Here is a 57671-nt window from a genome sequence, read left to right on the forward strand (position 1 = left end):
TTTATTTGAGAAAAGGAGTGATGAACATGCGGGAACAATTAGAAGCACTTCGTGACGAAGCGCTGCAACTCGTAAATCAGGCAAGTACACAAAAAGAATTGAACGATGTACGGATCAAATACCTTGGGAAAAAAGGTCCGATTACGGAAGTCCTTCGTGGGATGGGTAAATTATCGGCTGAAGAACGTCCGGTCGTGGGTGAGATTGCCAATGCCGTGCGCGGAGTGATCCAAACGGAGCTCGAGCAACGTCTTGTAGACGTCAAACAACAAGAGATGGATGCAAAATTAGCACTTGAGGCGATTGACGTGACGCTTCCGGGCCGACCGAAACAAGTCGGACAAGCGCATTTGTTGCAACAAGTGACGGATGAAATCGAAGATATCTTCGTGGGTCTCGGTTACACGATTGCGGAAGGACCCGAGGTCGAACAGGATTTATTTAACTTCGAAATGTTGAATCTGCCGAAGGATCATCCGGCACGTGATATGCAGGATTCATTTTACATCACGGACGAAATCTTGATGCGGACGCATACGTCGCCGGTTCAAGCACGGACGATGCTCGCTTCAAAAGGAGAACCGATTCGAATTCTCTGCCCGGGTAAAGTCTACCGCCGGGATGAAGATGATGCGACGCATTCACACCAGTTCATGCAAGTCGAAGGACTTGTCGTCGGTGAAGACATCTCGATGGCTGATTTAAAAGGAACGCTCGAAGCGTTCGTTAAACAAATGTTTGGTGAAGCACGTGAGATTCGGTTACGTCCAAGCTTCTTCCCGTTCACAGAACCGTCGGTCGAAGTCGATGTCTCCTGCTTCAAATGTGGTGGTAAAGGATGTAATATCTGCAAACAGACAGGTTGGATTGAAATTTTAGGAGCCGGAATGGTTCATCCACATGTGTTGGAAATGGCAGAATACGATAGTACGAAAATGTCTGGATTTGCCTTCGGGATGGGGATTGAACGAATCGCCATGTTGAAATACGGCGTCGACGATATTCGCCACTTCTATACGAATGACGTTCGCTTCAGCGAACAGTTTTAAGGGGGAAAACAGATGTTAGTCTCAAAACAATGGTTACAGGAATTTGTCGATGTTCGTCAAACATCAGGTCAGGAACTCGCTGATTTGATTACGAAAAGTGGAATTGAAGTCGAAGGGGTCGAAGTACGTGACGCCGAACTGAACAATATCGTCGTCGGTCGCGTTCTGACGAAAGAAAAACATCCGGAAGCGGATAAACTCAATGTCACGACCGTCGATATCGGCCAAGCAGAACCGGTTCAAATCGTCTGTGGGGCACCGAATGTCGATGTCGGACAGGATGTCATCGTAGCGCGTGTCGGCGCACGTCTTCCGGGAATCAAAATCAAGCGGGCGAAACTGCGTGGAGTTGTTTCGGAAGGCATGATTTGTTCCCTCGAAGAACTTGGCTTTGAAAAAAAATACATCCGCGAAGACGAGCAGGACGGAATCCATACATTCCGTGAAAACGTCGAACCGGGTCAAGATGTATTAGAAGTGCTCGGGATGCATGATGAAATTCTGGAACTCGGGCTGACACCAAACCGTTCGGACTGTCTCAGCATGTACGGCGTCGCCCACGAAGTCGCGGGAATCTTGAATACGAAACCGGTCTTCCCGACGGTCGACGTGACGGAAGCATCGGAAACTACGGCTGTCGAAGTCCGACTGGATTCGGAAGCCTGCTCGTTTTACGCAGCACGTGAAATTCGGGACATCGTCATTGCCGAATCGCCACTCTGGTTAAAAAATCGTCTGATCGCCAACGGCATTCGTCCAATCAACAATGTCGTCGACATCACGAACTTTGTTTTACTGGAGACAGGGCAACCACTCCATGCTTTTGATGCCCAAAAACTCGGCAACCAGATTGTTGTTCGTCAAGCAACTGCCGGCGAAACGTTCCAGACACTGGATGAAGTGGAACGGACACTCGACCCATCGATGCTCGTCATCACAGACGGTGAGCGTCCGGTCGCACTGGCAGGCGTCATGGGCGGGGCGAATACAGAAGTTGATGCAACGACGACATCGATCGTCCTTGAATCGGCATATTTCGCTCCTATCTCCGTTCGGAAAACAAGCCGTGTCTTAGGTCTGCGTTCGGATTCAAGTTCACGCTTTGAAAAAGGCGTCGACCCACGCCGCGTCCTTCTGGCGCTTGATCGGGCCGCAACATTGATTGCGGAAGTAGCGGGCGGGACGATCCTTGCCGGCACAGCGCAAGCCGGTGCTCTGCAACTGGAGGATCATTTGATCGAAGCAAGTGTCTCATACATCAACCATCGTCTGGGAATGGAAATCGAAGGTACGGTCATGCAGGACTTGCTCGAACGCCTTGGTCTTGGTGTTGAACTATCGGCAGATGCGTTGACGGTCAGTGTACCGACACGCCGCCAAGATTTGATGATTCCGGCGGACTTAGCGGAAGAAGTTGCACGCCTGTACGGATACGATGCCTTAACATCGAGCCTGCCAAGCGAAGCAAGCCGTGGATTCTTACCGAAACGGAATCAACACCGTCGACACATTCGTCGTCTCCTTCAAGGTGCCGGATTGTCACAAGCCATTACGTATTCGTTGACGAGTGAACAACGGGCGATGCAATTTAACGAGCAACACGATTTGCATCCCGTCAAACTGGCAATGCCGATCAGCGAAGCCCGTTCGACATTACGGACATCTCTGATTCCAGGATTGTTGGAAGTCGCGCAACACAATGTCGCGCGTCAGCACGCCGATCTTGCGTACTACGAACTCGGCAGTGTTTATCTCCAGCGCGATGCCTCACTGGAAACATTACCGCTTGAACAGGAAATGGTAGCCGGTCTCATGGTTGGTCTCGCCGAACAACATCGTGTCCACGGAACACATGTCAAAACGGATTTCTTCGTCATGAAAGGGATTGTGGAGACGTTGGCTGAGGCACTTGACGTGTCCTTGACGTATGAATCGGTCAAGATGCCGTCGATGCACCCGGGTCGGACGGCACGCGTCTTCCTGAACGGCGAGTCGATTGGGTTTGTCGGACAAGTCCACCCTGGGTTGTCTAAAGAGGAGTACGGGTTAAAAGAAGTGTATGTATTCGAAGTGGATGCGATGGCCCTCCATTCCAAAGAAGCACTCGTGTATCAAGAAATTTCCCGCTTCCCGTCGATGACGCGTGATGTCGCGGTTGTCCTTGACCGCTCGGTAACGGCGAGTGAAGTCGAAACCGTCATCACTCAAGCAGCAGGACCACTTCTGCAACGAGTGGAACTGTTTGATGTCTACACCGGCGAGAACGTTCGGGAAGATCAAAAATCATTTGCATTTTCATTACGGTATCAAAATAAAGAACGGACACTGGTGGATGAGGAAGTCACGACAGCCCATCAACAGGTGGTCGAAGCACTCCAATCGACGTTTGACGCCGAATTGCGTGCTTAATAGCCAGAACGAGCCTTCGGGATGACAGTCATGTCATCCCGTTTTTTTATTTTTTTGTCTTCTTCGTTTGAGATACAGCCGGACTACAGGTGGTCTACAGGTCCGCTCGATAAGATGAAGTCAGAAGATAAAAGGAGGCAGACAGATGAATTTTTTAAAACGGGCAGGAAAAAGCATCATGGCACGAAAGGGGAAAACGTTGATTCTGTTGATTATCTTATCGGTCATCGGATCACTGGTTCTATCCGGATTTGCCATTCAACATGCCGCGAAGTCAGCGGGAGAAGAAGCACGAAAGGAATTAGGGGCGACAGTTACGCTTCAAGTCGACCGGCAAAAACAGATGCAAGAACGTCAAGGGTCCGGTGAACGGGGGCGACCCGAGCAACAAGCGATCAGTTTAGAAGAAATTGAATCCATTGCGAAACTCAGTAAAGTGAAATCGGTCAATTACGTCTCGCAAACAACAGCGACTTCGAGCACTGTCGATCCCGTGACGAGTGAGGCGACAGATACGTCCGACTCACAAGGACCGGGGGCGGTGGAGCTGCCGGAAGGAATGACGACACCTGATTTTTCGCTGAACGGTGTGACGAGTATGGAACTTCTGGCTACGTATACTGCGGGCACTTTGAAAATGGTGGATGGAGAAGCGCTGACGGCAGAGTCTCCGGAGAACAGTGTTGTCATCGATGAAAATTTGGCGGCGGAAAATGAGTTGAACGTCGGGGATACGATTAAAATAACAGCAACGACAACGGCACAATCGCAGAAATTAACCATCATCGGGTTGTCGACATCGACGGAAGCAACGTCAGATGCCGGATTCCGGGCTGCCGGCTTCATGGATGCGATGAATCAAATGTACGTGGCCAACGATACATTAGCCCAGTTCGCAACGGAGGACGGTCAAGTCAGTCTATCGAGTGCCGTGTATTCGTTAAACGATCCGGCGAGCATCGCGGCGTTTAAAAAGGAAGCCGAACTTGCGGCAAGCGACCTGGATTGGGATACGTACGTATTGGATGCTAATGATGCAGCGTATCAAAAAATGGTCGGTCCGATTGAACAAGTCGCTTCCTTCTCAAAATCAGTCGTCTATCTCGTCAGTATCGCGGGCGGATTGATCCTTGCACTCTTGATTTTGTTATCGGTGCGGGAACGTCGAAAAGAGATGGGGATTTTACTGGCGATGGGTGAAAAACGTTCAAAATTGATAGGACAATTATTGGTCGAGACGTTTGCCATCGCAGCAGTAGCATTTTTGATCACGTATGCAACAGGCGGCATGACATCACAATTCATGACGGATCAATTATTGAATCGTGAAGTGACTGAAGCAGCGAGTTCGGTTGCGACACAAACCGGCTTTGGAGGTCCGGGTGGTCCGGGACAACAACTGTTGAACAGTATCCCGCAAATCACGGAGATGACAACGAAAATTGACTGGACCACGCTGATTCAAGTGGCTGAAATCGGAAGTCTCATCGTTCTCCTGTCTGTTCTGTTACCAGCAATTGCTTTGCTCCGCATGAATCCAAAAGAAATTTTACTACGGGAGGATTAATCCAATGACAATCTTACAAATGAATGAAGTGTCCTATGCCTATACATCCGGCAGTCAGATTCAGCATATCTTAAAGGAAGTCTCGATTGAATTCCAAGCCGGTCATTTTTATGCCATTCTCGGAGAATCCGGTTCGGGGAAAACAACAGCGCTCAGTTTGTTGAGTGGTCTCGATTCACCAACGGCAGGACGGATTGAGTATGAGGGACGAAATTTGCGGAAAATCGGATTGACGACGTACCGCTCTCGGCATGCAGCGACAGTATTCCAAGCCTTCAATTTGTTGACGTATATGAATGCGATCGATAATGTCATCGTTGCTCTGGAAATCAGCGGCAGACGCGTCAAGTCGAAGCGGAGTCACGCGTTGATGTTGCTGGCCGAGGTCGGATTAGACGAAGCGCATGCCGAGAAAAAAGTCCTCCAGCTGAGTGGAGGACAGCAGCAGCGGGTGGCAATCGCTCGGGCGTTAGCGACGGAAGCCCCGATTATTCTTGCCGATGAGCCGACAGGTGCGCTTGATGAGAAAACAGCGGCTGACATCATTCAGTTGTTTCAACGGTTGGCTCATGAGTCGAATCGCTGTGTCATTACCGTCACCCATTCAGCCGAAGTCGCACGTGCAGCAGATCATATCATCGAACTGAAGCAACAACGTTTTCAAATGAGAACGAATCTACACCCGCAAACGGTATCACAGTGATTCACCTATACCAAAAACACCGGATGGTCCGCGTTCCCTTAAGAACGAAGGATGTCATTCGGTGTTTTTTTGTATGTGAAGCCATTAAGAAGCGAGCGTTTGGTCGTGGGGAGGTTGATTTTGACGGTTAAATACAAAGTAGATGAAACCACTGGTAAGGACGATGATGCTGCAAAACAAGAACATCTTCGAGTAACCGATGCCTGCTGCCAGGCTTGAGAGCAGTAACGCCCCGAGACCAAATCCGATGTCATATGCCAAGAAAAAGGTGGAGATGGCTTTTCCCTTCTGATGCGGAGCGGCATACGTCAGCATGACCGTTTGAAGACCAGGGAAGACCGAGGCAGAACCGACACCGATGATCAGCGCGGCCAACAACAGTCCGAAAAGTGACGGGAATGTTCCTAAAATCAGAAAACCAACGGCATATAAACAAAAAGACGGAAACAAGACGAAGCCGGGACCTTTTTGATCAAACCATTTCCCGGCCAAAGGACGGATGGCGACCATTCCAAGCGCGACGACGGCATAAAAATAAGAGGCATACGTAATGTGTCCGATTGTGTCCGCATAAAGGGAAATGAAGGCAGATGTACTGGAAATCGCGACGCCGGCCAGAATCGTAGCAACGAGTAACAGGGGACGCGATAAAAATAAGGATTGGTGCAGACGAAACACCCGTGTGCTCGGCACATGCTGACTCGTCAACGGAAGACGAAGCATGAGCATAAACGAAACCAGTGCAAGTAAAGCGACCATGATGAAATACACGACGAACGCTTGTTGTTGAATCAATGCTAATCCGATGACCGGACCTAAAACGGAAGCCAGATTCATCGAAAGAACAAAATAGCCCATACCTTCTCCTTGGCGTGATTTCGGGATGAGTGTCGTCACAGCCAAGCTGATCGAGGAAGATAACATACCAAAACTAAATCCGTGCAACACTCGGACGGCAATCAGATAGAGGAACGAGTCGAGCGGCAGGACAAAGACATATAACAGACTCATGAACGTAAACAATCCTGCCGACAGAAGCAACATCCGCTTTAAGTCAAATCGATCGAGCCAATGACCGATCAAGGGGCGTGAACAGACGGTTGCTAAAATGAAGCTTGTAACGACCCAACCGAGTGCCGCTTGTGAGACGTCAAACCGTTTAGCGGCGAGTAACGGCAAGGAAGCATTTAATAAATAAAATGTGATGAACAGAAACAGGTTGATCACAAGCGTCAAGACATAGTGGCGATGGAATAAACGGTTTTTCAATGAAGTTCCTCCTGTTCATCGGGTCGGTGTGTCGCCAGCAGGTGTGTCAGGATGGAGCCCATCATCTGCCGTTCGTCGTTCGAAAGCGTTTCTAAAAAACGCTGATGGGCAGCCTGGACTGCTTGATCAATGGCTTCAAAAATATCATGTGCTTGTCGCGTCAAGGTGACGGTACGCTTTCGGCCAGATCCTGTCCGAGAAATAAAGCCGAGTGTCTCGAGTCGCGTGACGGTTTTCGTGACAGCTGGTTTTTCGATGACCAAATATTTGGATAAAGCGACTTGGGAGACGGGTTCAAGTATCGCAACAGCCTTTATTAAAGCCCATTGACCGGTGTGTAACGAAAACGGAGCAAGCGCAACATCGATGTCGCGTTTGACGAGGCGTGCTACTTTGGACAATTGACCCAGTAAGTCTTCTTGGTGGGCGGACATAAAAAACCTCCTTTAAGTTAACTAGTTAACTTAAAGGAGTATACCGAATCCAACAGGATGTTGGCAAGGCGAGTCAAGATGTTTTTGGAAAAACGATTTGAACCGTCACTTGATCCCTCGTACCGTGCAGATGCGCCGCGACACCTAAACGTTCCATGATTTGATGAACCAAATATAATCCCAGTCCGCTCCCTCCATGAATCCGATTTCGGGACTGTTCCGAACGGACGAGTGGATCAAACCAGTCCGCTGTTTCACTTGTATCGTGAAGAGTCGGTTGATTCGTAATCGTTAAGAGGGTCTCCGTATCGGTCAGATGTGTCGTAATCTGGATGGTTCCCGCGTTTGCCGTATAGGAGACCGCGTTCATCAGGAGATTGTGCAAAGCGCGACCGAGTAAAGAGGGATCACTTCGAACCGATACAGCATCACCGGTCACGGAAACGTGTAACCGGCGTTCCGTGATGAAGTTCTCCAGCGGATGCAATTGTTGCTGCAACATCTGATGTAAATCAATATCGTGTTCCTCAAGTGCTACTTGTTCGACACGGGCGACTTCAAGAAGTTCGGCGAGTAATGCTTCCATGTTCTCGATGACTTGACCCGCGCGTTCCAAGTAATAGTCCCGGTCTTTGTAAGCCCCGAGATTTAGTGACATCCCTTCAATCTGTCCCTTGATGATCGTCAACGGTGTCTTCAACTCATGGGAGATGGCGAGAAATAAGTGGCGTCGTTCCGTATCGCGCTGCCGGTCCTTTTCTGACTCCAAACGCAATTGTTCGTTTGATGCCTGCAGAGAGTGCATCGTTAATTCCAGTTTTGTTGCCAGACGGTTGATATTTCTCGACAAATCACCCAACTCATCAGATGAAGTATGGTGTGTCCGTACGGAAAAATTTAAATGAGCCAGTTCTCGTGTAGCTTGATTGATTGTCAGCAATGGACGCGAAATCGTTCGTGAATAGAGGAAAGCAGCTAAAACAGCTAACAACAACAACGGTAAAATGATGTAAGGCGCAAGATTCAGAATCACACTTTTCACTTCGTCGATGGGTTGAATCATTTGATTGGCATCTAAAATCAAGGTCTGATCCGTCAAGTCAAGGGTCAACGATTCTTGAATCATTCCCTCCGGTGCATTCGCATTAAAGGATCGCGCTTGACGAAGAGGGGCACGTTCGAAGCCCGGTGCGTAAAACAACTGATTGGATTCCGTCCAAAGTGAAAATCGGATTCCCTGATCCGAAAGTTGGTCGAGTGTCGCAATCAACTCCGAACTGGACGTCTGTTGACTGATGTTTTTAATGTCCAGCATCGTCGTATGAAATTGCTCTTCCCGGTAACTTTGATAATAAGACGGTAAAGTGGCGTATAAAAAGCCCACGGTTGACAGGACGGCAATTATCAGTAAACTAACGGTTAACAAAAATAATTTCCATGTGATCCGATGGCGTTTAATGATGCGCTTCAAGTTTATATCCGACTCCTTTTACGGTCTGAATGTACGGGACATTGATTTTTTTTCGGAGATTTTTAATGTGAGTATCCAGGAAACGGGTGTCTCCGAATGCTTCAAATCCCCATAGTTGTTGAATCAGTTGTTCCCGCTCCAAAACACGACCAGGATGTTCAAGCAGTAAATGAAGGATTTGAAATTCCTTTAACGTCAAAATGATAGCGTTACCAGAAATTAAAACGTTATAGCTTGCCGGAAATAGGGTAATTTCACGAAAAGAGAGTTCTTCTTCGACATTCGTTTGAATGCGTCGAATGATGGCTTCGATTCTGCGTAACAAGACACGTAACGAAAAAGGTTTGGCGATGTAGTCATCAATCCCAAGATCAAACCCCTTCACCTGATTCTCCTCATCTTGTAGAGCGGTCAAGAAAATGATAGGTGTTTGAGAGCTTTTTCGAATTTGTTGCGCGACTTCGAATCCATCCAAAAAAGGCATCATGATATCTAACATGATTAAATCAAAGGCAGCCGTCTGATGAAGCTTAAGAGCTTCCATGCCATTAGCTGCGCTCGTGACTTGATAACCGCTGGATTCCAACAGTTCGGTCAAAAGTTCACGGATGTCAAATTCATCTTCCGCGATTAAAATATGTGTCATTCATTTTCACCTCTTCCTCAGTTGTATCATGACTATCTGAAGTTTAGCTGAAGATGAAACGACTTGTGTTCTTTTTTTAGACAAAACCAGTCAGAATGTAGCTACCGTTCGTTTACACATAAAAGGAGAGAACATACACCATGAATCGTCCATACAAACACTTGTCAGAATTAATTGCCTTATTTCAGCTTACGTGTGAGGAAGACCCAATCGTTACGAGTATCGAAACAGACTCACGCCAAGTGACAACAGGAAGTTTGTTTATTTGTGTACGTGGTTACACGGTAGACGGGCACCAGTATGCACGAGAAGCAACAGAGAACGGTGCGGTCGCGATTTTAGCGGAAGAACCACTTGAAGGGATGACTGTCCCGGTCATCGTGTTACCGAATACAAAGCAGGCGGCCGGACGAATTGCCGACTTATTTTATGACCACCCAAGCCGACAGCTCCGGGTTTACGGCATAACAGGGACGAACGGCAAAACGACGACGACGAAATTAACGTATGATTTATTCCGCTCCGCCGGACATAAAGCAGGGATGATCAGTACCGTCGGAGCGATGATTGACGGCGAGATGATTGACACCCCGAATACGACACCGGAAGCCGTCATTCTGCATCGATTGTTACATCAAATGGTTGAACAAGGTGTGACGGATTGTGTGTTGGAAGTCTCCTCACACGCCCTCATGGAAGGGCGGGTCGAAGGGGTTCAGTTCCATGCGGCTGCCTTTACGAATCTGACACACGATCATCTGGATTATCATGCGTCGATGGAGGAATATGCTGAAGCAAAAGCGTTGCTGTTTGAACAAGTGGCGACAAGCGGAGGAAAAGCTGTTGTCCTGAACGAGGCAGATCCAACGAGTGCACTCATGGCTAAAGCTGCAAACGGAGTGCCGGTCCTGTGGTATGCGACAGAGGAAGCGTCAGATGCTCCGATTGCTGTCGAGTGGCAGGAGGAGACCGTCCGGGTCCGTTTGGACGGAACCGTCACGGAAGTCCCGGTCTTTCTTTTAGGTGACTTCAATGCCGCGAATCTGGCAGCAGCCATCGGCTTGATGCGTGCGGGTGAGGTCAACATGTACCAACTGATTCGGCACATACCGGAGCTTCGTTTACCAAAAGGGCGACTGGAGCGTGTTCCGTTTGACGGATGTGAAATCTACATTGACTATGCCCATACTCCAGACGGATTGGAAAAATGTTTAAAGGCATTGTCTGTTCCGAACGAACCGCTATACATGGTCTTAAGTGCCGCCGGAGAACGTGATCGTTCAAAACGACAGGAGATGGGACGAATTGCCAGTCAGTACTGTGAGGGAATCATCGTCACCGTTCATGATCCAAGGCGGGAAAACCCGCAACAAATCATCAAGGAACTGATTGCAGAGATTGCCCCCCGGAAAATCATCACCTGTCACGAAACACGAAAAGAAGCCTTGCAGATTGCAGCGAAAATCGCTTTGACGGGAAAACGAATCGTCATTGTCGGAAAAGGGCATGAACGGTTTGAACGGATCGGTATGAATGATGTGCCGTTTGATGAGATGAAGATTTTGACGGAAGAATTAAGCCGATTGTCCGGTCAAGAATCCGCCATTTGACACTCCCACGGCTACAGCCGCAAGCTCATCCTTCGGGATGAATGGGATTCTGAAGTGCTTGTGCGAGCGCAGTCCATTTCTGTTTTGCTCAAGCCTTCAGATGAGGGTGTGCCATCACCCCTCCTGAGACAGACCCTAAAGGTTCTCAGGCTGATTGACTGTTACCATCAACCACAGGTGCATATCTAATATTCATCGCACCGACTAAATCTCTGTGCTTTTTGAATCCACATGGACAAAAATAGGTTCGATCTTTCGCTTTGTTTCTTTTACCGCAAGAAGGACATGTCTGAGACGTGTACGCAGGATTGACGTACTCAACCTTGATTCCTTCCAAATTTGCTTTGTATTCGATGAATGTTGCTAGGCGATAGAACGACCATGTATGCAGATTCTGATTGTTTTTACGGCTTGTTCTTGCCGTCTGCCGGATGTTCGCCAGTCTTTCTAGGCGAATGACAGAAACGTGATTCTCTTTCGCAAATGAAACGATCGCACGACTTACCTTGTGATCTTTGTCTCTCATCCAACGTTGCTCTTGATTATTTAGTTTCTTGATTGCGTTCAGCTTCTTCTTTTGACCGAGCTCTTTCCGTCTCGCACGAAACTTGCGTTTCATGTATTTGTTCTCGCGTCCGTTCCCGAAGAACCTCGCCTTGTCGCCATCAGTCGTTGCGACTGCCGGGACTTTCAAACCCAGATCCACACCGAGAACCTTGGAGCCGGTCTTCTCGGTCGTGAGAAGCGTGACAGCGATCTGGGCAATCCATTTGTTCGACTTCTTCGTGATGCGTAGCGTTCCCAACTTATTGTTCAGGAGTGAGAAATTGCGATTGTGTGTATCGACCATTTCTGCTTTAATTGCCATCTTCTTTGCCTTCCCGTCCATCATGATCGGAAGAGAAATCGACTCGAAATCGAACGAATAGTTCTGGTTGTTCCATGTGCAGTAGGGTTTCTTGAGGATAGGGATGATTTTGAATTTGGATTTCTTGACTTTCTTGAAGAGGCTTTGGGCGTCTTTGATGACTTGGTTCTTGACGGCGCTAGGCAAATGAGACTGGACATTCTTGCTCGTCAGCTTAAGCATCGTTTCTGCCTCTACCATATCTGAGACCAGTTGGTTGGCCGTGTGGATATAAGTTCCCATCATACGCTTCAAAATAGATTGTTGTACTTTGGTAGGACGAAGTTTGATGTTCACCGTTAATGTCTGATTCAAGGTGTCACCCCCTTGTTTTTTGTTGCTCGACATAACGCTTGATTGTTTCGCTCGACACATTTCCGGCGGTCGAAACGAAGTAGGAACGCGTCCAAAGACTTGGCAAGTGTTGAAGATGAGGAAATTCCGCTCTTAATTTTTTAGATGTCACGCCTTTGATTTTTGCCATGATATCAGCAGGACTGAGTGTTGGAGGGGCATTGAGGAACAGATGTGTATGATCTCGATCACATAATAAGGCGATGGTATGGATTTCTAAGCTTTCACAGATCTCCTGCACCAATTCTTTGAAACGTCCTTCTATATCGAGGGCAAAAAACGAAATGATAATGGATCAGAGAAACGGTGGTCTGGGTTCTTCGATAGTTGTTTTTCATATTGACAATGTATCCTTTCAAACAACTTACTGCAACGCAAAAAAATATTTTCGGATACATGAAGTGCCAAAACCTTCGGCTTCTTTGTGGGCACTCCGTATCCGACCGAGCTTTCATCCCACCTCTAAAGGAGTGGGATGAAAGCTCAAAAATTCTGTAAAAACCGACCATGCTGAAATCATGGTCGGCTTCGTTTTTCGGCTAATGCTTGTGCTTTTTTCGTGTTGGCAAAATGAAACTTCGTCCAATCCTTCAGACGATCCGGTCCGTAACGCAACAAAAGGGAAGCGGCGACCTGATCGACCTTGGCACCTGCTCCTTTTGGAATCTCGGTTCCTGCCTGTTGGCTCAGCTGATCCATTTCCTTAAGGAAGATGGCACGTGCCAGGATCGAAGCGGCAGCGACAGCAACGTGAAGACCTTCTGCCTTTGTTGAAAAGTAGACATTGTCTTTGACTTGTTTTGCTTCCCCGGACAAATGTTTATAATACGTTGCTTTTTCAGCAAACTGATCAATTAAGATTGCCTGCGGCGGGTGGTCCAGTTTTTCGAGTAAACCGTTCAGCGCCGTATTGTGAAGCAGGGCAGTCATTTTCCCTTGTGTCATCGTCTGTTGCATCCGGTTGTACTCCGGAGTATGTAAAATACGGTAGTCATACGGAATGACAGCATGAAGGTCCCGTGCAATTTTGCGGATTTCCGGATCAGAGACGTTTTTTGAATCACGGACACCAAGCTCACGGACCAGTTCGATGTGTGAATGATCGACATAAGCGGCGACGACGACCAACGGACCAAAAAAATCACCTTTTCCGACTTCGTCACTTCCGACGACAGACCACTTGGCAAATCCCTCCGGAAGGGTCGCACTTGCCGTGGAAGCAGTCTTTTTGGCAATCGCCGATCCGTAACGGGCGGAAATGGTTTCAGCGTCTCGTCCTTGAAACATCACCTTTCCGGAATTATAGACCGTCACGATACATCCTGGTGTACGCGCGGCAAAACGTGCGTAAGCAGGAGGCGAAATACGCGCTCCTTCAAAATCAGAAATGACGGACTCTTGTTTTTCATTTGTTAACTTTAATACGACCGTTCCCATAACATGATCACCCTTTCGAAAATAAGCATACCATCCTTAAGACGGATGGTGGACTTCTTTTCCTATTTGAAAAATGATGGTACTATATGAAAGAAGCAAAGTATGAGGAGGACAGGAAAATGGCTGATTCAGAAGGGTTGAACCGGACGACGATTCATATCGCAGGGAATGACTATACGATTGTCGGAACGGAGTCACCTGAACATGTACGCGAAGTGGGTCTCCTCGTGGATACGAAAATTCGTGAAATTAGAGACCAAGCCCCACAACTAGATGTTCGTCAAATTGCTGTTTTAGCAGCTCTCAATATCGGTAGTGATTATGTAAAAATTAAAAAGAATTTGGGTGAGCTTTAAAAATGATTTCTTTTGTAATCTTATTGTTTCTGGCTTTAGGAACGATGACGGGTGTGCGTCGCGGAGTAGTCTTGCAGGCGGGACATTTGTTGAGTTTAATCATCTCGTTTATCGTCGCGTTATCGTTTTACGATGAGCTGGCCAAACAATTTAAATTATGGATTCCGTACCCATCGACACTGGACGATGCGGGAATTGACTTGACGATGTTTTCGATTCCAAGCTCAGTTGGACTAGATGAAGTTTTTTATAAGGCCTTTTGGTTCATCGTCTTATTTTTTGGAACGAAAATCATCTTATCGATCATCATTGCGATGTTTGATTCCTTAACGAACATTCCAATCTTGAAGCAGGTAAAAGGACTCTTGGGTGGTGTGTTCGGTTTCATTGAGATGTACATCTTCATTTTCTTGATTCTGTTCTTGGCGGCTTTTGCACCGGTGCAGTCGATTCAAGATGCCATCGCCAATTCAAGCTTAGCCTCCTTCATGATTCAACATACACCGTTGCTTGCAGAATGGTTGATGGAAAAAGTCGGTTTGATAAAATAACGTGCTCCCGTTGAAAGGGAGCTTTTTTTGAGGGGAGAATTGAACATGCGGACAACACAAGACGCCATTCGACATTTGGAACGAATTTCAGTTTATCTGGAAGTAAAGGGTGAAAATCCGTTTAAAATCAATGCGTTTCGTAAGGCAGCCAGCCTGCTTGAAGCAGCAGAACTCGACTTCATGGCGATTGAGGACTTTACGGCGATGAAAGGTATCGGAAAAGGAACGGCAACGGTCCTGGAAGAATTCCGCGATACCGGATCAAGTACGGCTTTGACGGAGCTGGAACAGCAAGTGCCGGAAGGATTGATTGCCCTGCTGAAAATACCGGGACTCGGTGGGAAAAAGTTGGCGAAATTGCATGAAGTCGGTGTCATTGATGCAGATTCCTTCGCGGAAAAATTGGCGGATGGTACAGTAGAAGCAATGCCAGGATTCGGGAAAAAGACGGTTGAAAAATACAGTAAGGCACTCGAGACCTTTGAAACACGACCAGAACGATTGCCATACGGCGTCATGCGTAAAAGTGTCAGCGAACTGGAGCGGACATTAGCGGGAATCGATCAGATCATCCGTTTTGAAGTCGGGGGCAGCTTCCGTCGGGCGGAAGAAACGTGTAAGGATCTTGATTTCATCATCTCGACCGAGCACCCAAAAGAGGTAAAAGCACAATTACTGGAAATCGAACAGATCGATGAAATCATTGCTGCCGGGGAGACGAAAGTATCGATCGTCCTGAAACGGGACGATGCCTATATTGCAGTCGATTTCCGGTTGGTCGATGATTTGGCGTTTGCTTCGACGTTACACCATTTCACGGGATCAAAGGATCATAATGTCCGGATGCGGCAACTTGCGAAAGAGCGAGGGGAAAGCATCTCGGAATACGGGATTGAGACAGCAGAGGGTCTCGTACAACCGAAAACGGAGGACGAATTGTTCGCCCGTTACGGTTTACCGTTCATTCCGCCTGAACTGCGGGCCGGACGGTTGGAATTCGAGGCAGATTTAAGCCGGTTAATCCGCGAAACGGATATTCAGGCGGATGTCCACATGCATACGACATGGTCGGACGGCACGTTGTCCGTCGAAGAACTCGTTGATGCCTGTGCCGCGCGGGGGTATTCGTGGATGGCGATTACTGATCACAGTAAATATATGAAGTTCGTCAATGGTTTGACGGAAGAACGCTTACGGAAACAGCGGGTGGAAATTGAAGCAGCCCGGCAAAAACATCCGGAGATGACGATTTTATGCGGTGTCGAGATGGATATTTTACCGGACGGTTCATTGGACTACGATGATACGTTTTTACAAGAAATGGACTATGTCATCGCCTCGATTCATTCCAAATTCGATCAGACGGAAGAGGAAATCATGCAACGGTTGGAAAATGCCTGCCGTAATCCGTATGTTTCTTTGATTGCCCATCCGACCGGACGAATCATCGGACGCCGGGAAGGATATGCGGTCAACATCGACCGGTTGGTTGAACTGGCGGCAGAGACGGGCACGGCACTGGAATTAAATGCGAATCCCGCTCGGTTTGACTTAACGGCGGCGTCGCTTGCGAAAGCGAAGGCAGCAGGCGTCAAAATCATGATCAATACCGACACGCATCGGCCGGAAATGTTAGAAGATATGAAACTTGGTGTCCTGCATGCACGTAAAGCATATTTGGAACCATCCGATGTCATCAATACGTGGACAGCAGAAGAAGCGCGGGCTTTTTTTGATCGAAAACGTTTAGGAGTGAAATAAATGAATGCCAATGCACTACGTGTATTAGAATACGATAAATTAAAAGAATTACTCGTCAAGCAGACGGCGAGTTCACTTGGTGCACAGTTCGTGCGGAAGATGGAGCCGGCAGAAGATTTTGAACAGGTAAAAGCATTACTCGCTTTGACGACGGAAGCAACGACGGTTTACCGCTTACGCGATCGTTATCCGTTCGGTGGCTTGACCGATGTCCGCAGTGAGGTGAAACGAGCTGAAATCGGTTCTGTCCTTTCGACAAGCGAACTGCTTGCCGTTGCGGATGTCGTCTATTCCGGACGACAAGTCAAAGCGTTTCAAGAACGCTTGCATGAAGACCACCCGGATCTCCGTTTACCGGCGCTCGACAGCCGGATCGAACAGATTACGAAACTGGTGGAAATCGAACAGGGAATCCGTCACGCGATTGACGATCAAGGAACGGTTCAGGATTCAGCGAGTGATAAACTCCGAGCTTTACGCAGTCAATTGCGTTCACTCGAAGGTCAGGTCCGCTCGAAAATCGATGGTGTATTACGCAGTAAATCGAAGATGTTATCCGACGCCATCGTCACGATGCGTAACGATCGTTACTGTGTCCCGGTCAAACAGGAGTACCGGCAGGCGTTTGGCGGAATCGTTCATGATCAATCGGCGTCCGGTGCAACATTATTCATCGAACCGCAAGCTGTCGTTGCAGCCAACAATGAAATTCAAGAAGCGCGTCTAAAAGAGCGGGCGGAAATCGAACGGATTTTAGCCCAACTTTCGGCACTCGTCGGATCGGTTGGCGATTCGTTACGGATTAACGTCGATGTCTTGGCAGAACTGGATTTCATCATGGCGAAAGCCTTGTATGGTCATACGATTCGTGCCGTCGAACCACGCTTAAATGAAAACCGTCATGTCATTCTCAAAGAAGCCCGTCATCCGTTCATTCCGGATGACGAAGTGGTGCCGATCACCGTATCGTTAGGCGGCGAGTTTACATCGCTCGTCATTACCGGTCCTAACACCGGGGGGAAAACCGTCACATTGAAAACGATCGGTTTACTCCAGTTAATGGTCCAATCCGGTTTGTATGTACCGGCAGCCGACGAGACGGAGCTCAGTGTCTTTGATGCGATTTATGCCGATATCGGTGACGAACAGTCGATTGAGCAAAACCTGTCGACGTTCAGTTCGCACATGACGAACATCGTCTCCATGATGGAAAAAATTGATTTCATGAGTCTCGTCTTGTTTGATGAATTGGGAGCAGGGACAGATCCGACAGAAGGAGCGGCCCTCGCCATTGCGATTTTGGACGAAGTGAAACGGCGTGGCGCACGTGTTGCCGCGACGACTCACTACTCTGAACTTAAAGCCTATGGATACAACCGGGAAGGTGTCGTCAACGCCTCGATGGAGTTTGATGTCGAATCACTCAGCCCGACCTATCGGTTATTAATTGGTGTACCGGGACGTTCGAATGCCTTTGAGATTTCAAAGCGGCTGGGTCTTGAGGACCGGGTCATCGATGCGGCACGCGATCAAGTCGGAAGTGATGCCCAGTCCGTCGAAACGATGATCGGGCGATTGGAAGAAGCGAAACAACGTGCGGAATCGCTGGAACGGGAATTGTTGCAAGAACAACAACGATTGATCGAAGAGCGGGAAGAATTCGAGCGGGAACAAGCGGAAATCCATGAAGAGAAAAATGAGATTTTAGCAAAAGCAGAAGAAAAAGCAACACGTGCCGTCGAACGGGCACAAAAAGAAGCCGAAGCCGTCATCAAACGTCTAAAAGAGTTACGGGATGCAGGCGCTGTCAAAGAACATGAACTGATTGAAGCCCGCAAACAACTCGAACAGGCCAAACCAACCTTGCAAGATCAGCGTATCGCCAAGGTGAAGGCCAAATCGAATCAAACACCTGTTTTTGCAAAAGGGGAAGAAGTCAAAGTCACGACGTTCAACCAAAAAGGGTACATCATCAATCAAAACTCAAACGGAGAGTATACCGTTCAAGTCGGAATCATGAAAGTAAACGTCAAACCCGGTGATCTCGCGAAGGTCGGCGAAGCGAAATCGGCTTCCAAAACCAAAAAACGGTCCGGCGGGACAAGTGTGACGAAACAGTCCGCGGCATCGGCAGAACTCGATTTGCGGGGAGTTCGTGTCGAAGAAGGTCTCTCGAAACTCGACCGCTTCATGGATCAGGCCTTACTGTCGAACTACGAACAGATTCGTGTCATCCATGGACTCGGGACAGGTGCGATGCGTCAAGGAGTGCAAGAGTATCTGCGTGGAAACCGTCATGTCAAAACCCATCGCCTTGGAGGTCAAGGTGAAGGTGGTCATGGTGTGACGATCATTGAATTGAAATGAGGCGCGTCAGGTGAATATTTTTGAAAACGTTTATGTCTATACGACGGCTTTATATTCGGTGGCAGGATTATTGATCATTATGGGCTTGGCACTTTTTGAGTTGACAACCCGGTACCGAAACTGGGAACATATCAAGAGTGGAAACATTGCGGTTGCCCTCGCAACGGGTGGCAAGATCATTGGTCTGGCGAACATCGTTCATTTCGCCGTTCAAAGCGAACAACGTGTGGGTGCCATCTTTTTAGAAAGTGCGTTCGGATTTTTATTACTGATTTCGACTTATTGGATTTTTGAATTCTTGACACCGAATCTCCCGGTTGACCGAGAGATCGAAAAAGGAAATATCGCGGTCGGGATCATTTCCTGTTCATTATCAATCGGCATGTCTTATGTCATTGGTTCGGCGTTAGTGGGGTGAGCACGTGTTAGAACGGTTAGCAAAAATCATGTTCGGCGTATCGATTGCCTTTTTGGTCGTCGGCATACTTTGGATTTTCATGAATTAAAAGAACTGGCTGTGCCAAGTGATTATTCCGTACTGAGCTCGATTCAGTACGGAATTTTTATTGGGACCCGCGAAAGAACAACGAAGGAGGAAACTACATGAATGTAAGAAAAACCAATACAAATGAAATACGGCGGCGCGCCTTTGAAGCGATGCAACTGATTTCCTGGAAAGATATCTTCTGGATCATCGTCGGTTCGGCGATTCTTGCGTTTGGAATCAACTACTTCACGATCCCAAACGACTTATCGGAAGGCGGACTGATCGGGATTACCGTCATTTTCTACTATCTGTACGGCTGGAATACCGGGTTGGTGTCCTTGATTGCGAATGCGCTCTTGTTCATCATCGGGTACCGGTTCTTGAGCCGGAAGACGATGATTTATTCCGTGATTTCAGTTGCGACGACTTCATTTGTCCTGTCGGCAACAGCGTCGCTCGCGACGGCTTCCGATAACCGGTTGATCGGGACGATTTACGCAGGAATTCTGATTGGTCTTGGAATCGGACTTGTCATTCGCGCAGGCGGGACGACCGGCGGCGGTGTCATCATCGCCCGGTTGATGAACAAGTACTTGAATTTAGGGATTGCCGTTTCGATGTTCATCATCGACGTGACGGTTGTCGGAGCTTCCGGATTCCTGTTTGGAGAAGAAACGATGCTCTATACGTTGATTGCCATCATCATCGGCTCTTATTTAATTGATCTGGTCAGCGAAGGACTGAATGTCCGTGAAGCGGTCACAATCATCAGTCACCGCCAGGAAGAAATTGCAACGATTTTGACGGAAACACTCGGTCGCAGTGCGACGGTCATTCACAGCCATGGTCATTTCACGAAACAGAAAAACGACATGTTATACATGATTGTCGATAAACGCCAACTTGCACCGCTGAAACAAATCGTCGAGGCGGCGGATCCCCGTGCCTTTGTCGTCATTCATAAAGTACGTGAAGTCATCGGTGAGGGATTCACCTATCCGTCACGCTAACGATCGATCAAAGCAACCACTTGCGAAAGAGCAGGTGGTTTTTTTGTGGTGTGCTCAAAATATCTCTGATTGGGAAAAATGTGAAATTTATTTTAGATCAGGACTAGCCGCTGTGGACAAATTACACGTATAATAAAAATGAATAGTAATTCAGTCACAGGGAGGGATTGGAATGGATTCAGCATGGTTAAAGGATTATCCGGAACAAGTACCTGCATCAATCGCCTATCGCGAGATACCGCTCTATCAAGCACTTGAAGAGGCGGCAGACGAATTTCCGGGACGACGTGCACTCAGTTTTCTGGGAAAACGCATGACGTTCCAGGAAGTGCGCCAAGAGGCCCGAAGCTTTGCCCAAGTCCTGCAAGACGCCGGACTCGAGAAGGGTGACCGGGTCGGTTTGATGTTACCGAACTGTCCCCAGTACATGATCAGTTATTATGCAGTATTGTACGCAGGTGGAACTGTCGTCCAAGTTAATCCGCTGTATACTGATCGTGAGTTGGAACAGATTTTGGTCGACTCCGGTGCGAAGATTCTCGTTACGTTGGATTTACTGTATCCGAAAGCCTCACGCGTCAAAGCAACGACGGTTTTAAAAACGGTTGTCACAACGAGTATTGCCGACTATCTGACTTTTCCGAAAAACAAGCTGTATCCGATCAAATCCCGCAAAGACAATAACATCATCATCGATACGACCGGTTCGATTCCGTTTTTATCACACCGCGGTGCTGAAATGATCGAACCGATTGCAATCAATCCGAAAGAAGACATCGCAGTGTTACAATATACAGGAGGAACGACCGGGGCACCAAAAGGAGTCATGTTGACCCACTTTAACTTGAGTGCCAACGTAGAGCAGATCAGCCAGTGGTTCTACAAGTATTCGCGGGGGGATGGACGGAAGTTATTAGCCGTCGTGCCTTATTTCCACGTCTACGGCATGACCTGTAATTTAAACTTCGGTATGTTTAATGCCTATGAACAAATCATTTTACCAAAATTTGATTTGGAACAAGTCTTAAAGACGATTGATAAGGAAAAACCGAATCTGTTCCCGGGGGCACCGACGATGTATGTCGGCTTGTTGAACCATCCGAAGTTGAAAAAATATGACTTGTCATCAATCGAAGCGTGTATCTCGGGATCGGCACCATTGCCGGTTGAAGTACAGGAAAAATTTGAACAGGTGACAGGCGGACGGATCGTTGAAGGATACGGGTTATCGGAAACGAGCCCTGTGACGCATACGAATTGTATCTGGGACAAACGTGTCCCGGGATCGGTGGGGATCCCTGTTCCGGATACGATTGCGAAGATTGTCCAACCGGACGGAGAAACACCCGCCGCACCTGGAGAAATCGGGGAAATTCTCGTCCGTGGTCCGCAAGTCATGAAGGGGTACTGGAAACGTCCGGAAGACACGCAAGCCGTTTTACGCGATGGTTGGTTGCATACGGGGGATCTTGGATATGTCGGAGAAGATCATTATTTCCGGATTGTTGATCGGAAAAAAGATTTGATCATCGCATCAGGCTTTAACATCTATCCGCGGGAAGTCGAGGAAATCCTGTACGAACATCCGGCGGTGAAAGAAGCCGTTGTGATCGGGGTTCCGGACGCTTATCGGGGGGAAACGGTCAAGGCGTTTATTGTCTTGAAAGATGACAGTGTAACGACGGAAGAAGAACTCGATCAATTCTGCCGCAAAAGCCTGGCATCGTTTAAAGTACCGAAACAATACGAGTTCAGACAGGAGTTACCGAAAACCTTTGTCGGTAAAATTCTCCGTCGGGTACTGATTGAGGAAGAACGCGCAAAACAGCTGGAAGAAAGCAGTTGACAGCTCAAAAAGACATGATAGAATAAATATGAATGAACCATCATTCATTTTATGTGTTAGGAGATAGCCTTATGAAAAGAACGATGTCTAAGAGTGATCGCATCATTGATGCTGCAGTCAAGGTGATTGCAAAAAATGGGTACCACGGTGCCAAAGTCACGGCGATTGCCAAAGAAGCTGGCGTAGCGGACGGAACGATTTATCTTTACTTCAAGAACAAGGAACATCTGTTGATTTCATTGTTCCAAGCGAAGATGGGCAGTTTCATCGAGTATTCGGAAGCGCAAATTGCGCTTCATCAATCGGCGACACAACAGCTGGCGGCGCTGATCGAAGCCCACCTTGAGCAACTGTCGGTGGACTATGATTTAGCGGTCGTCACCCAAATCGAGTTACGACAATCCAATCAAGAGATGCGCCACAATATCGCAACGGTGCTTAAACCATATCTTCACTTGATTGATCGTGTCATCCGAAACGGGATGGAGTCCGGCGAATTTTCAGAGACGCTTGATTATCGATTGGCGAGACAGATGGTATTTGGAACGATTGACGAAGTCGTGACAAGTTGGATGGCGAGCGGATTTAAATACGATTTGCTCGAGACGCGTCACGGGATTCATCGGATGTTAATTAAAGGGCTGAGTTAAGCCCTTTTCCTAACAAACTTTTTGTAAGCGGATACAAAAATGATGGTGGTCAATAGAAGTTGACAGAGGGGGAACGAAGAATGGAAATCTATGTCTTGTTAAAACGAACGTTTGATACGGAAGAGGCAATCCAACTTGAAAATGGTCAAATCGAAGAGGATGGTGCCGAGTTTATCATCAATCCTTATGATGAGTATGCGGTGGAAGAAGCGATTCGTGTTCGCGATGCCCATTCTGGAACAGTGACGGTCGTCACCGTCGGACCGGAGGACGCGGACAAAGAACTCCGGACTGCCCTTGCGATGGGTGCTGATCAAGCGGTCCGTATCTCGATTGAAGATGATATCGAAGAAGCAGATCACTATTCGGTGTCAGAAGTCCTGGCCGGTTACTTGAAAGAACAGACGGTGGATTTGATCATCGCCGGGAATGTCGCTGTTGACGGGGGAAGCGGACAAGTGGCGCCACGTGTTGCGGAGTTGCTGGATATTCCGTATGTGACGACGATTACGAAGCTTGAATTGACAGGTACGGACGCTGTCGTCACACGTGACGCAGAAGGGGATACAGAAGTCATCAAGACGTCGCTACCGTTACTCGTCACCGCACAACAAGGATTAAATGAACCACGTTATCCGAGTCTTCCGGGCATCATGAAAGCGAAAAAGAAACCGCTCGAAGAACTTGAATTATCCGACCTGGAATTGGATGAAGACGAGTTGGCACCACGACTCGAGACGATCGAACGTTTTTTACCGCCAAACAAAGCAGCCGGTAAAATCCTCGAAGGTGATCTTTCGGTTCAAGTACAGGAACTCGCTTCATTATTACGCAACGAAGCAAAAGTTGTTTAAGGGGGAAGAAATGATATGTCAAAAGCACTTGTACTTGCAGAATCACGTGACGGTAATTTACGGAATGTTTCATTTGAAGCGATTGCTGCGGCGAACCTAGTGGCAGATGAAGTCGTGGTGGCCCTGATCGGACAAAACGTCGCAGTGGATGCCTCACAACTTGCTGCACGAGGGGCCCATCAAGTTCTCGTCGTCGAAGACGAGCGGTTGCAACATTATACACCGGACGGTTATGGACAAGTCTTCATGCAACTGATTGAACGTGTGGCACCGGACGTCATCGTCTTTGGCCATACGTCGCTCGGGAAAGATCTGTCACCTAAAATCGCGGCGAAGTTACAAGCCGGCTTGATCAGTGATGTGACGTCGATCGAAGGAACAGGTACGGAGGCTTCCTTCATCCGTCCGATCTATTCAGGAAAAGCCTTTGAAAAAGTAAAGGTGTCGGAAGGAAAGATTCTCTTTACCGTTCGTCCGAACAATATCGAACCACTGGCTGAAGGTGCTTCGGAAGGAACCGTTGAATCCGTGACGGTTGAGCTAAAGGATTTACGGACCATCGTCTCGGAAGTCGTACGTAAAGCGACAGGCGGTGTGGATCTTTCGGAAGCAAAAGTCATCGTCGCGGGTGGACGAGGCGTCAAAAGTTCTGATGGATTTGCGCCGCTCCAAGAACTGGCAGACTTGCTCGGTGGAGCGGTCGGTGCATCGCGTGGTGCGTGTGACGCGGACTATTGCGATTACGCCTTACAAATCGGTCAGACCGGTAAAGTCGTTACACCAGACTTATATATCGCCTGTGGTATTTCTGGAGCGATTCAACATTTAGCCGGTATGTCGAATGCGAAAGTCATCGTCGCCATCAACAAAGATCCGGAAGCGAACATCTTCTCGGTTGCAGATTACGGAATCGTCGGGGACCTGTTTGATGTCGTGCCGTTATTGACGGCAGAATTCAAAAAAATGCTTGTGCATTAAGGGATGAAATAGGAGCAAAGAGTAACTTCTTTGCTTCTTTTTTTGTGGGATGACTTGTCTGAGCAGTTTCGTTTGTTGTAAGGTAGGGCTGTGCTATACTCAAGTCAGTAAAAAGATTGCTTTGACCGACAAGTCAAGACAATCTAAAAATAGGAGGTTATTCTCAATGGCAATCGTACACGCAACTAGCCAATCATTTAAAGAAGATACACAAGAAGGTCTCGTTCTCGTTGATTTCTGGGCAACATGGTGCGGACCATGTCGCATGCTCGCTCCAGTTCTTGAAGAACTTGACGCGGATATGCAAGACGTAAAAATCGTCAAAGTCGATGTTGACGCTAACCCGGAAGTGGCAGGAGCTTTCCAAGTTCAAAGTATCCCAACACTCGTCTTATTCAAAGACGGTCAACCGGTCAACAAAACAATGGGCTTCATGCCAAAAGACGCATTAAAAGAATTCGTTGAAACATCTAACTAATTCTACGCACGATATATAAAAGATGGCATTCCGTCAATGGGCGGAATGCCATCTTTTTGTTTAGTTGGAGGAAGAGACAGGTGAACAAAGTTCAATCAAATGACCATCCGGATCCAACACATAGGCAACGATCTGTCCCCATGGTTTCTCCGTCGGCGGCAAAATCGTCTCATGACCGGCAGCGCGGATTGTTTCGTACAATTGCTGGACATCATCCGTCACGAAGCCAAGTTCGATCGATTGTTGACCGGTTTTATCCGGGAGCTCGTAGGGAATCATGGAACGGACGTCTTCTTTTGTGTTAGAGGCAAGGACGGTCGTCCCTGTTTCAAATTCCGTATAACTCCCGTGCTCCGCTTTGATCGGGAGACCCAGCAGTCCATGGTAAAACGAACGTGTCTTGGCCGGATCTGTGATGTACAGAATGGTGTAGCCGTACCGTACCATATGAATCCTCTCCTTCATCGATTAGTCTTCGAGCAGTGAAGCGATGTCGGACGCCGGCGTCGGGTAAGCAAAACTCGTTTTTTGAAGGGCAGAACTTGGAATCCGGTGTTGCATGGCGAATGAAAAATAGTTAGCCAGTTCGGCAGCATGAACACCGATGAAGTGAGCACCAAGAATTTGATCATCTTCTCCGATTAACACTTTTGCCCGAGCGAACGGATCTTTGATCCGGACATTTGTTTGCCAACTGGATGTGTCAATCAATTTTCCGCGGTAGCGGACGTTGCTCTTTTTTAGACGTGCTTCCGTCTGGCCAACCTGTGCAAGATTCGGGGCAGTAAAGACGATACTTGGAACAGGCAGCAACTCGAGTGTTCTTGTGTTACCTTCGAGCATGTTACAGGCAGCGAGACGTCCTTCGGTCCCCGCAAAAGGAGTCAGTGCCGGATTTCCGCTGACCGCGACGTCACCCGCTGCGTAGATGTTCGGAGCAGACGACTGCAGGTAATCATTGACACGGATTCCTTTGTCCTCAAAGATGACTCCTGCTTTATTTAAGTCCAGAGAATCGATGCTTGCGACGCGACCTGTCGCATTCAAGACAACATCTGCCTGGACGTTTGTTCCGTTGGATAAAGCGAGTGTCGTCTCCTCATAAGAGACCACTTCCGTCTCATGGATGATGTGAATGCCAAGAGCTTCCGTCGCTTCCAGTAAGACCGCAACCAACTCCTGTTCGAATTGTTTCAGTGCAGTTGAACGTAAGACCATCGTTACTTCCGCGCCGGCGATTCGCGCGAGATGCGCAAATTCAAAGGAAATGTAACCGCCGCCGATACAGACAAGCCGACGCGGTACGTCACGCAACTCCAAAAATTCATTGCTGTTCAAGAAACGCTCACTGCCCGGAACCGAAAGCTCACGCGGGCGAAGACCGGTAGCAATCAAAAACTGTTCCGCCTCCAACTCGATATCGTCGACGAGCAACTTCTTATTGGACAAGAAGCGGGGTTCGCCGTGGTAGTAATCAATGCCCAAATCATCGTAACGATTTCGTGTTTGTTCCGGAATCGCGCGTGTATACTCATTTTTTCGTTCCATCAGTTGGCGCCAATCGATGGAAACCAATCCTTTCAAACCATATCCGAGTAAGCGTTCAACAGCATCTTTCGCTTCACTGCCGGTCAAAAGAATTTTTTTGGCATCGCATCCCCGTTGTGAGCATGTTCCGCCCGGTGTAAAGTTTTCGATAATCGCCACGCGAAGTCCTTTTTCAGCAAATTTATAAGCAGCCTGATTCCCGGCTGCACCTGTTCCTAATACAATGCAATCATATGTACGCATTTTTTATCCCCCATATGTCATAATCAATGTAAGATATTTACCCTATAACGTAAAACTAGAAACGGTGGAAGGAGACATTTTTGTGAGTCATCAAGAACATATCAAGGCGAAACTATCCCTTTTACCTGATGAACCAGGGTGTTATTTGCACAAAAACCAATTTGGAGAAGTCATTTATGTCGGAAAAGCCAAAAATCTAAAAAATCGTGTCCGGTCTTACTTTACCGGTGCACATGATTTGAAAACCGAACGTCTCGTTGCGGACATCCGTGATTTTGAGTACATCATTACAGCGAGTGAACTAGAAGCGCTCTTGCTTGAAATGACACTGATCAAAAAACATGATCCGAAATACAACATCATGCTGAAAGACGATAAATCTTATCCGTATCTGAAAATCACGAACGAAACATATCCGCGTCTGATCACGACCCGTAAATTAAAGAAAGACGGGGGACATTATTTTGGTCCCTATCCGAATGCCTACGCGGCAAACGAAACCAAACGTCTGCTCGACCGTCTGTATCCACTTCGAAAGTGTCAGCCGATGCCGAAAAAACTGTGTTTGTATTACCATATCGGTCAGTGTCTCGGTCCTTGTGAGATTCCGAATCTGGAAAATGAGCAAAAGGAGATCGTCGCGGAAATTCGTCGTTTTCTGTCCGGTGAAACAAAAGACCTTGTCCAGTCCCTTCAAGAGAAGATGGGCAGTGCAGCAGAAGCCATGGAATTCGAACGGGCCGGTGAATTGCGTGACCAAGTTCGGGCCATTGAGTCGATCATGAATAAACAAAATATGATCACGGCAGACCTGACGTCCCGCGACGTGTTCGGGATTTATGTCGATAAAGGCTGGATGTGTGTCCAAGTCTTCTTCTTACGTGGTGGAAAAATGATTGAACGGGATGTGTCACTGTTTCCGATTTACGGAACGGCAGCGGAAGAATTGGAAAGTTTCATCGTTCAATTTTACGAAAAAAACATCAAACCAAGTGAAATTTACGTCCCGCCGCTCGTCAATCAGATGTTGCTCAAAGAAGCGATTGGTCTTCGTGTCCATGTCCCGGTCCGCGGTTCAAAACGTAAATTATTGGATCTTGCCACGAAAAATGCCGAGAACGCGATTGGCGAACGTTTTGAATTGATTGCCCGTGATGAAAAGAAAACCGTTCAGGCGGTTCAAGAACTGGCAGACGCAATTGATGTCCATCCGCTATCACGCATCGAAATCATCGATAATGCCAATATTCAAGGGGCGGATGCCGTGTCGGCACTTGTCGTCTTTGAAGACGGAAAACCGCTCAAAAAAGAGTACCGGAAATTCAAGATCAAGACTGTCAAAGGACCGGATGATTATGAATCGATGCGGGAAATCGTCCGACGCCGATACCGCCGTCTGTTACTGGAAGGTGCCCGTCTACCGGATCTTGTATTGATCGATGGTGGACTGGGTCAACTCAATGCGGCACTTGAAGTGATTCAAGATGAACTCGGCTTATCCCTGCCTGTCGGTTCACTAAAAAAAGACGACAAGCACCGGACGAGTCAACTGTTGTTTGGGGAAGGCGGACAATTAATTGAACTGCACCCCCGATCCAGTGCGTTTTATTTGTTGCAACGGATGCAGGACGAGGTGCACCGCTTTGCGATTACGTTCCACCGCTCGTTACGTTCAAAAGGCATGACGCGTTCGCTTCTTGACGACATTCCGGGTGTTGGTCCCAAACGGCGCCAACAATTGATTCGTCATTTCGGATCGATGCGCAGTTTGAAAAAAGCCAACATCGAACAATTGACGGAAGCTGGTTTACCAACCAAATTAGCGGAGACGGTTGCGGAGTATCTCAGTCAGACGAATGAGGAATGAGTAGAACGTAGTTGAATCGTTGACGACAAACAGAGGATCCGGCTTCAGCTAGAAGTCGGATCCTCTGTTGTATGCGGATTGGTATCAGTGTCAGCAAACAAACGGTTCAGCAAAAGCATTATGTAGTCACCTTGTGAACCACCAGATTAAAAACAGGCAGGCAAGGATTAAAAATCCTGCTAGAAAAAGAACATGTTTTCTTTCGCTCTTTTTTTGAGAAGTGGATGCGATGACACTGACAGTCAATACAAGCGCGATGGCGAACCAAGTCCAAAAGCTCATGTCGGTTCTCCTTTCCGTCTGAAAATCAGTACAAATATGCAATCAGGCACACCGATAGCTCGGTGTGCCTGATTTATTAATTAGTTATTAATGTATTTTTCGTAAAATGATCCGAAGTCTTTTTGGTTCCATTTGTAGTAATGTCCTTGTAACCAGTCGAAGGACTCTTGCGACAAATCTTTGAACGTTTGCGGCACGTTCATGTCACCTTGACGGAGACCACCAAGAATCGTGACGGAATGATTGAGTGAGTTGTTCGCAAACTCAAGCATCTTTTGTCCTTCATATTGTTTTTCGGCAATGGCAAGAAGGGCTTTATACAAGTCCTTTACATGTTCCAACTGTTTTTTATCGACGTCGATCGAATAATGTTTTCCGCCAATTTCAAACTTGATTTCGACATCAAGATCAACCGTTCCGGCCGTTTCGAACATGACGTGACGAATCGGATAATGGGCGTATGGATAACGATAGAGAACACGTTTTGAACTGACGGCACTCTCGCCATCCAGATGCACAAGGGCCAAATTCGTAAAGCAGTATTCATCTGTTTTTGATTTGATCAGAAAATAAATTTTTTCACCGTCTTCATGTAACACGTAATCATCGGCGGCGGCTTTATCAAAGTCGTCAGGGTGAATCACTTGCCCAATATCACTGAATCCTGTTAAATCGGCTGCTAGTTTCTTGAACATAAAAATTCCTCCTTTGATGAATGGGGTCGATTATTGATACGGCAATTCAATAAAAAGGTTTCATGTTTCAAGAATTCGCCATTGATGACTAGATTCCTGTGTCTGTTTTAAACAGAGCGCTCGATCGGATCTTTAGGATCAATCTCAATCATGATCTGTACATGATCCTTCTGCCATTCCGCATATCCTTCCGCCACACAGCCATTCATTTTGGCGAACTGTTCTGCCAAAAAGCCGGCTTCAAGCTGGAAATAACCTGCCGGACGTTCTGTCCGTGTCGATTCTGGCGGTGTCAAAAGAAATGTTGCAGATGTTCCTTTTTGCTTCTTTAACTCTAACTGTCCCCAACCGGCTTCGTAGAAAAATGGTGTCACTTCTTCGATGCTCAAGACGGGAAATTCACGTGCCAATCGTTTTCCCGCCCAATAGATGACCTGGCGATAATCTGTTCCTAATAAGTCCGTCAACACATAGTCACGAATCAATTCGATTCCGAATGTGGAAGAGGGATTTGGTACCGAATCCATCAGCAATCACTCCTATCTCTGAAACTATTATAGCGAGGTAATTCTGATGGGTCATTGTTTTCCTAAAAAAATTTGCAGTTATTTGCAGTTAAATGCAACGGCTCGGGTTGTCTTATAAAAAGGACAGGAGTAGAATAAGTGATGAAAAGACGAATTTCCTTATGAAAGCGCTTTTCTACCAAAATGCGCCAACGTTTGATTGGCAAACAAAAGGGGGGATTTGGATGGCGAATCATCGTGATTTCGTGGGGCGTAAAATACACTCACTGCTCGGCGTCATTCCAATCGGGTTATTTTTACTTTCTCATTTTACGACGAACTATTTCATCGTTCGTGGCGAGGAAGACTTTAATAAGGCTGCGGATATCGTGGGGAGCGTTCCGTATCGGTTGTTCTTGGAAGTGTTTGTCATCTTCATTCCAATCATCCTGCACGGTGTCTACGGTGTGTACATCGCGTTTACAGGTTCGGCGAATACAGGTCGTTATACATACTTCCGGAACTGGATGTATGTGCTGCAACGTTTCTCCGGCGTCTTTCTTGTCGTGTTCATCACGTGGCACGTTTGGGAAACACGGGTTGCAGCAGCCATGGGAACCGCTGTTGATGCGAGTATGATGCAAAATATCGTGGATAACGGCTTCATGCTTGCTTTCTACATCGTCGGAATCTTGGCGACGACGTTCCACCTCGCGAACGGACTTTGGACGTTCTGCATCACATGGGGAATCACACAGTCACCTGCTTCTCAAAAGGCGATGTCGTATGTGGCCGCCCTCGTATTCATCGGATTATCGTTTGTAGGCGTACGCTCGATCTTGACGTTTGCAGGCGTGTTGTAAGGAAAGGGGAACTAACAACATGGCGAATAAAAATCTTGTCATCATCGGTGGAGGTCTCGCCGGCTTGATGGCTACGATAAAAGCAGCTGAACAAGGCGTACCGGTCAAATTGTTTTCACTCGTGCCCGTAAAACGGTCACACTCCGTTTGCGCACAGGGTGGAATCAATGGTGCCGTCAATACGAAGGGGGAAGGCGATTCGCCTTACCAACATCTCGACGATACGGTTTATGGCGGCGATTTCTTAGCGAACCAACCACCGGTCCAAAAGATGACGGAAGCAGCACCAAAAATCATCCATATGTTCGACCGGATGGGCGTCATGTTCAACCGGACACCGGAAGGGTTACTCGATTTCCGTCGTTTCGGCGGAACGTTACACCACCGGACAGCATATGCCGGTGCGACGACGGGGCAACAGTTATTGTACGCACTGGATGAACAGGTGCGTAAGTTTGAAGCGCAAGGTTTGGTAGAGAAGTATGAAGGATGGGAATTCCTTCGCGCAATCATTGACGAAGAAGGAATTTGTCGTGGTGCGGTATGTCAGGATTTACGATCGATGGAAATCGAGGCGTTTGCAGCCGATTCCGTCATTTTGGCAACAGGTGGTCCGGGTGTCATCTTCGGTAAATCGACGAACTCGGTCATCAATACAGGACAGGCGGCAGCAGCGGTTTACCGCCAAGGTGCCATCTATGCGAACGGGGAGTTCATCCAAATCCACCCGACAGCGATTCCGGGGGACGACAAACTTCGTCTCATGAGCGAATCAGCGCGTGGTGAAGGTGGTCGTGTCTGGACGTATAAAGACGGAAAACCATGGTATTTCCTTGAAGAAAAGTACCCGGCATACGGAAATCTCGTACCGCGTGATATCGCGACACGTGAAATCTTTGATGTTTGTGTCAATCAGAAGCTCGGCGTCAACGGGGAAAACATGGTCTATCTTGATCTTTCTCATAAAGATGCAAAAGAACTCGACGTTAAACTCGGCGGAATTCTTGAGATTTATGAAAAATTCGTCGGGGACGATCCGCGTAAAGTACCAATGAAAATCTTCCCGGCTGTCCATTATTCGATGGGCGGATTATGGGTCGACTACGATCAGATGACGAACATTCCAGGATTGTTCGCATCCGGTGAATGTGATTACTCGATGCACGGTGGAAACCGTCTTGGAGCCAACTCCTTATTGTCCGCTGTTTACGGTGGGATGGTAGCAGGACCTTCAGCGATCGCCTATATGAACGAACTTGATAAATCGGTTCATGATATGCCGGAAGAAGTTGTGGAAGCCCACAAGATTGCTGAAATCAATCGTTTCAACGACATTCTGGCAATGGAAGGGACGGAAAACGCGTATCAAATTCACCGTGAACTCGGTGAGGTCATGACCGACAATGTAACGGTTGTTCGTTACAACGATAAACTCGAACAGACACTGGATAAAATTCATGAACTGCGCGATCGCTTCACGCGGATTTCAGCAACGGATACAGCACGTTGGAGCAACCAAGGAGCGTCATTCATCCGTCAACTCGACCACATGCTTGATCTCGCGGAAGCGATTACGCTTGGTGCCTTACAACGCGATGAGAGTCGTGGCGCCCATTACAAACCGGACTTCCCGGAACGTGATGACGAACGGTTCTTGAAAACGACGATGGCACGTTATACAAACGGTCATCCGGAAATCTATTACGAAGAAGTCGATACATCACTGATTCCACCACGTAAACGCGACTACAGTAAGAAGTCGAAGAAAGAGGTGAAGGCATAATGGCGACACCACTCGAACAGAAAACGAATCAAAAACCGGTTCAGTTCATCGTACAACGTCAGGATGGACCGGATGGGAAAGCTTATGATGAAGCATTTGAAGTGCCTTATCGTCCGAATATGAACGTCATTTCGGCACTGATGGAGATTCGTCGGAATCCTGTCAACGCAGCAGGCGAAAAAACGACGCCGATTAACTGGGACATGGGATGTCTCGAAGAAGTATGCGGCGCGTGTTCGATGGTCATCAACGGAACGCCTCGTCAATCTTGTACGGCGCTCGTCGATAAACTCGAACAACCGATCCGTCTTCAGCCGATGCAGACGTTCCCGATCGTTCGTGACCTTCAGGTCGACCGGCAACGGATGTTTGATGCCTTGAAAAAAGTTAAAGCATGGGTGCCGATTGACGGAACGTATGACTTGGGTCCTGGACCCCGTATGCCGGAAAACAAACGTCAATGGGCATACGAACTATCAAAATGTATGACATGTGGCGTTTGCCTGGAAGCATGTCCGAACGTCAATGACCGTTCGAATTTCATCGGTCCGGCTTCGATTTCACAAGTCCGTTTGTTCAACTCGCATCCGACAGGAGCGTATCATAAAGAAGAACGGTTGGAAGCCTTGATGGAAGACGGCGGCATCATGCAGTGCGGTAACGCACAAAACTGTGTGGAAGTGTGTCCAAAAGGAATTCCGTTGACGACTTCAATCGCAGCGATGAACCGTCAAACGACGCTCCACTCCTTCAAAAAGTTCTTCGGCAGTGACGAAGGACGTACAGGAGAAGCAGTCAGTCAATAAGAAAAAGATAAAATTAAAGAAGGGGCCTTGCTCCTTCTTTTTATATTTTAGAGGAGGAAAGTGTCGTGCGTGTACCTAGTTATATTAATGATCTCGATCAATGGTTGGAGCAAATGAAACATGGGACGCGGCTTGATGTCGCCGTTCGATTTGCGGAAACCGATGCCTATGGGCATATGAACAACCGAGTTCCGTTCGTCTATTTCGAGGATGTGCGGACATTGATGCTCGAAGAGACAGGGTATTCACTGGCCGATGACGGGATCGTCGTCGTTGCGGACGCCCAGTGCAATTACATCCGGCAAGTCTATCCGCGGGCACGTCTTGCCGTCTATGCCTATCCGGTTCAGGTCGGAACCGCCTCCTGTGACGTCCATTATGCCGCGTTCAGCGAACAGGATGAATTGATGTTCACCGGTCGGACCTCGATGGTGCAGATTGATCGTTCCGGGAATGCGTTTGCTTGGAATGAAGCGTATAAAAATTCCTTGCAGAATCGATTCGAATCCGTTATCATTTGATAATGAGTTCACATATTCGAAAACGACTCACTAGTACGTTATTAGTGGAGGGAGATTTCTTAATCATGGAAAAAACATTCAAAGTCATCGCGGATTCAGGCATTCATGCTCGTCCGGCAACACAACTCGTCAACACAGCTTCTAAATTCCAATCAGACATCAACTTGGAGTACAACGGGAAGACTGTTAACCTCAAGTCGATCATGGGTGTTCTTTCACTCGGAATCGCAAAAGATTCAGACATCAAAATCGTTGCAAACGGTGACGATGCTTCTGAAGCAATCACGACTCTTTCAGATATGCTGACAAGCGAAGGTCTTGCTCAGTAATCCTTTATCGTACATTCTTGGACGCCGGTCTTGCACCGTCGTCCTTTTTTGTTACCATATGAGAGAGGAAGGTGAGGGGAAAACGTGAACAGATCAATTGGAGTATTAGATTCTGGGGTAGGTGGATTGACCGTGGCGCGGGAATTGATGCGTCAGCTTCCCCATGAACAAATCATATATGTCGGAGACACATTACGGTGTCCGTACGGTCCTCGACCAGAAGAAGAGATTCGCCAGTTTACTTGGGAAATGATTGATTTCCTCGTCGCGCAAGATGTCAAACTGATCGTCATCGCCTGCAATACGGCAACGGCGGTCGTCTTAAAAGAAGCACGACAAAAGTTGTCGATTCCCATCATCGGCGTCATCGATCCGGGAGCACGTGCGGCAGTCAAAGTCACACGGACAAAACGAATCGGTGTCATCGGCACAAAAATGACGATTGAAAGCAACTCATATGAAAAAGCCTTGCGTCACGTCGAGGGGCAGGTCGTCGTCGAATCACTGGCTTGTCCACCATTCGTTCCACTCGTTGAGTCCTCGCAGACCACGGGAGCTTATGTCGAACGTGTCGTCGCCAATACATTAAAACCGTTGCTCGCCTATGACATGGATACGTTGATCTTAGGCTGTACCCATTATCCGTTACTGGCAGAAGTGATTGGACGAGTCATCGGACCAAATGTTCAATTGATTTCTTCTGGGGATGAGACGGCGCTTGAAGTTGGTGCCTTACTGGATTACAACGGAATCACAGCAGCCCATGACACCGTCCCGGAACATGTCTACCATGCGACGGGAGATACACGGTCTTTTGAACGGATTGCGAGTGACTGGTTAAATCAACCGATTCAAGCCAAACGGTTAGTGTTAGGAACGGAGGAAGAAAAATGCGTTTAGATCAAAGAGCACAAGCAGACATGCGAACGATTCATTTCGAGACGGGTGTCAATAAACACGCAGAAGGATCCGTTCTGATTTCAGTCGGGGATACGCGTGTCTTATGTACAGCAACGGTCGAAGAAAAAGTCCCGCCGTTTTTACGCGGGAAACGTCAAGGTTGGATCAATGCCGAATATGCGATGTTGCCACGCGCGACAGCGCAACGGACCGGTCGTGAGTCGGTCCGCGGGAAACAAACCGGACGGACGATGGAGATTCAGCGTCTGATCAGCCGGGCGTTACGTTCTGTCGTCAATCTTGAAAAATTAGGCGAACGGACGGTTTGGATTGACTGCGACGTGTTGCAGGCAGATGGCGGGACACGAACAGCTGCAATCACGGGTGGTTTTTTAGCACTCGTCCTAGCGGTCGATGGACTGATTCAAAGCGGGAAGTTAACGGACACACCAATCAAAGAAGGCATCGCGGCAGTTTCGGTCGGTAAAGTCGGGACGGAGTTGTTGCTTGATCTTTGTTATGAAGAGGACGCTGCAGCAGACGTCGATTTGAATCTTGTCATGACATCGTCCGGTAAAATTGTGGAACTTCAGGCAACGGGCGAAGAAGCGACATTTTCACGTCGCGAAATGCTCGATATGCTGGAACTTGGGGAAAAGGGTATTGAGGAACTGCTTCAGGCGGCCGAACAAGCATTAGGTGCGTCCTGGTGGTATGTCGGAGAAGAGGTGGAACACCGATGAAAATTATCGTCGCGACCAGAAATGCTGGTAAAGTAAATGAATTCAAGGAGATGCTTGGACGACTCGGATATGATGTCGAATCCTTGCTCGACTACGAAACGGCTCCGGAGACGGATGAGACCGGTTCGACGTTTGAAGAAAATGCCGAATTGAAATCAAGAGAAGCGGCAGCTTATTTTGGTCATGCCGTGTTGTCGGATGACTCCGGTCTTGAAGTAGATGCTTTGGACGGAGCGCCAGGTGTCTATTCCGCCCGATTTGCGGGTGAGGACAAATCAGACGAAGCGAACAACACGTTGTTGCTGGAAAAACTGGCTGACGTACCAACAGAAAAACGGACTGCCCGTTTTGTCTGCGCCTTGTCTCTTGCGAAACCGTCCGGTGAAACGTTAACCGTACGCGGAACGATGGAAGGGACGATCGGTTTTGAACGGAAGGGAACAAACGGCTTCGGTTACGATCCGTTGTTTATCATCCCGTCCTTGAATCAGACGGCAGCCGAGTTGACGAAAAGTGAAAAAACGTCCATCAGTCATCGGGGACAAGCATTACGAAAACTTGAATTGGCATTGACTACTTTTTTAGGAGAGTGATCAGAGATGAAAGCATTAATCGTAAGTGATAGCCACGGGCTTGACCAGGAGTTGCTGACGATCTTTAATCGCCATCAAGATGTCGATATCGCTTTTCATTGCGGCGATTCACAGCTGACCGGAGATTCCGAATCGTTATATCCGTATCGTGTCGTCAAAGGGAACTGTGACTATGGAAATGATTTTTCAGACGAAGTGACAGAAGAACTGGGTGCGGTTCGGATCCTTTGCGTCCATGGTCATCGACAAGACGTTAAATACAGTCTTGATCAGTTGGTTCATCATGCGGATCAGAAAAAGGCTGCGGTTGTTTTATATGGTCATTCTCACGTCGCGAAGGCAGAACAGCATGACGGGAAACTGTTTATTAATCCGGGATCAATCCGGATGCCCCGTCATCGTCCGGAAAAGACGTATGCCGTTTTAACGTTAGTGGATGGGCAGTTCACAGTCGATTTTTATGATTTGACCGGTGAGACGATCAATGCCTTACATCTTGACGGAACACTTTGAAAAATAGTTTTTACTAATGTGATTGACACGAAAGAATTGTTTTAGTATAGTTTATTCGTGTTGACACGTCTCAATAGCTCAGCTGGATAGAGCAACGCCCTTCTAAGGCGTCGGTCGGGGGTTCGAATCCCTCTTGGGACACTATAATTAAAATAGAGACTTCCCTTATGAGGGGGGTCTCTTTTTTTTATCTGCTTCATCGGGTATAATCAAGGTATCATGAACTTGAAAGGGATGATGAAGATGATGAAACGAATGAGTGGAATCCTGTTGCTGACAGTTGCTTTAGCTGGATGTAGCGAGGTTACGGATACAGTGGACAATGCGAAACAACAAGTGACAGATGTAAAAAATAGTGTCGATTATGCAGGACAACTGCAAGATATCGCCCAAGACACATCAAAGGTGACATCTGAGCTTTCGACAAAGTTGGATCAGGCGGCTACCGAGGCCCGTGAATCGGCAAATCCGGAGCAGGCGCTCGATCAACAGATTGAAAAACTTCAAAATGATGGAACCGTTCAACAGTTGAACGAAGAACTGAATCAAATCGACGAACGTCTCGCGAGTTTAGAGAGTCCGCCGGCAGAATTAAAAAATCTCAGTGAAAAACTCGAACAATATGTCAATCAATCTGAAGACATTACGCGTTTACTAGAAGCCGATGTCTCGTTGGATACACTGAACAAAATGGGTATCGAGCAGGCAGGCCAGTTGCAAGAAGCAATCACAAACTGGACGTCTTTGCTTGATCCGTTCACAAAATAAGAACGTCAGACAGGAAAAAAGGTGGAATGACCGTGGGACAGTCACGTTGGATGGAACAACCGTTAATCGATGAGCAAAAACGCCTTGCTGCGTTGAGTGAGGCAGAATTGAATCTTCGCTTAAACCAACTTCAAACCATGACGTCAGAAGATGATATCTTGTATCTTCTCTACACGATCCAAGAGGCTTTTTTAGCAAGGGAAGACGGAATCGAAGCCTATCTGGCCATCGTCGACCCTTTTCTTGGGTTGGACGGTGTCGAGCAGGTGCTTGCGATTTTCATGTATGAAAAGGGAGAACGATATGCATTCGACCTTGCCTTGCGAACCGCATCCCCTTATTTGCCATACGGATTGGCACTAAAGTTAGAAGAAGTGGCCGCATCACGTTCACGCACGGCGCGGAACGTTCAGCAGACCGATGATGCATCGTATCTACAATTGGAAGAAAAACCTGCAGTGACGCTTACAGAGCAGGACTGGATCACGCTCTACCGCTTCGGAACGCTGGAAGAGCAAGTCCGTTTCTTGGCACAAACGGACTTACGGGTGCATCCTGAATTGATGCACTATATCGTTCATGACTATTTGACAGGACGGGACGTGAAACATCCAAGTGCTCTTGTCATACAACGGTTGCTTCCCCAGCTGACAGAATCGGCGCATGTCTATCCAATCGAAGTGTCGATTCAGTCGCTTGATGTTCATATGTTGTTTCATCGTCCGGAACAGCTTGAGTCATGTCTGACGCAGCAGGCCATTCAATTACAACGACTTGCCGATGCTGCGTTCGACTTGGAACGGATGGATCCGTTTAAGGCGCTTTTGCTTATGAACTGGTATCAAATCGTTTACTTAGAGGAGACGATGGAACAGGGGGAAGTGGTGGATGAATGGCTCGGTGCCGTCGAAGAATTGGCGGATCTCGACTTTTTGTCTGAAGCTCCGCCGGAATCCTTAAGTCCACAGGCACAGAAGATTTACCGGGCTGTCCATTTGGTGCTGCCGGAAGGAAAACTGTATGAACAAGCACTCCTTCAGTAATTGAAGGCGATTGCCTCGTTCAACAGTGGTAATCCTCAGAAAGACTGTGCTATAATGTGACTTGTTGTACACACATGTACGCTAATTGACATTTTTGGAGGGACTCAGCATGACTGCAAAATGGGAAAAACAATCAGGTAGCCTCGGCGTCCTCACGTATGAAGCGCCTGCTGAAGCATTTGATAAAGCGGTAGACCAAGCGTTCAAGAAAGTCGTTAAGACATTGAACACACCAGGTTTCCGTAAAGGAAAAATGCCACGCACAATGTTTAACAAAATGTACGGTGAAGAAGCACTTTACCAAGATGCTCTTGATATCTTGTATCAAGACACAATCGAAGGTGCTGTCGTCGAATCAGGAATCGAGCCAATCGCGCTTGATAACATCGACGTCGAAACACTCGAAAAAGGAAAACCGGTTGAGTTCAAAATCACATTCGTGATCGAACCAGATGCTACACTCGGTGAGTACAAAGGTCTTGAGTACACAGCAGTCGAAACAGACGTTACAGACGAAGATGTCGATGCTGAACTCAAAACAATGCAAGAGCGTGGCGCAGAGCTCGTCGTTAAAGAAGACGGCGTCATCGAAAATGGCGATACAGTCGTATTCGACTTCGCAGGTTTCGATGGGGAAAACCAATTCGACGGCGGTACTGCAGAAAACTATTCACTCGTCATCGGTTCTGGCAACTTCATCCCAGGATTTGAAGAGCAAATGGTTGGTCTGAAAACAGGCGAACAAAAAGACATCGACGTAACATTCCCAGAAGAGTACCATGAAGCATCACTCGCTGGAAAACCAGTCGTGTTTAAAGTAACAATCCACGAAGTCAAAGCTCAGGAACTTCCTGAATTGACGGATGAGTTTGCTAAAGAAATGGACGAAGAAGTTTCTTCTCTTGACGAGTTGAAAACAAAAATTCGTACACGTCTTGAAAACACACGTAAACAAGAAGCTGATGCTTCGATGCGTGATGAGTTGGTTGAAGCAGCGACTAAAAACGCAACAGTTGATCTTCCAGCAGTTATGGTTGAAAACGAAGTTGAGCGTATGGTCCAAGAATTCACACAACGTATTCAGTCACAAGGAATTGACCTTAACATGTACTTCCAGTTAACTGGAACAACTGAAGAGGCAATGCGTGCTGAAATGAAAGAACAAGCAGAAGAGCGTGTCAAAGCGCGTCTCGTTCTTAAACAAATCGTTGCAGACGAAAAAATCGAAGTAACAGAAGAAGAAGCGCAAGCTGAACTTCAATCGATGTCTGAACTCTACAACATTCCTGCTGATCAACTCGAAACGATGCTTGCTCCACAAGGCGGACTTGATACACTTAAAGGTGATCTTCAGTTCCGTAAAGCAATCGATGTTCTCGTTGACAACGCAAAAGCGAAATAATCAACACAACCGAACAGTCGACTTCAAGACCAATTTCTGGTCTTGAAGTCGATTTTTTTGTACGATAGGTCAAACAAGGACAAACTAAATTATAATTTTCAAATCAAACTGTAAATCGCTCATCCAAGATTTGAAAGAGTTTCCTTGTTCATGCTACAATCATTAATAGTAAAACGTGAGAATAGATGCGAAACGGATCTATACAACTTCCACGTTAAAGGGGTGGACCTTTATGTTTAAATTTAACGAAGAAAAAGGTCAGCTGAAATGTTCTTTCTGCGGAAAGACACAAGAACAAGTGCGCAAACTTGTTGCTGGACCTGGCGTTTACATTTGCGATGAATGTATCGAACTCTGCAACGAAATCGTTGAAGAAGAGCTTGGTACAGAAGAAGAAGTCGAATTGAAAAACGTGCCGAAACCGCATGAAATCCGCTCGACATTAAATGACTACGTCATCGGGCAGGAAAAAGCGAAAAAATCGTTGTCTGTCGCGATGTACAATCATTATAAACGGATCAATGCAGGTGGGCGTGCGGATGATGTTGAGTTGTCTAAATCAAACATCGTCATGATCGGACCAACTGGTAGTGGTAAAACACTTCTTGCACAAACGATGGCTCGTATTCTGAATGTTCCGTTCGCAATCGCGGATGCAACAAGTTTGACAGAAGCTGGTTATGTTGGGGAAGATGTTGAAAATATTCTCTTGAAACTGATTCAGGCTGCTGACTACGATGTAGAAAAAGCAGAAAAAGGTATTATCTATATCGATGAGATTGATAAAATCGCCCGTAAATCTGAGAACCCGTCCATCACACGTGATGTGTCTGGGGAAGGGGTACAACAAGCCCTTCTGAAAATCTTGGAAGGTACTGTGGCAAGCGTCCCACCACAAGGCGGACGTAAGCACCCGCATCAAGAATTCATCCAAATCGATACGACGAACATCCTGTTCATCGTCGGTGGTGCGTTTGACGGAATCGATCAATCGATCAAACGTCGTTTGGGTAAAAAGGTCATCGGATTCGGAAACGATTCAGAGAACCGCAACTTGACGCAAAAAGAAATCCTTGCGGCTGCATTACCGGAAGATTTGCAGAAATTCGGTTTGATTCCGGAATTCATCGGACGTTTACCTGTCATGGCGACACTTGAGCCGCTTGACGAGGAAGCACTCGTTCAGATCTTGACAAAACCGAAAAATGCACTCGTCAAACAATACAAAAAAATGCTTCAACTGGATGAGGTCGAACTCGACTTCACAGAAGATGCACTCGTTGAAATCGCGAAGCTTGCGATTGAACGAAAAACAGGAGCACGTGGTCTTCGTTCAATCATTGAAGAAACGATGCTTGATATCATGTTCGAAATACCATCACGTGAAGATATCGCTAAAGTCATCATCACAGCTGAAACGTTGACTGGGAAACGTGGTCCAACGCTTGAGTTGAAAGATGGTACAATTGAACAAGGTAAAGAAAAAGAAACGGCGTAACACCGTGACAAATCGGCTCGGAGGCTACTTGTACGCCTTTCCGAGTCTTTTTGTTTAGGAGGAGATTTTTGATGAAGACAAAACAATATCCATTATTGCCACTTCGTGGCGTCGTCGCTTACCCCTTAATCGGACTGACGATTGATGTCGGGCGTCCTGTCTCACTAAAAGCGTTACTTGCGTCGAAAGAACACGAAATTGATTTGGTCGTCGTAACGCAACGTGATCCGGAAGCAGAACCATCGGTGGACGGATTGCATACGATCGGAACACTCGTTCAAATTGCGAAGATGAGTGAACTCGGAAATGATACAGTCCGGGTGCGCGTCATCGGGAAAGAACGTGTTCGGATTGATCACGTGACAGAAACAGACGAAGGGTATCAGGCGAAAATCGAACCGATTGAAAAAGCGGATATCAAAGGGGCGAAACAAGAAGCGCTCGTTCGTCTGATTAAAGAGCAGTTTGGTCAGTTGGTGTCGCGGATCAAAGGAATCGGAACGGATGAGCGACGTCGTTTTGAAACATATGAACGTCTGGATTCGTTGACGGATTATATCGCTTCTAAATTACCGATCGACATTGCGAAAAAACAGGACTTCCTGGAAGAAAATGATCCGGTCGAACGTGGCGTCATGTTACTTGATGTGATGAAACATGAGTACGAGGTCGTTGAACTGGAACGGGAAATGCGCGAACGGACGAAAAAAACGATTGAACAATCGCAGCGGGAATATTATCTTCGGGAACAACTGAAGACGATTCAGCAAGAGCTCGGCGGAGAAGCAGTTTCGGCCGAGAGTGATGCCGTGAAATATAAAGAAAAACTGGCGTTGCTTGATTTGTCGGAAACAGCGGTCATCAACATTGAAAAAGAAATCAATCGACTGGCGGTTGTTCCGGCAACAAGTCCCGAGCATGGTGTCATCCGAAACTATCTTGAGTGGTTCTTCTCTCTTCCTTGGAACGAGGCGACGGACGATTTCTTGAATGTCGAAGCGGCGTCAGAGCAATTGGATGAAGATCATTATGGTCTCGAGAAGGTCAAAGAACGGATTTTGGAATACTTGGCGGTGCGTCAGCTGACGGATTCGCTTCGAGGACCGATTTTATGTTTAGCCGGTCCTCCAGGGGTCGGGAAAACATCACTCGCTCGGTCGATCGCAACGGCACTGGAACGGAAATTCGTTCGTGTTTCCCTTGGCGGAGTACGGGATGAGGCCGAAATCCGCGGACATCGCCGGACATATATCGGTGCGATGCCCGGACGCATCATTCGCGGCTTGAAACAGGCCGGAACAAACAATCCGGTCTTCCTGCTCGATGAGATCGATAAAATGGCGAACGATTTCCGGGGAGATCCGTCTTCTGCGATGCTTGAAGTTCTTGACCCGGAACAAAACAACAGTTTTTCCGATCATTATATCGAAGAGCCGTTTGATTTATCGAATGTCTTGTTCATTGCGACAGCCAATGATGTCTCGAACATTCCCGGTCCGTTACTCGACCGGATGGAATTGATTCAAATCGGCGGTTATACGGAACAGGAAAAAACGGAAATCGCCATTCGTCACTTGTTCTCGAAACAATTAAAAGAACATGGACTGAAGAAAAGTCAGTTGACGGTCAAACCGGATGCTTTGGAAGAAGTGGTCCGTCGCTATACGCGGGAAGCCGGTGTCCGGAGTTTGGAACGTGTCATCGGGGCACTTTGCCGGAAAGCCGCCAAACAAATTGCGATGGGTGAAAAGAAACGCGTCACGGTCACGAAGCGGAACCTGTCCGACTTCTTAGGGAAACCGATTTACCGTTATGGTCAAAGTGAACTTGAAGATACGATTGGCGCGGTGACCGGTTTAGCGTATACTGCATTTGGGGGAGATACACTGACGATCGAAGTCAGCCTTGCTCCAGGTAAAGGAAAATTACAGCTGACGGGTAAACTTGGGGATGTCATGCAGGAGTCGGCGCAGACGGCATACAGTTTCGTTCGTGCCAATGCCGAGGAATTCAAGATTGATCCACATTTTTATGAATCGCAAGACATTCACATTCACGTTCCGGAAGGTGCCGTTCCAAAAGACGGACCTTCGGCGGGGATTACGATTGCGACAGCACTGATTTCAGCGCTGACGAAACGTCCGGTGCGACGAGATGTCGGCATGACCGGTGAGATCACATTACGTGGTCGCGTCTTGCCGATCGGTGGACTCAAAGAGAAGTCGCTTGCTGCCCACCGTGCAGGATTGACGACGATTTTGATGCCGCAAGACAACACCCGGGATATCGATGATATCCCGGAAACGGTCCGGGACGGGATTCGATTCATTCCAGTCGCAACGATGGATCAAGTGCTCGAACATGCATTAAAAGGAGAGTAACATGAAAATTTATAAGGCAGATTTTATTACGAGTGGTGTCAATCCGGAGCATTATCCGGAACCACTCCTTCCAGAAGTAGCGTTAGCGGGTCGCTCAAACGTTGGGAAATCTTCATTTATCAATAAGCTTGTCCAACGAAAAGCCCTTGCTCGGACTTCTTCTAAGCCGGGGAAAACGCAGACATTGAATTTCTTTAACATCAACGATGAAGTCATGTTCGTCGACGTTCCCGGTTATGGTTATGCGAAAGTTTCAAAAACAGAACGAGAAGCTTGGGGTAAGATGATGGAGAAGTATTTCACGACACGTGAAATCTTAAAAGGCGTCGTCTTACTCGTTGATATTCGTCATGAGCCTTCGGCGGATGACGTCATCATGTATGACTTCTTGAAATACTATGATTTATCGGTTATCGTCGTGGCGACGAAACTTGATAAAATCAAACGCGGACAACGTGACAAACAGATCGCAGCCATTAAACGCAAATTGCAGTTTGATGGTCAAGATACATTCATCCCGTTCTCATCAGAAACCGGTGAAGGTGTCGATGCGGCATGGGAAGCAATTTACCGTCACTTGTGATTATACGTAAAAGAAACCTGTCTCCTCGTGGAGCAGGTTTCTTTTTTTATCCAGTATATTCCTTTCAGAAAAAACGGGTTCCATTATATGCGACAGCTTGAATTCAAGTTACAATAGAAAAAACTAATTGCCTAAATTAATTGCCTTATGAAGGGTTGTGCAAAAATGAAACGCTACAAATGGATTGCAGCATTGGTTGTCCTTCTGATTGTGACACCATTCGTCATATGGTTTCTTCAAAAAGAACGGACATTAAATGTTGTGTTATTCGATTATACAGTCGGAAAACAGGAACGGGAGCATGCAGGAACGACGTGGTTGTTGAATCATCTTAAAGTCCGTTCGGAGAACGAGGAGGACTATACGTACACGGATTACATCAACCGGTACGACGGCACGCAAGGTGAAGCGATGCTGAAGAAAGCCAAACAAGCGGATGTCTTATTGTTTACCGATACATATGGAAAATCATACACCGTTGACGGGAAACAAGAACACCGTGGTGGACTGACGGCAGAAGATGTAGCCGTAGCGACAGATGCGATTTCAAAAGGAAAAACCGTCGTTGCTGAATTTAATACGGCAGCCAGCCCGACACCGGCTGACCGCTCAAATGCGTTTCGTCAGTTGTTTGGTACGGCATGGACCGGCTGGATCGGCCGATTTTTCCCGGATTTGACGAAGTTACAAGGACTAGATGAGACGGTCATCAAGAAGCTGGAGCTTCAGGCAAAGGACAAAGCATTTAAGTTGTCCGGTCCCGGTTATGTCTTCATCAATGATTCAACGGAAGAAGTGTTTTTCGTCAATGACGATACTCCTCTCCTTTATACATGGGATAAAAACCAAGGCGACGCAAAAGATGAAGTCCGCTACAACTACTGGTTTGAAGTATTGGAACTGGATGGGGGAGAACAGCAGGCCCACTTTTCCTGGAATCCGTCGAAAAAAACACAAGCGATGTTACGCGAACGCCAACTGCCGCTTGAATTTCCGGCTTATGTCAAACAAGGAAGCGGACATTACTTTGCCGGAGACTATACGGACGTCGCCGACATTCCACGTTATTATCGGTATGCCGGACTCGATTGGTTCCGCAAACAGTTCATCTTAGACAGTGCGGAAAGTGAGTCGGCGTTCTTCTGGAAAGTTTATGCGCCGACGCTCAGCCGGATTTTAAAAGACACGAAACCGGTTAAACAGGCAGCAGTTAAAACAAAGCCATTATCACAAACAAACATCAACGATCAGACGATTCGGACACGCGCACGGTCCGGTCAAGACACGCTTGAAATGTATCAAGATGGAGAATGGAAGCCTTATTTCGTCAAAGGGGTGAACGTCGGATTAGGACGTCCGGGTGCATTTCCGGGAGAGCATGCCGTCAGTCGCAATGAGTATGACCGTTGGTTAAAGCAGATGGGAGAAATGGGCATCAATACGATTCGGGTCTACACGCTCCATCCACCTGCCTTTTATGATGCATTAAAAGCCTACAACGCATCCGCGAAAACACCGATTTATTTGATGCAAGGCATGTGGGTCGAAGAAAAACCGTTCGAAGAGTTAAAAAATGCCTTTGAACCAAAATTCTTAGAAATGACGGATACAGAAGCCAAACGGATGGTCGATGTGATTCATGGCAATGCAGTCGTCAAGGAAGTTGTCGGGCATGCTTCCGGAACCTATACGTCAGATGTCTCGCAATACGTCTCGGCCTTTGTTTTCGGAATCGAATGGTTGCCGGACGCGGTCGTAGGAACCAACAAAAAAAATAAAGACCTGCGTTATGAAGGCAAGTTCGTGACGACGACAAAAGAAGCCTCTCCATTTGAATCGTGGTTAGCCGGCCGAATGGATATCGCGACCCAACATGAACTGGATACGTACAAAACGACGCGGCCGATCGGAGCGACGAACTGGCCGACGACGGATCCGCTCGCGCATCCGGACGAAGTCGAAGAAGAACAAGATCTTGTTTCGATTGACTTTAACCACATTCAAGCAACAAAAGACTTTGCCGGCGGTGTGTTTGCTTCCTATCACATCTATCCTTACTATCCGTCCTTCATCAAGGAAGAATTTGGCCGGAAGGGGGATACGGGTTCAGAATCCTACAGCCGTTATTTAAAAGAGATGAAAGCGTATCATGATATGCCGTTACTCGTATCCGAGTTCGGAATTCCGAGTTCACGCGGAAAAACACACCTTGGACCAAATGGATTTGATCAGGGACACGTCAGCGAGGAAAACCAAGGAAAGCTCGTCGCGAAATTGTACCAAGACATCGTCGACACGAAGATGGCCGGTGGACTCGTGTTCATCTGGCAAGATGAATGGTTCAAACGGACATGGAATACGATGGATTATGACGATGCGGATACACGTCCGCGCTGGTCGAACGTCCAAACGAGCGAACAGCATTTTGGAATGCTCGGTTTCTTACGGGCTGATATTACGATTGACGGAAAAATGGAGGATTGGAAAGGCTATGCCCCGGTTGCGGAAAACGACGGCCAAGCGATTTATATGACGTCAGATGAAGCTTATCTGTATCTCCGGATCGACCGCAAGGCAGCAGAGCCGACGACAATTGCCTTATCGACCAAACCGAATGACGGCAATCAGAAAGTGGGAGACTTGACGCTCGAAGAAGGCGCCGAGTACCGGTTGACGATTGACAAGCAGGCACGGATCGATGTGGATGAGCGGTACGATATCTTCCGCTATCACTACGGTCTGAAAAAACCGTTTGAAATGGTGACGCCACCTTCCGATGAACCAAACAGCGGGAATTTCAATCCGATCTATCAGATGCTCGACTATGCAAGACGGGATCCGGTCACCAAAAAAATCATCAAGCCGGCAATCAAATGGGATACGGGCATTTTAAACGAGGGTGAACCGGACAGCATTTTAACAGACATCTCTGACTTGCAGGAGCCAAGCATCGAGTTACGGATTCCTTGGATGGTGCTGAACATGCGGGATCCGAGTAAACATGAAATCATCGGCGACTTCTGGAAAGACGGACTGGAAGCGAAAATGGTGACCGAAGGAATCGAAGTCACCGGTCTGATCGGCAAGACGCGTCTGCCGGAATCTGATCGAGGATTTTATAACTGGTCCGAGTGGACGAACCCGCAACAACGGGAAGAACTGAAGCCTGTTTATCAAAGCATGCAGGAAGCATTCAAAAAGGGAGTGAAGTAAATGCGGCGTGAAGAAATGTGGCAGTTGATCAACGCATCGATCGAGCCGGTCGATACGGAAACCAGCTCGACGGCAGTTGTAACAGAAGAAGACGTCAAAGGATCGACATCCGGCGTCGTGTTTATTCATACGATTGGATTAATGCCGGAAGCCGTGAATGAATTGATTGAAACCGGCCGATGCACAAGAACCGATATCTCGTATGCGGATGTCATCATCGCAAGCCAGCCGATTATCGAAGAACGGGTACCCGTCATTTATATCGCGGGTACGACCGATGACCGGTCCTTTTATCAGCTCGAAAATGCACGAGAGGTCATTCCGGCAAACTTGCCGGTCGATCTCTTGCTCGATCGGCTGATGCGATATAAACGTGTCCAACGGCTTGTCGATGTCGTCATCGTGACGGATAATCCTCACCTGCGCCGGCTGTTGGAACGGGAATTGACCAATCGCTTTGAGTCTGTCGTCCTGTATGAACGAACAGAAACGTTTCTGGAACAGCATGCGGCGACGCGCCCGTATCTCCTTGTTTTTTCATCGGCGCTTCCTCGTGCCGACGGGTTGGAGTTATTGTTGCGTGCCAAATCCGAGAGCATCGTTCCGTTTCATGCGATCATGATTTCGATGTACAACCGGGAGCGTGACCATGTTCTGGCGATTGAACGTGGGGTTGACGGAATTATGACCCTTCCTTTGAAAGTCGAAGAATTTCGGGCATGGGTCAAAAAACTTGAGGGGGTCCGCGAATGAGGTGGATTATATTTTTTATTCTCCTTCTGGTCGTCCTCCAAATTGGAGCATTGGTTTACTTGGTTTTCCAGAAACGGAAACGAGTTAAACAGGAAGAAGCCCGTTTGAACTGGCAACGGCAGTTTCAAGATGAACTGTATGATTTTGCGACCGGCGAAAGACGAGAGATGCCGCGCATCGTCTCAGGAAATGAAGACTTGGTCGAGCTCGAACTGTTTGCTTTTACGAACTTGACCGAGACCGTGTCGCATCAAGAACGGATCTATCAGTACGTGGAGGCAAAGTTATTACCGTATTATCAGGTTCAAATCCGTCACCGGCGTATTGATCGCCGGTTAAACGCTTATGAAGCGATTGCGCAATTCCGGTTAAGACCGGTCGCACAAGAGTTGCATCAAAAATTAGGCAAATCCATCTCAAAAGAAGAAAAAGATGTCATTGTCCGGACGTTGGTTTCGATTGCACCTCACTTAGCAATCGGAGAAGCGAAGCAAGCAAACGAAATCAGCTTTTTTGGCGCAGTGCTGGCGATCGGACGCAGCAAGGATTTGACGGCATGGATCGAGGAATTTGAACAATTGACAGAGTCCTTCCAAATGGGTGTTCTCCAATTGATCTATGACCGGGAAGAGACACAATACCTCGAACTCGTCCGTTCGAAAACGGCGGATGCCCATCCGGAAGTCCGGAAACGTGCCCTGCGTGCGTTGACCCGAATCGGACTCGAGGAAGACTGGAAATTGTATACACCATATTTGGAAGACGACACGAGTTGGGTCGAACAGATGTTGGCGCTCCGCTTCCTCGAAAATGTCGCCCCAAAAGAGTCGGTCGTCTATATTTTACCGTTCGTCGGAAGTCGCTCCTGGTGGGTGCGGACCGCGGCCTTTGACGCACTCCTCGCCTGTGGCGGGCTGGAACAATTGGCACTGGTCGCAAAAGATCATCCCGATCGGTATGCCAAACAAAAAGCGACGGAACGTCTAGCAAAGGAGATGAAACAACATGTTGTCATCTGAAACGATCCAGAAAATCATTGAAGTATTATCCTGGACCGTATTGATTTATATGATCCTCGTCATCATCTTCTATTCGTCTTTGTATCTCATCTCAGCACAGATGGTCCGAAAACAACGGTTCCGTCGCAAGGAAAGTTCATATCTGCCGTTGATGCGGTCTCTTTACACGCGACCTGTCAGTGTGTTGGTTCCCGCTTACAACGAAGAGTATACGATTGTCACGAGTATTCAAGCCTTGCTTGCACTCGATTATCCGGAACATGAAGTCATCGTCATCAATGATGGCTCGAGTGACGGGACGATGGATGAATTGTTTAAAGTGTACGAGTTGGAAAAAGAATTACGTTTCCCGCGCATTTTGATCGGATCACAACCGGTCAAAGCCGTCTATCGGTCGCGGATCGATGCCCGGTTGATCGTCATCGATAAAGAGAACGGCGGGAAGGCAGATGCGTTAAACGCCGGAATTGATTATTCGAGCTATCCGTACTTTTGTTCACTCGATGCCGATTCAATTTTAGAGCGGGATGCGTTGTTAAAGGTCATGAAACCGATCGTCGAATCCGACGAAGAAGTCATTGCGACGTGCGGATCGATTTTCCTCGTCAACGGTTGTACGATCGAAGGCGGTGAAATCGTCGAAATCCGGACGCCGAAACAGCGGATTGTCTTGATGCAGATGATTGAATATTTCCGCGCCTTTTTGTTTGGCCGACTGGGGTTAAGCCGATTTAATCTCCTGCTGATTGTATCCGGCGCGTTTGGATTATTCCAAAAAGCGATTGTCGTTAAAGCAGGTGGGTACAAAGAAGGTCTGGTCGGGGAAGACATGGAGCTTGTCGTCCGGCTGCACCGTTACATGAAAGAAAATGACGTGAACAAACGGATTGAGTACGTTCCGTCACCGGTCTGTTGGACTCAGGCACCGGAGACGATGGAAGTGTTACGGTCACAGCGGACACGGTGGCATCGCGGACTGGCAGAGACGCTCTGGACGCATAAGCGGATGATTGGCAATCCCCGTTATGGATTCGTCGGAAGTGTCTCGATGCTGTATTTCTTTTTAATTGAGTTGCTTGGTCCGATTGTCGAACTGATCGGATACTTCATCATTCCGTTGAATCTGCTTGTCGGGACGTTGAACTTTGAGTTCGGGATCGTCCTGCTCACAGTAGCGTTACTGTACGGCTCGTTGTTATCGGCAGGTGCCGTCCTGCTGGAAGAGTGGACGATGCACCGCTTCAAGAATGTCAAAGAACTGATTCGTCTTTACCTCTGGTCGTTGACGGAATCGTTTTGGTACCGGCCGATTCTCGTCTTCTTTAAACTGGGCGGCTTAATTCAGTTCATGACGGGACGCGGTCAGTGGGGTAAAATGGAACGACAGCGACTCGATGAAGTCGTCACGGAGAAAACGGAAGAAAAAACCGGATAAACAGATGAAAAGAAGAAACTGGTAGGAGGACTGTTCGTGGATTTACTTCGTAACAAATGGTTTAAAGCATTACTCTGGATTTTGACAATCTTTTTGGTGATTTGGGTCGGGACAAAAATTTCCTTCCTGTTCCAACCGATCAAAGTCATGCTCGCTTTGATTTTCCCGCCGTTGATCATCGCCGGGATCTTTTATTACTTTACGCTCGGTATCGTCGATATGCTGCAAAAACGTGTCAAAAAACGCGGACTGGCTGTGCTGATCGTCTTACTCGGCTTCCTCGGTGTCATCACGATTGCCGTGGCGTCACTCGGACCGATTCTGGTCGAACAGGTTACGGATTTCGTGACGAGCATTCCGAACCTGGTCGTCGAACTGCGGGATCAGACGTTGAATCTGCGTGATCAACTGATGAACAACCGGTTCATTTCGAACTGGGTGCATGAAAACACGGACCTGTTTGATAAGTGGACGAACGAGGCGACGTCATACATCGGGACCTTGTTCAAGTCGGTCTCGACTTCTGTCGGAACGATTTTCAGTGTCATTTCTTCGACCGTCCTGATCATCGTGCTTGTTCCATTTATTTTGGTCTACATGTTGCTTGACGGTTACAAGTTTCCGAACTCCGTCGTCAAGCTGTTGCCGAAAAGCTATGAGACGGAAACACGGAAGATTCTTCACGATATGCACGTGACGGTCAAACATTACGTCAACGGTCAAGTCATCGTATCGTTGTGTGTCGGCTTGATGTCACTGATCGGTTTCTTCATCGCGGACATCCAGTATGCGTTACTACTGGCGTTGTTCTGTACGGTCACGAACATCATTCCTTATCTCGGACCGTATATCGGAGCTGTCCCTGCGGTCATCGTCGGGTTCATCGATGATCCGATCAAGGCGCTGTATGCGATCATTACGATTGTCGTCGCCCAGCAGATTGAATCGAATTTGATTTCTCCGTACGTCCAGGGGAAAACATTGAAGGTACACCCGCTGACGATCATCATCGTCTTGCTCGTCGCCGGAAAAATCGGCGGGATCATCGGTGTCATTCTCGCTGTCCCGACGTATGCCGTCACAAAAGTTGTAGTCCAGAATATCGCCCGGATCTATCAATTACGGCAACAAAAGTTTGATTTACAAACGGAAGAATCCCCAATCATCACCGATTCAACCAAATAAAAAATCCGACCCTCTGCTGAACATAAAAGCAGAGGGTTTGTGATTTGGTCCGGAGAGGGATATGGTAAGAAGATAAGTTTCACAACTTCGACTCATTTTAGTTTATAAATTGATTGGAATCTTTTTTATAATGGTTATAATGTAGAGTAGAGAACGAAAGATAGATGAGAATGAAATCTTTGGACGTAAGGGGTAGAGCGCATGCATATCGTAGTTGTCGGTTTAAATAATAAGACGGCGCCTGTATCAATCCGCGAACAAGTCTCATTTGGGGAACATGAGATGAAAGGGGCGGTCGTTGCGCTACGTGACGAAAAGAGCATTTTTGAAAGTGTCATCGTCTCGACGTGCAATCGGACGGAATTATATGTCGTCACGGATCAACCGCATACAGGTCGTTATTATACAAAACGTTTTCTCGCGAACTGGTTTGGTTTAACAATGGAGGAATTAGAGCCTTATTTGTTTATCCATGAGGGTTTTGACGCGATGAAACATCTCTTCCGGGTCACAAGTGGACTGGATTCGATGATTGTCGGAGAAACACAGATTCTCGGTCAGGTGAAAACAAGTTTCTTTACGGCACAAAAGCTCGAAACAACGGGAACGGTCTTCAACAAGTTGTTCAAAGAAGCTGTTACGCTTGCGAAACGGGCGCATGCTGAAACGGGAATTGGTGAAAATGCAGTTTCGGTCAGTGCAGCGGCAGTAACGCTTGCCGAACAATTGCTTGGATCGCTTGAAGATAAATCAATCGTCGTCATCGGTGCGGGTGAAACAGGTGAACTGACGACATTGAACTTATACGAAGCGGGTGCCCGTGACATCACGGTCTTTAACCGGACACTTGCCAAAGCCGAAGAAGTGGCGAATCGTTTCGAAGGATCCGCACATTCGATCAATGAAATGCAATGCGGTCTGCTTCGGGCTGACATCGTTATTTCTTCAACCGGAGCAAAGCGGGCAATCATCAAACGTGAAGACATTGCAGCAGCACAATTGTTCCGGAGCGACCGTCCGTTTTTGTTGATTGATATCGCGGTCCCACGTGATATCGAACCGACGGCAGGCGACCTGCCGGGTGTCCATTTGTATGACGTTGATGATTTGACGTCAATCGTGCAACAAAATATGGCAGAACGGATGAAAGAAGCAGCAAAAATCGAACGTCGGATTGAAGCGGCAATCGCTGAGTTTGAAGGTTGGATGACGACATTAGGTGTCGTTCCGATCATTACGGAACTGCGTGACCAATCGCTTAAAATTCAACAAGAGACGATGCAAAGTCTGGAGCGGAAGTTACCGAACATGACGAACCGTGAAAAAACGGTCATCGGGAAGCACATGAAGTCGATCATCAACCAGTTACTCCGGGAACCGTTGTCGTATATCAAAGACGCGGCTGCAAAACCGGATGCCGAGCAACGGATTGCTCAGTTCATGGATACGTTTGCACTGGATGAAGAATTGTTTGACGGGACAGCGGAAGAGGTCGTTTTACAAGACGAAACACCGGTCGAACGGAAAGCTGTGAACCGGTGAACAGAGGTCGAATTGTGTTACAATAGAAAAGCATGGGGCGGACTTGTGCCGCCCCTTTATTATTGTACAGGGGGATTTCAGCATGCGAAAAATCATAGTAGGTTCACGAAGTTCGAAACTCGCGATGACACAAACAAAGTGGGTCATCGATCAACTCAAACAAGCGGGTGCACCATACGAGTTCGAAATCAAGAACATCATCACGAAGGGTGACCGCATCCTTGACGTGACATTGTCTAAAGTCGGTGGAAAAGGATTATTTGTCAAAGAAATCGAACAGCAGATGATTGATGAAGAAATTGATTTTGCCGTGCATAGTATGAAAGATCTCCCATCTGAGTTGCCGACAGGACTCATCATTGGGGCAACACCTGCACGTGTCGACGCTCGTGATGCTTTGATTACAACGACGGGCGGAGGTCTGGCCTCACTTCCGGAAGGCGCAATCGTCGGAACAAGCAGTCTGCGCCGCGGTTCTCAATTATTGAAATTACGTCCGGATTTAAAAATCGAATCGATCCGGGGAAACATTGACACACGTCTTGAAAAACTGAAGACGGGACCGTTTGACGGGATTTTATTAGCTGCCGCGGGTCTACAACGCATGGGATGGTCAGAAGACATCGTCTCGGAATACATTTCGACTGACGACATGATTCCGGCTGTCGGACAAGGCATCCTTGCAATCGAATGCCGGGAGCAGGATCAAGAAATCCGCGATTTATTGAATCTCATCCACGATCAGATGACAGAGAAAGTGGCATTTGCCGAACGTTCTTTCTTGTCAGCCATCGAAGGAAGCTGTCATGTTCCGGTCGGCGGTTTTGCGACGATCAATGAGGATTTATCGACGACGCTCGTCGGATTCCTTGGTTCAGTAGACGGTCAGCAAATTTTGCTCGAACGGGAAACGTCGCTTGATCCAATGCAGTTGGGTCAACAGGTCGCAACACGTTTACTCGATGCGGGTGGCCGCGAAATTTTAGCGTCTTTACCGGATGACCTTTAAGAAACTGGTCTTGACGGGAAGTCGACGACCAACTTCCGCACAATTGAATCGGTTACGAACCGGACAAGTCGAAGTCATGTATCATCCGGTCATTGAGACGGTTCCGGTCGCGTTTGAGTTACCGGAAGCACTGGATTGGTTGATCGTGACAAGCCCGACCGGCGTCACGCAACTGAAATCACAGCTCGACCGACTACAGCAGACTAAAATCGCAGTCGTCGGGACAAAGACGGCAGTGGTATTGGAAAAACTGGGGCGAACGCCGGATTTTATCCCGTCCGCTTTTACCGGGGACGCGCTCGTCGACGAGTTACAACCATTCATCGAACCCGGACAACGGATTTGTTTTGCCCGGGGAAACCGCTCACGGCAAGAACCACTTGAACGATTAAGGCATGCTGTTGCGGCAGAAGTAGTGGAAGTCGTCACGTATGAGACGAACTTACGGACGATTTCTTCTGACGTATTGCAATATGCTTCGTATATTGGATTGCAAAGTCCTTCAGCTGTCGAAGTTCTGGCATCATCCCGGCATCAGACCACAGGCACTTATGTAGCCATCGGTCCGATTACGGAGCAAGCCGCTCGCACATCCGGATTGACGCCATTACTCGTCGCCAAGACGTTTACACTCGATGGACTGATTGACTGTATTTTAGAGGAGGAATTGTCATGAATACATTAGAATTCGCACGTCACCGCCGATTACGGCATACACCATCCCTGCGCTCACTTGTGCGCGAAAATCATCTGCACAAATCAGATTTGATTTATCCGCTGTTTATTGCAGAAGGGGAAGACATCAAACGGGAAGTCAGTTCGATGCCCGGTGTGTTTAACCTTTCGCTTGATCATCTGGAAGCGGAAATCAAAGAAGTGGTTGAACTCGGTATCGAGTCCGTCATCTTGTTTGGTGTCCCGCATGATCACTTAAAGGATGAGCAAGGGACAGGCGCTTTCCATGATCACGGAATCGTGCAGGAAGCGACACGACTCGTCAAAAAAGTGGCACCTCAGCTGACAGTCATCGCCGACACATGTTTGTGTGAGTATACGTCAACCGGACACTGTGGCATCGTAGCAGACGGTACGGTCGACAACGATGCCTCCTTGCCGTTGCACGTTCAAACTGCCGTCTCGCAAGCGCGTGCCGGTGCAGATGTCATCGCTCCTTCTTCAATGATGGACGGATTCGTGGCAGCGATTCGTCAAGGTCTGGACGAAAATGGCTTCAGCCACATTCCTGTCATGAGTTACGGCGTGAAGTATGCCTCTGCTTATTACGGACCGTTCCGTGACGCAGCCAATTCGGCGCCGGGCGAAGGGGACCGTAAAGGCTATCAGATGGATCCCGCAAACCGCCGCGAAGCATTCCGGGAGGCGACAGCCGATGTCGATCAAGGAGCAGACTTCATGATCGTCAAACCGGCACTTGCCTTCATGGATATCATTCGTGATGTCCGCGAACGCGTCGAGTTACCAATCGTCGCCTACAACGTATCGGGTGAATATGCGATGGTCAAAGCCGCTGCGTTAAACGGCTGGATTGACGAGGAACGGATTGTCATGGAAACGATGCTTGGTTTCAAACGAGCAGGCGCTGATCTAATCATTACGTATTTTGCAAAAGACATCTGTCGTTACTTGGAGGGGACAAAATGAGCTTGATTAATCAGAACTCAAAATCAAAAGCCGCTTTTGAACGGGCGTTACCGTTGATGCCGGGTGGTGTCAACAGCCCGGTGCGTGCCTATAAATCAGTCGGGATGTCACCGATTTTTGCTGAACGGGCAAAAGGTTCACGCCTATACGATATCGATGGCAAAGAATATATCGACTATGTCTTGTCGTGGGGACCGATGATTCTTGGTCATGCCGATCCGATCGTGACGGCAGCGATTCAAGAACAAGCGACACGAGGCTGGAGTTACGGTACACCAACGGAAATCGAATCAGCGATGGCCGAAGTCGTCATCAGCCGTGTTCCATCGGTCGAAGTCGTCCGAATGGTCAACTCGGGTACAGAAGCGACGATGGCGGCGCTTCGCCTCGCACGCGGATATACAGGGAAAACGAAAATCCTGAAGTTCGAAGGCTGTTACCATGGACACGGCGATTCCTTGTTGATCAAGGCCGGTTCAGGCGTTGCGACGCTTGGATTGCCGGATTCACCCGGTGTTCCAGCACAAATCGCCAGCATGACGTTAACTGTTCCGTACAATGATATGGACGCAGTCCGGATTGCCTTTGAAAAACACGGCGACGATATCGCGGGTGTCATCGTGGAGCCGGCAGCCGGAAACATGGGCTTTGTCCCACCGCAACCGGGCTTCCTCGAAGGATTGCGCGATATCACGGAACAATACGGATCCCTGTTGATTTTTGACGAAGTCATGACAGGCTTCCGGGTCGGCTTTAACTGTGCCCAAGGATACTTTGGCGTCACACCGGACA

At 47.8% G+C, this 57671-nt stretch carries 52 protein-coding genes, 1 tRNA gene and 1 pseudogene (1 of these 54 only partly in view); 43 read left to right on the plus strand and 11 right to left on the minus strand.

Translation table 11 applies throughout. The features are described from left to right. Nucleotides 1–26: 26 nt before the first annotated feature. The 4 genes from pheS (at nucleotide 27) to KNP87_RS00280 (ending at nucleotide 5728) form a co-directional block, all read left to right on the plus strand. Nucleotides 27–1049 carry a phenylalanine--tRNA ligase subunit alpha gene (gene pheS / locus KNP87_RS00265; RefSeq protein ID WP_026832360.1) on the plus strand — a complete coding sequence of 341 codons (1023 nt, stop codon included), beginning with the start codon at nucleotides 27–29 and terminating at the stop codon, nucleotides 1047–1049. A gap of 12 nt (nucleotides 1050–1061) precedes the next feature. Continuing rightward, a complete protein-coding gene (pheT, locus tag KNP87_RS00270; protein ID WP_214720532.1) occupies nucleotides 1062–3458 on the plus strand; it encodes a phenylalanine--tRNA ligase subunit beta in 2397 nt (798 codons plus the stop codon). A gap of 145 nt (nucleotides 3459–3603) precedes the next feature. Beyond that, the gene (locus KNP87_RS00275) at nucleotides 3604–5025 is read left to right on the plus strand and encodes an FtsX-like permease family protein (RefSeq protein WP_214720533.1); all 1422 of its coding nucleotides are present in this window, start codon (nucleotides 3604–3606) and stop codon (nucleotides 5023–5025) included. Nucleotides 5026–5029: 4 nt separating this feature from the next. Further along, nucleotides 5030–5728 (plus strand): ABC transporter ATP-binding protein, encoded by a 699-nt coding sequence (locus KNP87_RS00280; RefSeq protein WP_214720534.1) that lies wholly within the window; start codon nucleotides 5030–5032, stop codon nucleotides 5726–5728. An 84-nt stretch (nucleotides 5729–5812) separates the two neighbouring features. On the opposite strand, the gene KNP87_RS00285 is transcribed toward KNP87_RS00280, so the two are convergent. The 4 genes from KNP87_RS00285 to KNP87_RS00300 all read right to left on the minus strand — a co-directional run bounded on the left by KNP87_RS00285 (nucleotide 5813) and on the right by KNP87_RS00300 (nucleotide 9548). After that, a complete protein-coding gene (locus KNP87_RS00285) occupies nucleotides 5813–6997 on the minus strand; it encodes an MFS transporter (protein WP_214720535.1) in 1185 nt (394 codons plus the stop codon). Beyond that, complete coding sequence (locus tag KNP87_RS00290; RefSeq protein ID WP_026832365.1) at nucleotides 6994–7431, minus strand: MarR family winged helix-turn-helix transcriptional regulator; 438 nt, start codon at nucleotides 7429–7431, stop codon at nucleotides 6994–6996. The genes KNP87_RS00285 and KNP87_RS00290 overlap by 4 nt, the downstream gene beginning before the upstream one ends. A gap of 73 nt (nucleotides 7432–7504) precedes the next feature. Then, nucleotides 7505–8902, minus strand: a complete 1398-nt coding sequence (locus KNP87_RS00295) for a sensor histidine kinase (protein ID WP_214720536.1) — start codon at nucleotides 8900–8902, stop codon at nucleotides 7505–7507. Continuing rightward, nucleotides 8886–9548: a response regulator transcription factor gene (locus KNP87_RS00300; protein WP_026832367.1), complete on the minus strand. Its 663-nt coding sequence runs from the start codon at nucleotides 9546–9548 to the stop codon at nucleotides 8886–8888. The genes KNP87_RS00295 and KNP87_RS00300 overlap by 17 nt, the downstream gene beginning before the upstream one ends. 140 nt (nucleotides 9549–9688) lie before the next feature. Between KNP87_RS00300 and KNP87_RS00305 the strand changes: the two genes are divergently transcribed. Continuing rightward, the gene (locus KNP87_RS00305) at nucleotides 9689–11158 is read left to right on the plus strand and encodes a UDP-N-acetylmuramoyl-L-alanyl-D-glutamate--2,6-diaminopimelate ligase (RefSeq protein WP_214720537.1); all 1470 of its coding nucleotides are present in this window, start codon (nucleotides 9689–9691) and stop codon (nucleotides 11156–11158) included. Nucleotides 11159–11303: 145 nt separating this feature from the next. On the opposite strand, the gene KNP87_RS00310 is transcribed toward KNP87_RS00305, so the two are convergent. The 3 genes and pseudogenes from KNP87_RS00310 to rnhC form a co-directional block, all read right to left on the minus strand. Continuing rightward, complete coding sequence (locus KNP87_RS00310; protein WP_214720538.1) at nucleotides 11304–12380, minus strand: RNA-guided endonuclease InsQ/TnpB family protein; 1077 nt, start codon at nucleotides 12378–12380, stop codon at nucleotides 11304–11306. A gap of 4 nt (nucleotides 12381–12384) precedes the next feature. Then, a pseudogene (gene tnpA / locus KNP87_RS00315) lies at nucleotides 12385–12757 on the minus strand (IS200/IS605 family transposase). Between the two features lie 178 nt (nucleotides 12758–12935). Then, entirely contained in the window at nucleotides 12936–13856 is a 921-nt protein-coding gene (gene rnhC, locus KNP87_RS00320; RefSeq protein WP_214720539.1) for a ribonuclease HIII, read from the minus strand. A 119-nt stretch (nucleotides 13857–13975) separates the two neighbouring features. Here rnhC and zapA point away from each other — a divergent pair, with 119 nt between their 5' ends. The 11 genes from zapA to trxA all read left to right on the plus strand — a co-directional run bounded on the left by zapA (nucleotide 13976) and on the right by trxA (nucleotide 25194). Further along, entirely contained in the window at nucleotides 13976–14212 is a 237-nt protein-coding gene (gene zapA / locus KNP87_RS00325) for a cell division protein ZapA (RefSeq protein WP_012371043.1), read from the plus strand. Between the two features lie 2 nt (nucleotides 14213–14214). Next, complete coding sequence (locus KNP87_RS00330; protein WP_026832370.1) at nucleotides 14215–14763, plus strand: CvpA family protein; 549 nt, start codon at nucleotides 14215–14217, stop codon at nucleotides 14761–14763. Between the two features lie 45 nt (nucleotides 14764–14808). After that, a complete protein-coding gene (gene polX / locus KNP87_RS00335) occupies nucleotides 14809–16524 on the plus strand; it encodes a DNA polymerase/3'-5' exonuclease PolX (protein ID WP_214720540.1) in 1716 nt (571 codons plus the stop codon). Then, on the plus strand, nucleotides 16525–18891 hold the full coding sequence (locus KNP87_RS00340; RefSeq protein WP_214720541.1) for an endonuclease MutS2: 2367 nt from the start codon (nucleotides 16525–16527) through the stop codon (nucleotides 18889–18891). Between the two features lie 10 nt (nucleotides 18892–18901). Continuing rightward, nucleotides 18902–19309: a DUF350 domain-containing protein gene (locus tag KNP87_RS00345; RefSeq protein ID WP_012371039.1), complete on the plus strand. Its 408-nt coding sequence runs from the start codon at nucleotides 18902–18904 to the stop codon at nucleotides 19307–19309. Between the two features lie 185 nt (nucleotides 19310–19494). Beyond that, complete coding sequence (locus tag KNP87_RS00350; protein WP_035414072.1) at nucleotides 19495–20388, plus strand: YitT family protein; 894 nt, start codon at nucleotides 19495–19497, stop codon at nucleotides 20386–20388. 172 nt (nucleotides 20389–20560) lie between these two features. After that, nucleotides 20561–22234, plus strand: coding sequence for an AMP-binding protein (locus KNP87_RS00355; RefSeq protein ID WP_035387583.1), 1674 nt, complete (start codon nucleotides 20561–20563; stop codon nucleotides 22232–22234). Nucleotides 22235–22305: 71 nt separating this feature from the next. Further along, nucleotides 22306–22884 carry a fatty acid metabolism transcriptional regulator FadR gene (locus KNP87_RS00360; RefSeq protein WP_026832375.1) on the plus strand — a complete coding sequence of 193 codons (579 nt, stop codon included), beginning with the start codon at nucleotides 22306–22308 and terminating at the stop codon, nucleotides 22882–22884. A gap of 80 nt (nucleotides 22885–22964) precedes the next feature. Next, nucleotides 22965–23738, plus strand: coding sequence for an electron transfer flavoprotein subunit beta/FixA family protein (locus KNP87_RS00365; RefSeq protein ID WP_026832376.1), 774 nt, complete (start codon nucleotides 22965–22967; stop codon nucleotides 23736–23738). 15 nt (nucleotides 23739–23753) lie between these two features. Further along, on the plus strand, nucleotides 23754–24716 hold the full coding sequence (locus KNP87_RS00370) for an electron transfer flavoprotein subunit alpha/FixB family protein (protein ID WP_214720542.1): 963 nt from the start codon (nucleotides 23754–23756) through the stop codon (nucleotides 24714–24716). Nucleotides 24717–24765: 49 nt separating this feature from the next. After that, nucleotides 24766–25194, plus strand: coding sequence for a thioredoxin (trxA, locus tag KNP87_RS00375; RefSeq protein WP_255415517.1), 429 nt, complete (start codon nucleotides 24766–24768; stop codon nucleotides 25192–25194). Between the two features lie 60 nt (nucleotides 25195–25254). Here trxA and KNP87_RS00380 read toward each other — a convergent pair whose 3' ends face one another. Further along, the gene (locus KNP87_RS00380) at nucleotides 25255–25641 is read right to left on the minus strand and encodes a VOC family protein (RefSeq protein WP_214720543.1); all 387 of its coding nucleotides are present in this window, start codon (nucleotides 25639–25641) and stop codon (nucleotides 25255–25257) included. A 21-nt stretch (nucleotides 25642–25662) separates the two neighbouring features. Next, the gene (locus KNP87_RS00385) at nucleotides 25663–26985 is read right to left on the minus strand and encodes a dihydrolipoyl dehydrogenase family protein (RefSeq protein WP_026832380.1); all 1323 of its coding nucleotides are present in this window, start codon (nucleotides 26983–26985) and stop codon (nucleotides 25663–25665) included. Nucleotides 26986–27067: 82 nt separating this feature from the next. Here KNP87_RS00385 and uvrC point away from each other — a divergent pair, with 82 nt between their 5' ends. Further along, nucleotides 27068–28852 (plus strand): excinuclease ABC subunit UvrC, encoded by a 1785-nt coding sequence (uvrC, locus tag KNP87_RS00390; RefSeq protein ID WP_026832381.1) that lies wholly within the window; start codon nucleotides 27068–27070, stop codon nucleotides 28850–28852. Nucleotides 28853–29214: 362 nt separating this feature from the next. Here uvrC and KNP87_RS00395 read toward each other — a convergent pair whose 3' ends face one another. Together KNP87_RS00395 and KNP87_RS00400 are read right to left on the minus strand one after the other, a co-directional pair. Then, nucleotides 29215–29829 (minus strand): PH domain-containing protein, encoded by a 615-nt coding sequence (locus KNP87_RS00395; protein ID WP_026832382.1) that lies wholly within the window; start codon nucleotides 29827–29829, stop codon nucleotides 29215–29217. 107 nt (nucleotides 29830–29936) lie between these two features. Next, on the minus strand, nucleotides 29937–30356 hold the full coding sequence (locus tag KNP87_RS00400; RefSeq protein WP_026832383.1) for a YslB family protein: 420 nt from the start codon (nucleotides 30354–30356) through the stop codon (nucleotides 29937–29939). 224 nt (nucleotides 30357–30580) lie between these two features. Here KNP87_RS00400 and KNP87_RS00405 point away from each other — a divergent pair, with 224 nt between their 5' ends. From KNP87_RS00405 to hemL, 26 genes are all read left to right on the plus strand, one after another. After that, nucleotides 30581–31198 (plus strand): succinate dehydrogenase cytochrome b558 subunit, encoded by a 618-nt coding sequence (locus KNP87_RS00405; RefSeq protein WP_026832384.1) that lies wholly within the window; start codon nucleotides 30581–30583, stop codon nucleotides 31196–31198. A 19-nt stretch (nucleotides 31199–31217) separates the two neighbouring features. Next, nucleotides 31218–32981, plus strand: a complete 1764-nt coding sequence (gene sdhA, locus KNP87_RS00410; protein ID WP_214720544.1) for a succinate dehydrogenase flavoprotein subunit — start codon at nucleotides 31218–31220, stop codon at nucleotides 32979–32981. Further along, a complete protein-coding gene (gene sdhB / locus KNP87_RS00415) occupies nucleotides 32981–33787 on the plus strand; it encodes a succinate dehydrogenase iron-sulfur subunit (RefSeq protein WP_026832386.1) in 807 nt (268 codons plus the stop codon). Before sdhA ends, sdhB begins: the two co-directional genes overlap by 1 nt. A 65-nt stretch (nucleotides 33788–33852) precedes the next feature. Continuing rightward, complete coding sequence (locus tag KNP87_RS00420; protein ID WP_026832387.1) at nucleotides 33853–34308, plus strand: acyl-CoA thioesterase; 456 nt, start codon at nucleotides 33853–33855, stop codon at nucleotides 34306–34308. 65 nt (nucleotides 34309–34373) lie between these two features. Further along, complete coding sequence (locus KNP87_RS00425) at nucleotides 34374–34637, plus strand: phosphocarrier protein HPr (protein ID WP_012371023.1); 264 nt, start codon at nucleotides 34374–34376, stop codon at nucleotides 34635–34637. Between the two features lie 84 nt (nucleotides 34638–34721). Beyond that, nucleotides 34722–35537, plus strand: a complete 816-nt coding sequence (gene racE, locus KNP87_RS00430) for a glutamate racemase (RefSeq protein ID WP_026832388.1) — start codon at nucleotides 34722–34724, stop codon at nucleotides 35535–35537. Then, nucleotides 35528–36280, plus strand: coding sequence for a ribonuclease PH (gene rph / locus KNP87_RS00435; protein WP_026832389.1), 753 nt, complete (start codon nucleotides 35528–35530; stop codon nucleotides 36278–36280). The genes racE and rph overlap by 10 nt, the downstream gene beginning before the upstream one ends. After that, nucleotides 36277–36873, plus strand: a complete 597-nt coding sequence (locus KNP87_RS00440; protein WP_214720545.1) for an XTP/dITP diphosphatase — start codon at nucleotides 36277–36279, stop codon at nucleotides 36871–36873. Before rph ends, KNP87_RS00440 begins: the two co-directional genes overlap by 4 nt. Nucleotides 36874–36879: 6 nt before the next feature. Continuing rightward, nucleotides 36880–37386, plus strand: coding sequence for a metallophosphoesterase family protein (locus KNP87_RS00445; RefSeq protein ID WP_214720546.1), 507 nt, complete (start codon nucleotides 36880–36882; stop codon nucleotides 37384–37386). Between the two features lie 67 nt (nucleotides 37387–37453). Further along, nucleotides 37454–37527, plus strand: a tRNA-Arg gene (locus tag KNP87_RS00450). A gap of 78 nt (nucleotides 37528–37605) precedes the next feature. Then, a complete protein-coding gene (locus tag KNP87_RS00455; RefSeq protein WP_026832392.1) occupies nucleotides 37606–38154 on the plus strand; it encodes a hypothetical protein in 549 nt (182 codons plus the stop codon). 26 nt (nucleotides 38155–38180) lie between these two features. After that, nucleotides 38181–39197 carry a hypothetical protein gene (locus KNP87_RS00460; RefSeq protein ID WP_214720547.1) on the plus strand — a complete coding sequence of 339 codons (1017 nt, stop codon included), beginning with the start codon at nucleotides 38181–38183 and terminating at the stop codon, nucleotides 39195–39197. 109 nt (nucleotides 39198–39306) lie between these two features. Then, complete coding sequence (gene tig, locus KNP87_RS00465; RefSeq protein ID WP_026832394.1) at nucleotides 39307–40599, plus strand: trigger factor; 1293 nt, start codon at nucleotides 39307–39309, stop codon at nucleotides 40597–40599. 232 nt (nucleotides 40600–40831) lie between these two features. Then, entirely contained in the window at nucleotides 40832–42097 is a 1266-nt protein-coding gene (clpX, locus tag KNP87_RS00470; RefSeq protein WP_026832395.1) for an ATP-dependent protease ATP-binding subunit ClpX, read from the plus strand. Between the two features lie 71 nt (nucleotides 42098–42168). Beyond that, a complete protein-coding gene (gene lon / locus KNP87_RS00475; protein ID WP_026832396.1) occupies nucleotides 42169–44478 on the plus strand; it encodes an endopeptidase La in 2310 nt (769 codons plus the stop codon). A gap of 1 nt (nucleotide 44479) precedes the next feature. Beyond that, nucleotides 44480–45061, plus strand: coding sequence for a ribosome biogenesis GTP-binding protein YihA/YsxC (yihA, locus tag KNP87_RS00480; protein ID WP_012371013.1), 582 nt, complete (start codon nucleotides 44480–44482; stop codon nucleotides 45059–45061). 165 nt (nucleotides 45062–45226) lie between these two features. Next, on the plus strand, nucleotides 45227–48274 hold the full coding sequence (locus KNP87_RS00485) for a hypothetical protein (RefSeq protein WP_251135365.1): 3048 nt from the start codon (nucleotides 45227–45229) through the stop codon (nucleotides 48272–48274). Continuing rightward, entirely contained in the window at nucleotides 48275–49027 is a 753-nt protein-coding gene (locus tag KNP87_RS00490) for a response regulator (RefSeq protein WP_214720548.1), read from the plus strand. It abuts the gene before it with no gap. Then, on the plus strand, nucleotides 49024–50046 hold the full coding sequence (locus KNP87_RS00495) for a HEAT repeat domain-containing protein (protein WP_214720549.1): 1023 nt from the start codon (nucleotides 49024–49026) through the stop codon (nucleotides 50044–50046). Before KNP87_RS00490 ends, KNP87_RS00495 begins: the two co-directional genes overlap by 4 nt. Continuing rightward, on the plus strand, nucleotides 50033–51481 hold the full coding sequence (locus tag KNP87_RS00500) for a glycosyltransferase family 2 protein (protein ID WP_028105900.1): 1449 nt from the start codon (nucleotides 50033–50035) through the stop codon (nucleotides 51479–51481). Before KNP87_RS00495 ends, KNP87_RS00500 begins: the two co-directional genes overlap by 14 nt. Nucleotides 51482–51517: 36 nt before the next feature. Beyond that, entirely contained in the window at nucleotides 51518–52666 is a 1149-nt protein-coding gene (locus KNP87_RS00505; protein WP_028105901.1) for an AI-2E family transporter, read from the plus strand. Nucleotides 52667–52867: 201 nt separating this feature from the next. Continuing rightward, nucleotides 52868–54208: a glutamyl-tRNA reductase gene (gene hemA, locus KNP87_RS00510; RefSeq protein WP_028105902.1), complete on the plus strand. Its 1341-nt coding sequence runs from the start codon at nucleotides 52868–52870 to the stop codon at nucleotides 54206–54208. A gap of 82 nt (nucleotides 54209–54290) precedes the next feature. Further along, nucleotides 54291–55217 (plus strand): hydroxymethylbilane synthase, encoded by a 927-nt coding sequence (gene hemC / locus KNP87_RS00515; protein ID WP_026832403.1) that lies wholly within the window; start codon nucleotides 54291–54293, stop codon nucleotides 55215–55217. Then, a complete protein-coding gene (locus KNP87_RS00520; protein ID WP_214720550.1) occupies nucleotides 55207–55893 on the plus strand; it encodes a uroporphyrinogen-III synthase in 687 nt (228 codons plus the stop codon). The genes hemC and KNP87_RS00520 overlap by 11 nt, the downstream gene beginning before the upstream one ends. Next, a complete protein-coding gene (gene hemB / locus KNP87_RS00525; RefSeq protein WP_026832405.1) occupies nucleotides 55890–56879 on the plus strand; it encodes a porphobilinogen synthase in 990 nt (329 codons plus the stop codon). Before KNP87_RS00520 ends, hemB begins: the two co-directional genes overlap by 4 nt. Further along, on the plus strand, nucleotides 56876–57671 hold the 5' portion of the coding sequence (hemL, locus tag KNP87_RS00530; RefSeq protein WP_026832406.1) for a glutamate-1-semialdehyde 2,1-aminomutase. It continues 515 nt past the right edge of the window; the window shows 796 of its 1311 coding nt (coding positions 1–796); it begins with the start codon at nucleotides 56876–56878; its stop codon lies beyond the right edge, outside the window. Before hemB ends, hemL begins: the two co-directional genes overlap by 4 nt.

Origin of the sequence: Exiguobacterium sp. s192, from assembly GCF_018618795.1 — a bacterium.
GTDB classification, from domain to species: domain Bacteria; phylum Bacillota; class Bacilli; order Exiguobacteriales; family Exiguobacteriaceae; genus Exiguobacterium_A; species Exiguobacterium_A undae.

Excerpts from the sequence above, each read along its gene's own strand:
- pheS (WP_026832360.1), top strand. The coding sequence starts at position 27 with ATGCGGGAACAATTAGAAGCACTTCGTGACGAAGCGCTGCAACTCGTA.
- pheT (WP_214720532.1), top strand. The coding sequence starts at position 1,062 with ATGTTAGTCTCAAAACAATGGTTACAGGAATTTGTCGATGTTCGTCAA.
- KNP87_RS00275 (WP_214720533.1), top strand. The coding sequence starts at position 3,604 with ATGAATTTTTTAAAACGGGCAGGAAAAAGCATCATGGCACGAAAGGGG.
- KNP87_RS00280 (WP_214720534.1), top strand. The coding sequence starts at position 5,030 with ATGACAATCTTACAAATGAATGAAGTGTCCTATGCCTATACATCCGGC.
- KNP87_RS00290 (WP_026832365.1), bottom strand. The coding sequence starts at position 7,431 with ATGTCCGCCCACCAAGAAGACTTACTGGGTCAATTGTCCAAAGTAGCA.
- KNP87_RS00300 (WP_026832367.1), bottom strand. The coding sequence starts at position 9,548 with ATGACACATATTTTAATCGCGGAAGATGAATTTGACATCCGTGAACTT.
- KNP87_RS00305 (WP_214720537.1), top strand. The coding sequence starts at position 9,689 with ATGAATCGTCCATACAAACACTTGTCAGAATTAATTGCCTTATTTCAG.
- rnhC (WP_214720539.1), bottom strand. The coding sequence starts at position 13,856 with ATGGGAACGGTCGTATTAAAGTTAACAAATGAAAAACAAGAGTCCGTC.
- zapA (WP_012371043.1), top strand. The coding sequence starts at position 13,976 with ATGGCTGATTCAGAAGGGTTGAACCGGACGACGATTCATATCGCAGGG.
- KNP87_RS00330 (WP_026832370.1), top strand. The coding sequence starts at position 14,215 with ATGATTTCTTTTGTAATCTTATTGTTTCTGGCTTTAGGAACGATGACG.
- polX (WP_214720540.1), top strand. The coding sequence starts at position 14,809 with ATGCGGACAACACAAGACGCCATTCGACATTTGGAACGAATTTCAGTT.
- KNP87_RS00340 (WP_214720541.1), top strand. The coding sequence starts at position 16,525 with ATGAATGCCAATGCACTACGTGTATTAGAATACGATAAATTAAAAGAA.
- KNP87_RS00350 (WP_035414072.1), top strand. The coding sequence starts at position 19,495 with ATGAATGTAAGAAAAACCAATACAAATGAAATACGGCGGCGCGCCTTT.
- KNP87_RS00355 (WP_035387583.1), top strand. The coding sequence starts at position 20,561 with ATGGATTCAGCATGGTTAAAGGATTATCCGGAACAAGTACCTGCATCA.
- KNP87_RS00360 (WP_026832375.1), top strand. The coding sequence starts at position 22,306 with ATGAAAAGAACGATGTCTAAGAGTGATCGCATCATTGATGCTGCAGTC.
- KNP87_RS00365 (WP_026832376.1), top strand. The coding sequence starts at position 22,965 with ATGGAAATCTATGTCTTGTTAAAACGAACGTTTGATACGGAAGAGGCA.
- KNP87_RS00370 (WP_214720542.1), top strand. The coding sequence starts at position 23,754 with ATGTCAAAAGCACTTGTACTTGCAGAATCACGTGACGGTAATTTACGG.
- trxA (WP_255415517.1), top strand. The coding sequence starts at position 24,766 with ATGACTTGTCTGAGCAGTTTCGTTTGTTGTAAGGTAGGGCTGTGCTAT.
- KNP87_RS00380 (WP_214720543.1), bottom strand. The coding sequence starts at position 25,641 with ATGGTACGGTACGGCTACACCATTCTGTACATCACAGATCCGGCCAAG.
- KNP87_RS00385 (WP_026832380.1), bottom strand. The coding sequence starts at position 26,985 with ATGCGTACATATGATTGCATTGTATTAGGAACAGGTGCAGCCGGGAAT.
- KNP87_RS00395 (WP_026832382.1), bottom strand. The coding sequence starts at position 29,829 with ATGTTCAAGAAACTAGCAGCCGATTTAACAGGATTCAGTGATATTGGG.
- KNP87_RS00400 (WP_026832383.1), bottom strand. The coding sequence starts at position 30,356 with ATGGATTCGGTACCAAATCCCTCTTCCACATTCGGAATCGAATTGATT.
- KNP87_RS00405 (WP_026832384.1), top strand. The coding sequence starts at position 30,581 with ATGGCGAATCATCGTGATTTCGTGGGGCGTAAAATACACTCACTGCTC.
- sdhA (WP_214720544.1), top strand. The coding sequence starts at position 31,218 with ATGGCGAATAAAAATCTTGTCATCATCGGTGGAGGTCTCGCCGGCTTG.
- sdhB (WP_026832386.1), top strand. The coding sequence starts at position 32,981 with ATGGCGACACCACTCGAACAGAAAACGAATCAAAAACCGGTTCAGTTC.
- KNP87_RS00425 (WP_012371023.1), top strand. The coding sequence starts at position 34,374 with ATGGAAAAAACATTCAAAGTCATCGCGGATTCAGGCATTCATGCTCGT.
- rph (WP_026832389.1), top strand. The coding sequence starts at position 35,528 with ATGCGTTTAGATCAAAGAGCACAAGCAGACATGCGAACGATTCATTTC.
- KNP87_RS00440 (WP_214720545.1), top strand. The coding sequence starts at position 36,277 with ATGAAAATTATCGTCGCGACCAGAAATGCTGGTAAAGTAAATGAATTC.
- KNP87_RS00445 (WP_214720546.1), top strand. The coding sequence starts at position 36,880 with ATGAAAGCATTAATCGTAAGTGATAGCCACGGGCTTGACCAGGAGTTG.
- KNP87_RS00455 (WP_026832392.1), top strand. The coding sequence starts at position 37,606 with ATGAACTTGAAAGGGATGATGAAGATGATGAAACGAATGAGTGGAATC.
- KNP87_RS00460 (WP_214720547.1), top strand. The coding sequence starts at position 38,181 with ATGACCGTGGGACAGTCACGTTGGATGGAACAACCGTTAATCGATGAG.
- tig (WP_026832394.1), top strand. The coding sequence starts at position 39,307 with ATGACTGCAAAATGGGAAAAACAATCAGGTAGCCTCGGCGTCCTCACG.
- clpX (WP_026832395.1), top strand. The coding sequence starts at position 40,832 with ATGTTTAAATTTAACGAAGAAAAAGGTCAGCTGAAATGTTCTTTCTGC.
- lon (WP_026832396.1), top strand. The coding sequence starts at position 42,169 with ATGAAGACAAAACAATATCCATTATTGCCACTTCGTGGCGTCGTCGCT.
- yihA (WP_012371013.1), top strand. The coding sequence starts at position 44,480 with ATGAAAATTTATAAGGCAGATTTTATTACGAGTGGTGTCAATCCGGAG.
- KNP87_RS00485 (WP_251135365.1), top strand. The coding sequence starts at position 45,227 with ATGAAACGCTACAAATGGATTGCAGCATTGGTTGTCCTTCTGATTGTG.
- KNP87_RS00490 (WP_214720548.1), top strand. The coding sequence starts at position 48,275 with ATGCGGCGTGAAGAAATGTGGCAGTTGATCAACGCATCGATCGAGCCG.
- KNP87_RS00495 (WP_214720549.1), top strand. The coding sequence starts at position 49,024 with ATGAGGTGGATTATATTTTTTATTCTCCTTCTGGTCGTCCTCCAAATT.
- KNP87_RS00500 (WP_028105900.1), top strand. The coding sequence starts at position 50,033 with ATGTTGTCATCTGAAACGATCCAGAAAATCATTGAAGTATTATCCTGG.
- hemA (WP_028105902.1), top strand. The coding sequence starts at position 52,868 with ATGCATATCGTAGTTGTCGGTTTAAATAATAAGACGGCGCCTGTATCA.
- hemC (WP_026832403.1), top strand. The coding sequence starts at position 54,291 with ATGCGAAAAATCATAGTAGGTTCACGAAGTTCGAAACTCGCGATGACA.
- KNP87_RS00520 (WP_214720550.1), top strand. The coding sequence starts at position 55,207 with ATGACCTTTAAGAAACTGGTCTTGACGGGAAGTCGACGACCAACTTCC.
- hemB (WP_026832405.1), top strand. The coding sequence starts at position 55,890 with ATGAATACATTAGAATTCGCACGTCACCGCCGATTACGGCATACACCA.